The sequence below is a fragment of the Sphingobacterium sp. 1.A.4 genome, assembly GCF_002734245.1.
Lineage (GTDB): Bacteria > Bacteroidota > Bacteroidia > Sphingobacteriales > Sphingobacteriaceae > Sphingobacterium > Sphingobacterium tenebrionis.
The window spans coordinates 1-57,671 of the sequence record NZ_PEAZ01000035.1; the positions used below are offsets into that span (position 1 = coordinate 1).

Annotated in this window: 48 protein-coding genes, 2 tRNA genes and 1 pseudogene (1 of these 51 running past the window's edge); 30 read left to right on the forward strand and 21 right to left on the reverse strand. The window is 41.0% G+C overall.

Annotated elements, in window-relative coordinates; genetic code table 11:
• The 3 genes and pseudogenes from CRJ00_RS03465 to CRJ00_RS03475 all read right to left on the reverse strand — a co-directional run.
• Positions 1-194, reverse strand: a pseudogene (locus tag CRJ00_RS03465) (IS5/IS1182 family transposase); the annotation flags it as partial.
• Positions 195-596: 402 nt separating this feature from the next.
• Positions 597-1,232 (reverse strand): 16S rRNA (guanine(527)-N(7))-methyltransferase RsmG, encoded by a 636-nt coding sequence (gene rsmG, locus CRJ00_RS03470; RefSeq protein WP_099365493.1) that lies wholly within the window; start codon positions 1,230-1,232, stop codon positions 597-599.
• Between the two features lie 33 nt (positions 1,233-1,265).
• Positions 1,266-2,408: a glycosyltransferase gene (locus tag CRJ00_RS03475; protein ID WP_099365494.1), complete on the reverse strand. Its 1,143-nt coding sequence runs from the start codon at positions 2,406-2,408 to the stop codon at positions 1,266-1,268.
• A gap of 128 nt (positions 2,409-2,536) precedes the next feature.
• On the opposite strand from CRJ00_RS03475, the gene tgt reads away from it, so the two are divergent.
• The 6 genes from tgt to CRJ00_RS03505 are packed head-to-tail and all read left to right on the forward strand — an operon-like array spanning position 2,537 to position 9,375.
• Positions 2,537-3,667 carry a tRNA guanosine(34) transglycosylase Tgt gene (gene tgt / locus CRJ00_RS03480; RefSeq protein ID WP_099365495.1) on the forward strand — a complete coding sequence of 377 codons (1,131 nt, stop codon included), beginning with the start codon at positions 2,537-2,539 and terminating at the stop codon, positions 3,665-3,667.
• Between the two features lie 10 nt (positions 3,668-3,677).
• On the forward strand, positions 3,678-4,760 hold the full coding sequence (locus CRJ00_RS03485; RefSeq protein ID WP_099365496.1) for an LptF/LptG family permease: 1,083 nt from the start codon (positions 3,678-3,680) through the stop codon (positions 4,758-4,760).
• A gap of 8 nt (positions 4,761-4,768) precedes the next feature.
• The gene (locus CRJ00_RS03490; protein ID WP_099365497.1) at positions 4,769-5,644 is read left to right on the forward strand and encodes a DMT family transporter; all 876 of its coding nucleotides are present in this window, start codon (positions 4,769-4,771) and stop codon (positions 5,642-5,644) included.
• A 60-nt stretch (positions 5,645-5,704) separates the two neighbouring features.
• A complete protein-coding gene (gene der / locus CRJ00_RS03495) occupies positions 5,705-7,006 on the forward strand; it encodes a ribosome biogenesis GTPase Der (protein ID WP_099365498.1) in 1,302 nt (433 codons plus the stop codon).
• An 18-nt stretch (positions 7,007-7,024) separates the two neighbouring features.
• Entirely contained in the window at positions 7,025-8,491 is a 1,467-nt protein-coding gene (cysS, locus tag CRJ00_RS03500; protein ID WP_099365499.1) for a cysteine--tRNA ligase, read from the forward strand.
• Between the two features lie 23 nt (positions 8,492-8,514).
• The gene (locus CRJ00_RS03505; RefSeq protein WP_099365500.1) at positions 8,515-9,375 is read left to right on the forward strand and encodes a DUF4440 domain-containing protein; all 861 of its coding nucleotides are present in this window, start codon (positions 8,515-8,517) and stop codon (positions 9,373-9,375) included.
• A 373-nt stretch (positions 9,376-9,748) separates the two neighbouring features.
• Here the strand turns inward: CRJ00_RS03505 and CRJ00_RS03510 are convergent, their stop codons facing one another.
• A complete protein-coding gene (locus tag CRJ00_RS03510; protein WP_099365501.1) occupies positions 9,749-11,134 on the reverse strand; it encodes a peptidylprolyl isomerase in 1,386 nt (461 codons plus the stop codon).
• Positions 11,135-11,340: 206 nt separating this feature from the next.
• Here CRJ00_RS03510 and CRJ00_RS03515 point away from each other — a divergent pair, with 206 nt between their 5' ends.
• A complete protein-coding gene (locus CRJ00_RS03515) occupies positions 11,341-12,402 on the forward strand; it encodes a lactonase family protein (protein ID WP_180268415.1) in 1,062 nt (353 codons plus the stop codon).
• Here CRJ00_RS03515 and mnhG read toward each other — a convergent pair.
• Genes mnhG through CRJ00_RS03550 form a run of 7 tightly spaced genes read right to left on the reverse strand, consistent with a single transcriptional unit; the run spans position 12,399 to position 18,155 of the window.
• Complete coding sequence (gene mnhG, locus CRJ00_RS03520) at positions 12,399-12,815, reverse strand: monovalent cation/H(+) antiporter subunit G (RefSeq protein WP_099365503.1); 417 nt, start codon at positions 12,813-12,815, stop codon at positions 12,399-12,401. The two genes, CRJ00_RS03515 and mnhG, sit on opposite strands and share 4 nt — an antisense overlap.
• A complete protein-coding gene (locus CRJ00_RS03525) occupies positions 12,808-13,080 on the reverse strand; it encodes a monovalent cation/H+ antiporter complex subunit F (protein WP_099365504.1) in 273 nt (90 codons plus the stop codon). The genes mnhG and CRJ00_RS03525 overlap by 8 nt, the downstream gene beginning before the upstream one ends.
• Positions 13,077-13,553, reverse strand: coding sequence for a Na+/H+ antiporter subunit E (locus tag CRJ00_RS03530; RefSeq protein ID WP_099365505.1), 477 nt, complete (start codon positions 13,551-13,553; stop codon positions 13,077-13,079). The genes CRJ00_RS03525 and CRJ00_RS03530 overlap by 4 nt, the downstream gene beginning before the upstream one ends.
• A complete protein-coding gene (locus CRJ00_RS03535) occupies positions 13,550-15,067 on the reverse strand; it encodes a proton-conducting transporter transmembrane domain-containing protein (RefSeq protein ID WP_099365506.1) in 1,518 nt (505 codons plus the stop codon). The genes CRJ00_RS03530 and CRJ00_RS03535 overlap by 4 nt, the downstream gene beginning before the upstream one ends.
• Positions 15,064-15,420, reverse strand: coding sequence for a Na+/H+ antiporter subunit C (locus CRJ00_RS03540; protein WP_099365507.1), 357 nt, complete (start codon positions 15,418-15,420; stop codon positions 15,064-15,066). Before CRJ00_RS03540 ends, CRJ00_RS03535 begins: the two co-directional genes overlap by 4 nt.
• 4 nt (positions 15,421-15,424) lie before the next feature.
• Positions 15,425-15,838, reverse strand: a complete 414-nt coding sequence (locus CRJ00_RS03545; RefSeq protein ID WP_099365508.1) for a Na+/H+ antiporter subunit B — start codon at positions 15,836-15,838, stop codon at positions 15,425-15,427.
• A gap of 4 nt (positions 15,839-15,842) precedes the next feature.
• A complete protein-coding gene (locus CRJ00_RS03550; protein ID WP_099365509.1) occupies positions 15,843-18,155 on the reverse strand; it encodes a putative monovalent cation/H+ antiporter subunit A in 2,313 nt (770 codons plus the stop codon).
• Between the two features lie 144 nt (positions 18,156-18,299).
• On the opposite strand from CRJ00_RS03550, the gene CRJ00_RS03555 reads away from it, so the two are divergent.
• A complete protein-coding gene (locus tag CRJ00_RS03555; protein ID WP_099365510.1) occupies positions 18,300-18,542 on the forward strand; it encodes a hypothetical protein in 243 nt (80 codons plus the stop codon).
• 79 nt (positions 18,543-18,621) lie between these two features.
• Positions 18,622-20,067 carry a M20/M25/M40 family metallo-hydrolase gene (locus CRJ00_RS03560; RefSeq protein ID WP_099365511.1) on the forward strand — a complete coding sequence of 482 codons (1,446 nt, stop codon included), beginning with the start codon at positions 18,622-18,624 and terminating at the stop codon, positions 20,065-20,067.
• Between the two features lie 277 nt (positions 20,068-20,344).
• Here the strand turns inward: CRJ00_RS03560 and acs are convergent, their stop codons facing one another.
• On the reverse strand, positions 20,345-22,258 hold the full coding sequence (acs, locus tag CRJ00_RS03565; protein ID WP_099365512.1) for an acetate--CoA ligase: 1,914 nt from the start codon (positions 22,256-22,258) through the stop codon (positions 20,345-20,347).
• Between the two features lie 182 nt (positions 22,259-22,440).
• Between acs and CRJ00_RS03570 the strand changes: the two genes are divergently transcribed.
• Entirely contained in the window at positions 22,441-23,310 is an 870-nt protein-coding gene (locus CRJ00_RS03570) for a UbiA family prenyltransferase (protein WP_144038091.1), read from the forward strand.
• A gap of 22 nt (positions 23,311-23,332) precedes the next feature.
• Here CRJ00_RS03570 and CRJ00_RS03575 read toward each other — a convergent pair whose 3' ends face one another.
• Together CRJ00_RS03575 and rsmA are read right to left on the reverse strand one after the other, a co-directional pair.
• Entirely contained in the window at positions 23,333-24,262 is a 930-nt protein-coding gene (locus CRJ00_RS03575; protein WP_099365514.1) for an NAD(P)-dependent oxidoreductase, read from the reverse strand.
• A 35-nt stretch (positions 24,263-24,297) separates the two neighbouring features.
• Positions 24,298-25,077: a 16S rRNA (adenine(1518)-N(6)/adenine(1519)-N(6))-dimethyltransferase RsmA gene (gene rsmA, locus CRJ00_RS03580; RefSeq protein ID WP_099365515.1), complete on the reverse strand. Its 780-nt coding sequence runs from the start codon at positions 25,075-25,077 to the stop codon at positions 24,298-24,300.
• 88 nt (positions 25,078-25,165) lie between these two features.
• On the opposite strand from rsmA, the gene pdxA reads away from it, so the two are divergent.
• From pdxA to miaA, 4 genes are all read left to right on the forward strand, one after another.
• A complete protein-coding gene (pdxA, locus tag CRJ00_RS03585) occupies positions 25,166-26,221 on the forward strand; it encodes a 4-hydroxythreonine-4-phosphate dehydrogenase PdxA (RefSeq protein WP_099365516.1) in 1,056 nt (351 codons plus the stop codon).
• A 71-nt stretch (positions 26,222-26,292) separates the two neighbouring features.
• Complete coding sequence (locus CRJ00_RS03590; RefSeq protein WP_099365517.1) at positions 26,293-27,705, forward strand: CCA tRNA nucleotidyltransferase; 1,413 nt, start codon at positions 26,293-26,295, stop codon at positions 27,703-27,705.
• A gap of 60 nt (positions 27,706-27,765) precedes the next feature.
• Positions 27,766-28,344, forward strand: coding sequence for an IS1096 element passenger TnpR family protein (locus tag CRJ00_RS03595; RefSeq protein ID WP_099365518.1), 579 nt, complete (start codon positions 27,766-27,768; stop codon positions 28,342-28,344).
• Between the two features lie 66 nt (positions 28,345-28,410).
• Positions 28,411-29,325, forward strand: a complete 915-nt coding sequence (gene miaA / locus CRJ00_RS03600; RefSeq protein WP_099365519.1) for a tRNA (adenosine(37)-N6)-dimethylallyltransferase MiaA — start codon at positions 28,411-28,413, stop codon at positions 29,323-29,325.
• Between the two features lie 45 nt (positions 29,326-29,370).
• Here miaA and CRJ00_RS03605 read toward each other — a convergent pair whose 3' ends face one another.
• Positions 29,371-30,177 carry a hypothetical protein gene (locus CRJ00_RS03605; protein WP_099365520.1) on the reverse strand — a complete coding sequence of 269 codons (807 nt, stop codon included), beginning with the start codon at positions 30,175-30,177 and terminating at the stop codon, positions 29,371-29,373.
• A gap of 211 nt (positions 30,178-30,388) precedes the next feature.
• Between CRJ00_RS03605 and CRJ00_RS03610 the strand changes: the two genes are divergently transcribed.
• Positions 30,389-32,536, forward strand: a complete 2,148-nt coding sequence (locus CRJ00_RS03610) for a glycoside hydrolase family 2 protein (RefSeq protein WP_099365521.1) — start codon at positions 30,389-30,391, stop codon at positions 32,534-32,536.
• Between the two features lie 228 nt (positions 32,537-32,764).
• On the opposite strand, the gene CRJ00_RS03615 is transcribed toward CRJ00_RS03610, so the two are convergent.
• From CRJ00_RS03615 to recJ, 4 genes are all read right to left on the reverse strand, one after another.
• A complete protein-coding gene (locus CRJ00_RS03615; protein ID WP_099365522.1) occupies positions 32,765-33,835 on the reverse strand; it encodes a branched-chain amino acid aminotransferase in 1,071 nt (356 codons plus the stop codon).
• 350 nt (positions 33,836-34,185) lie between these two features.
• Positions 34,186-35,703, reverse strand: a complete 1,518-nt coding sequence (locus CRJ00_RS03620; protein WP_099365523.1) for a GH3 auxin-responsive promoter family protein — start codon at positions 35,701-35,703, stop codon at positions 34,186-34,188.
• Positions 35,704-35,725: 22 nt separating this feature from the next.
• Positions 35,726-36,460 (reverse strand): LPS export ABC transporter ATP-binding protein, encoded by a 735-nt coding sequence (gene lptB / locus CRJ00_RS03625; RefSeq protein WP_099365524.1) that lies wholly within the window; start codon positions 36,458-36,460, stop codon positions 35,726-35,728.
• A 29-nt stretch (positions 36,461-36,489) separates the two neighbouring features.
• Positions 36,490-38,190 (reverse strand): single-stranded-DNA-specific exonuclease RecJ, encoded by a 1,701-nt coding sequence (gene recJ, locus CRJ00_RS03630; protein ID WP_099365525.1) that lies wholly within the window; start codon positions 38,188-38,190, stop codon positions 36,490-36,492.
• 66 nt (positions 38,191-38,256) lie between these two features.
• On the opposite strand from recJ, the gene CRJ00_RS03635 reads away from it, so the two are divergent.
• The 3 genes from CRJ00_RS03635 (at position 38,257) to CRJ00_RS03645 (ending at position 40,902) form a co-directional block, all read left to right on the forward strand.
• Positions 38,257-39,036, forward strand: a complete 780-nt coding sequence (locus CRJ00_RS03635; RefSeq protein WP_099365526.1) for an MBL fold metallo-hydrolase — start codon at positions 38,257-38,259, stop codon at positions 39,034-39,036.
• A 75-nt stretch (positions 39,037-39,111) separates the two neighbouring features.
• Complete coding sequence (locus CRJ00_RS03640) at positions 39,112-39,591, forward strand: cation:proton antiporter regulatory subunit (protein ID WP_099365527.1); 480 nt, start codon at positions 39,112-39,114, stop codon at positions 39,589-39,591.
• A 9-nt stretch (positions 39,592-39,600) separates the two neighbouring features.
• Entirely contained in the window at positions 39,601-40,902 is a 1,302-nt protein-coding gene (locus CRJ00_RS03645; RefSeq protein WP_099365528.1) for a cation:proton antiporter, read from the forward strand.
• Here the strand turns inward: CRJ00_RS03645 and era are convergent.
• Positions 40,899-41,777, reverse strand: coding sequence for a GTPase Era (gene era / locus CRJ00_RS03650; RefSeq protein ID WP_099365529.1), 879 nt, complete (start codon positions 41,775-41,777; stop codon positions 40,899-40,901). The genes CRJ00_RS03645 and era overlap by 4 nt on opposite strands.
• A gap of 114 nt (positions 41,778-41,891) precedes the next feature.
• On the opposite strand from era, the gene CRJ00_RS03655 reads away from it, so the two are divergent.
• Positions 41,892-41,964, forward strand: a tRNA-Met gene (locus CRJ00_RS03655).
• Between the two features lie 48 nt (positions 41,965-42,012).
• A tRNA-Met gene (locus CRJ00_RS03660) sits at positions 42,013-42,085 on the forward strand.
• Positions 42,086-42,185: 100 nt separating this feature from the next.
• Here CRJ00_RS03660 and CRJ00_RS03665 read toward each other — a convergent pair.
• Positions 42,186-43,268 (reverse strand): PDDEXK nuclease domain-containing protein, encoded by a 1,083-nt coding sequence (locus CRJ00_RS03665; protein WP_099365530.1) that lies wholly within the window; start codon positions 43,266-43,268, stop codon positions 42,186-42,188.
• A gap of 483 nt (positions 43,269-43,751) precedes the next feature.
• Here CRJ00_RS03665 and CRJ00_RS03670 point away from each other — a divergent pair, with 483 nt between their 5' ends.
• From CRJ00_RS03670 to CRJ00_RS03715, 10 genes are all read left to right on the forward strand, one after another.
• Positions 43,752-44,390: a response regulator transcription factor gene (locus CRJ00_RS03670; RefSeq protein WP_099365531.1), complete on the forward strand. Its 639-nt coding sequence runs from the start codon at positions 43,752-43,754 to the stop codon at positions 44,388-44,390.
• Positions 44,391-44,415: 25 nt separating this feature from the next.
• Positions 44,416-47,262: a hypothetical protein gene (locus CRJ00_RS03675; RefSeq protein ID WP_099365532.1), complete on the forward strand. Its 2,847-nt coding sequence runs from the start codon at positions 44,416-44,418 to the stop codon at positions 47,260-47,262.
• 112 nt (positions 47,263-47,374) lie between these two features.
• The gene (locus tag CRJ00_RS03680) at positions 47,375-47,890 is read left to right on the forward strand and encodes a hypothetical protein (protein ID WP_144038092.1); all 516 of its coding nucleotides are present in this window, start codon (positions 47,375-47,377) and stop codon (positions 47,888-47,890) included.
• A gap of 173 nt (positions 47,891-48,063) precedes the next feature.
• Positions 48,064-48,750 carry a hypothetical protein gene (locus CRJ00_RS03685; RefSeq protein ID WP_144038093.1) on the forward strand — a complete coding sequence of 229 codons (687 nt, stop codon included), beginning with the start codon at positions 48,064-48,066 and terminating at the stop codon, positions 48,748-48,750.
• Between the two features lie 55 nt (positions 48,751-48,805).
• A complete protein-coding gene (locus tag CRJ00_RS03690; protein ID WP_144038094.1) occupies positions 48,806-50,104 on the forward strand; it encodes a hypothetical protein in 1,299 nt (432 codons plus the stop codon).
• Between the two features lie 105 nt (positions 50,105-50,209).
• Positions 50,210-51,271, forward strand: a complete 1,062-nt coding sequence (locus CRJ00_RS03695) for an efflux RND transporter periplasmic adaptor subunit (protein ID WP_099365536.1) — start codon at positions 50,210-50,212, stop codon at positions 51,269-51,271.
• A gap of 13 nt (positions 51,272-51,284) precedes the next feature.
• A complete protein-coding gene (locus CRJ00_RS03700; RefSeq protein ID WP_099365537.1) occupies positions 51,285-54,362 on the forward strand; it encodes an efflux RND transporter permease subunit in 3,078 nt (1,025 codons plus the stop codon).
• A 1-nt stretch (position 54,363) separates the two neighbouring features.
• The gene (locus CRJ00_RS03705) at positions 54,364-55,665 is read left to right on the forward strand and encodes a TolC family protein (RefSeq protein WP_099365538.1); all 1,302 of its coding nucleotides are present in this window, start codon (positions 54,364-54,366) and stop codon (positions 55,663-55,665) included.
• Between the two features lie 267 nt (positions 55,666-55,932).
• A complete protein-coding gene (locus CRJ00_RS03710; protein WP_099365539.1) occupies positions 55,933-57,339 on the forward strand; it encodes a Gfo/Idh/MocA family protein in 1,407 nt (468 codons plus the stop codon).
• Positions 57,340-57,424: 85 nt separating this feature from the next.
• Positions 57,425-57,671: the start of a formylglycine-generating enzyme family protein gene (locus CRJ00_RS03715; protein ID WP_099365540.1), read on the forward strand. The gene runs 839 nt beyond the window's last position; the window shows 247 of its 1,086 coding nt (coding positions 1-247); the start codon lies at positions 57,425-57,427; its stop codon lies beyond the right edge, outside the window.

Here is a 57,671-nt window from a genome sequence, read left to right on the forward strand (position 1 = left end):
TTAATGAGCATCCTGGGATGGAAACTGGTCGTTCCCCCTCCTTTATACTGACGGATGATATGTTCCAGATCCAACTGGTCAACAACCTGGCTCACCAACCGAACAGGATGGTGCAAGGGGATACGGTCTAAAATATTCTCAGGAAAAAGACTAGGACTATTGGATGGAAGCGCTTTGAATTGTATGTTTGCCATATTGTTTTTTGGTTGCACCTTAAGATACAAAATCTTGAGGACAAAAAACAGAAAAACCCCGCCATTTTTTAATGACGGGGTTCTCTTTTAAGAGACCTTTTTAGACAGCCTCTTTGTCGTTTGGTAGGTTATTGCGAGGGTTTGCGTCATTGCGAGGAACTATCTCGTCATTGCGAGGAACGAAGCAATCTTTAGCCATGTCATGGTGAGCGTAGTCGAACCATCTGTTCGTATACCAGCGTACAGATCCTTCGACTACGCTCAGGATGACATAGGGCGCCGCATACCGAAAGATTGCTTCGTCGTGCCTCCTCGCAATGACGCAGGGTGCACGAAATGACGCGGAGGTACGCAATGACGCGGGGGTGCACTCAATGACGCAGAGCCAATGCAATGACGCCCCTACATCTGCACGTACATCACATACTTCGTATCAAAGAAATCCTCTTTAAAGAAATCCGAAATCTTATGCAATTCTGCCTTTACTCTTGCTTCCTTGATTTCTTCCTTCAAATCCCCGCCCTTCAAATATAAAATCCCATTTGGAATCCCATTCTTATCCTTTTTCTCAAACTTATTCCTTACCCAAGGAATAAAATCCCCCAATCTAGTCACCGCTCTCGAAACCACAAAATCATACTTATAATCCAATTCCTCCGCTCTCATATGATCTGCTTCCACGTTCGTTAGTCCCAAAGCCGCTGCTACTTCCCTTACCACCTTGATCTTCTTACCGATCGAATCCACCAAATGGAACTGCACTTCCGGAAATAAAATCGCCAAAGGAATCCCAGGAAATCCTCCGCCAGTACCCACGTCCAAAACCCTTGTCTTCGGTGCCAATTCCCCAACGAATTTCCCGATCGCCAACGAATGTAGCACATGCTTCAAATAAAGACTCTCTATATCCTTGCGGGAAACCACATTGATCTGGTCGTTCCAGAATGGATAAACCTCCGCCAATTTGGCAAACTGCTCTTTCTGTTTTTCCGTAAGCTTCGGAAAGTATTGGTAAATAATATCTACTGTTGGATTCACGATGAACAAATTAATTTTAAACGAATTACCTATCTATTTCCAGCTCTTCAATTTCTTATTCCTATTGAATAAACCATTAAAACAGATATAAAAATAATAATACAAATCTAATATAGGGAGCCAGACTAACAGGTCAGGCACATGAAGTTTTCTATAGATCGCCCGGAATACCAAAAGCTGGCAAAGCAATCGGATCAGGTAAGCCGCCAACGCCACATACCAGAAACTAGGCAATAAAATAACACTGACCAACAATAAACTATAAAATAGCACAGCACTGATCAATTGAATGCCCAACATGCTTTTATGACGGGCTTTGTACAATACGGATGCACCCGCATGCCTAGCCTTCTGTTTATAATAGCTTTTCCAGTTTGTCTTTGGTGCTGATTCCACAAAGGCATCCGGATAAATGGCAATCTCCACATTATTTCGATTGGCATTGGCATTCACAAAAAGATCATCATCCCCCGATTTGATGTGCATATGTGCATTGAACCCTTTTCCCTTGAAGAACAATTCCTTGCTATAGGCCAGGTTTCTACCAACGCCCATATAGGCATCACCCTTCAATGCATACGCCAAATAACTCATCGCCGTATGCGTGGTTTCAAATCGGATCAATTTATTCAGAAAACCGGGATATTTGAAATAAGGCGAATAACCTAACACCAATTCTTTTTTTCCTTGCAGGGCTCCAGCCATTTCTGCCAACCATTGCCGACTCATCGGCTTACAATCTGCATCTGTCATCAGCAGAAGGCCATGCTTGGCGGCCTTGATCCCCATGGTAAGTGCAAATTTCTTGCTATGCTTCAGCTGGATATGTTCCTTGATCTCCACTACCCGAAGATGGGCGTACCTGCTGGAAAATTCCTTCAATACCCATTTGGTCTCATCGCTGGAACAATCGTTCACCACAATGACCTCAAATTCCGGATATTCCTGCTCTAGAATACTTCCCAAATATTGTTGTAGGTTTTCCTGCTCGTTATGGGCACATATAATCACGGAGACCGCAGGTTTTTCAGTCGCCTCCTGATAGGATTTTACCTTATACCTAGAGAGCTTCCCATAAACAAACAGGATAAAATATAGCTGGAACAGCAACAGCAATAACAGCAGTCCATAAGGAATATGGAAGTAATTAAAGGAGATATCGAAATTAAATGGCATAAATTAGGGTCAAAGATACAGGTTCTCGACCTAAAATGTCTTTGGGATGTTAATAAATACTAATTAAATAGCGGAATTAGCATAGGCTCGAAATTTTATAGTATTTTTGCCGACGATTAAGGATAAATATGAAATTCACGCTTCAGGCACAAGATAAAAATTCAAGAGCAAGAGCCGGTGAGATCGAAACCGCGCACGGCACCATAAAAACCCCGATATTCATGCCTGTTGGTACAGCAGGAACCGTAAAAGCGGTACATCAACATGAACTGGTCAATGATATTCAAGCACAGATCATCTTAGGAAATACCTACCACCTGTACCTTCGTCCAGGTTTGGAGGTATTGAACAAAGCTGGTGGCTTGCATAAATTCATCAATTGGGACCGCCCGATCCTAACCGATTCGGGAGGTTATCAGGTGTATTCCCTCACCGAGGTTCGTAAAATCAAGGAAGAGGGGGTGACCTTCCGCTCGCATATCGATGGGTCGAAACATTTGTTCACTCCAGAGAATGTAATGGATACACAACGGGTGATCGGCGCTGATATTATCATGGCTTTTGATGAATGTACGCCTTATCCTTGCGATTATCGGTATGCCAGAAGATCTTTGGATATGACCCACCGTTGGTTAAAGCGTTGTTGCGATAGATTTGATAGTACCAAGCCACTATACGGCTATGAGCAGACCTTGTTCCCTATTGTTCAAGGGTCGGTTTATAAAGATCTACGTGAGAAATCGGCCGAAGTGATCGCCTCTTTCGAGCGGGAAGGAAATGCCATTGGTGGTCTTTCCGTAGGAGAACCAGCAGAGGAAATGTATGCCATGACCGAAGTGGTGACCAATATCCTACCAAAAGAAAAACCGAGGTATTTAATGGGCGTTGGTACGCCTGTGAATATTCTGGAAAACATCGCCTTGGGAATCGATATGTTCGACTGTGTGATGCCGACCAGAAATGCCCGTAATGGGATGTTGTTTACCCGTGAAGGAATCATCAACATCAAGAATGAGAAATGGAAGGATGATTTTACGCCGATCGAGGCGGAGAGTGATCTTTTGGTGGATCAGATCCATACCAAAGCCTATTTACGTCACTTGATCAGATCCCAAGAAATTTTAGGGGCACAGATTGCTTCCTTACATAATTTACATTTTTATCTTTGGTTGGTGAACGAAGCCCGCGAGCGAATCCTTGATGGCACGTTTTATGAATGGAAGAACAAAATGGTCGTGAAATTAGGCCAGAGATTATAAGCCAATTGGTATGAAAATTATCGATCGTTATATCATTAAAAAGTACCTTTCTACTTTTATATTCACGGTAGCCATCTTCTGTGTGGTTATCATCATATTTGATATTTCGGAGAAGATCGATGATTTCAATAAATACAAAGCACCGATGTCGAAGGTCTTCCTGCAGTATTATGCGCTAGGAAGTCTACCTTTCTTCATCAATATGCTGACCCCGCTCTTTAACTTTATTGCGGTAATCTTCTTTACCTCCAAAATGGCCGATCAAACCGAGATCGTGCCTATCCTCAGTGGAGGGATGAGCTTTAACCGGATGCTTCGCCCGTATCTGATCTGTTCCGGATTGATCTGTGCGATGACCCTGGTCTCCAATATTTACGTGATACCTTTTACCAACAAGGTCAAGGTAAATTTTGAAAATGTCTATGTGAAGCCGAATAAAGTGGAAGGAACTTCCACCTCAACCCACATGCAGATTGATTCGAATACCTATGTCTATATGGGTTCCTTTGATTATAAGGCCAAAGTGGGCTATAACTTTTCCTTGGAGAAGTTCGATGGCGACAAGATGATCGAGAAGATGATGGCCGAACGGATAACCTGGGATTCTACCAAGAATAAATGGAGTATTGCCTCTTTTACCACCCGCCATATCGATGGTCTGGCCGAAAGAATGGAGTCAGGTGATCAACGGGATACCACCTTGGATATGCGTCCGCAGGATTTTGAGGTCTATGAGAATATCTTCACGACCATGAGTCAAGAAGAATTGGAAACCCGAATAAGTAAAGAAGAGATTCGAGGAACAGGGATGATGAACGACCTGCTCCTGGAAAAATATAAACGTATCATCAATCCATTTTCTGCATTTATCCTAACGGTGATCGGGGTAGCACTTTCTTCCAAGAAAGTCCGGGGAGGTATTGGTTTGAGTTTGGGTATAGGGATAGGTTTGAGCTGTATCTATATCGTATTGGAAAGGTTTTCGAGTATGTTCTCCATCAAAGGAGGGTTGGATCCCTTGATCTCCATATTGATACCGAACGTTATATTCTTGTTCATCAGTTTTTATCTTTTAAAGAAGGCGCCTAAATAGGCCAAACCATGAAACTTGTTGTTAACCGCAATATTCTCATATTGCATTTTACGGTCCTTATCTGGGGTTTTACTGGGGTTCTCGGTGAATTGATCTCCGTTTCTGCACTGCACCTGGTTTGGTACCGGGTTTTGATTGCGGCGATTTCCCTTTATGTATTTTTCCTTTATAAAAAGAAAACCATTCGGGTTTCCAAAGAACAAATCTGGCAGTATCTTGGGGTGGGTGTGCTTGTTGGATTGCATTGGGTGCTCTTTTTCCATGCCATCAAAATCTCAAAGGTATCCGTCACCTTGGTGACGCTATCCTCAGTAACCTTATTTACCGCGATTTTGGAGCCGATCATCAATCGAAAGCGGATCGCCATTTCGGATGTGCTGGTAGGTCTGTTGATCATATTCGGGATATACCTTATCTTCAAATTTGAGTTCAAATATTTCTGGGGGATTGTCTTCGGGCTGTCCTGTGCCTTCTGTGCCAGTATTTTCTCGATATTGAATGCACGGATGGTAAAGAAAGCAAGTCCAAGCATCATTACCTTCTATGAAATGATCGGCGCGTTTTTGGTGGTCAGCGGTTTATTGTTGTATACCGGCCAGTTTGATTCCCAGATGATCCTGAGTCAAAAAGATCTCATGTATTTGTTGCTTCTTGGCGTGGTATGTACGGCTTTTGCCTATGTGTTAGGCGTTGCGGTCATGAAGGAACTGTCTGCTTTTACGGTGGCTCTGACCACTAACTTGGAGCCGGTTTATGGAATTATCCTCGCCTTGTTGATTTTTGGTCAACGCGAAGCCATGAGTACCGGCTTTTATTTTGGGGCAGTCATTATTTTGGGAGCAGTTTTTGTCTATCCCTATCTAAAAACTAAACTTATTGCGTAACTTTGCAATTTACATGATACCTGAAAAATGTTGCCGTGAGGTAACAATCAAATAATAAATATGGCAAATATTGTAGCAATTGTTGGAAGACCGAATGTCGGTAAATCCACATTATATAACCGTTTGACGGAGAGTCGGAAGGCGATCGTTGATGACTTTAGTGGCGTTACGCGCGACCGTCATTATGGCCAGGCGGAATGGGTAGGAAAGCGGTTCACCGTAATCGATACGGGTGGTTTCGTGCATGGCTCGGACGATGTGTTCGAAGCAGCGATCCGTGATCAGGTATTGATCGCTATCGATGAAGCTTCCGCTATCTTATTTGTGGTGGATGCCACAACAGGAATCACCGATTTGGATGATGAAATTGCCGATGTATTGAGACGGAGCAGCAAGCCTGTTTTTGTGGTTGCCAATAAGGTTGATAGTGCAAAGCAAACTCACGATACCCACGAATTCTATTCTTTGGGATTGGGTGAAGTCTATAATATTTCCTCCATGACCGGTTCGGGTACTGGAGAGTTATTGGATGAATTGGTAAAAGAGCTGGATGTAGAGGATGAGGAAGAAGAAGAATTGCCAAAATTCACCATCGTAGGTCGTCCGAATGTGGGTAAATCTTCCTTGACCAATGCTTTATTGGGTGAAGAGAGAAATATCGTAACTCCTATTGCCGGAACAACCCGCGATTCGATCCGTATTCATTATAACCAATTTGGGCATGAGTTCCTATTGGTAGATACAGCAGGTCTTCGCCGTAAATCAAAGGTCAACGAAGATATCGAGTTCTATTCGGTGATGCGTACCATCAAAGCCTTGGAAGATTCGGATGTCGTAATCTTGATGATCGACGCTAAGGATGGTATTGAGGCGCAGGATATTAATATCTTCCACTTGGCAGAAAAAAACAAAAAGGGTATTGTACTTTTGGTGAATAAATGGGACACAGTTGAGAAAGATCATAAAACGGCAAAGGCATTTGAAGATACCATCAAGAGCAAGATTGCACCTTTCACGGATGTTCCGATCATCTTTACTTCCGTAACGGAGAAACAACGTATTTTCAAAGCGGTGGAAACAGCGATGGAAGTCTATGAGAACAAAACCAAGAAAATCCCTACTTCGAAATTGAATGATGTGATGTTGGAGATCATTGAAAAATATCCACCTCCAGCAACAAAAGGAAAATATATTAAGATTAAATATGTAACGCAGTTGCCAGGCAGATCACCTATGTTTGCCTTCTTCTGTAACTTACCGCAATACATCAAAGATCCATACAAACGTTTTATTGAAAACAAATTGCGGGAGAACTTTGATTTCAGCGGTGTGCCGATCCAAATATTCTTTAGACAAAAATAATAGCAGCAACAATTCATTATGGAGCATAATCTTGTATTATACAATACCCTTACGCGCAAGAAAGAGAAATTTGTGCCTATTCATCCCAATTTGGTTGGTATGTATGTTTGTGGGCCCACTGTTTACAGTGATGTTCACTTAGGGAATTGTAGGACTTTTGTTTCCTTTGATTTGATCTTCCGTTATTTGGTCCATTTGGGCTATAAGGTACGTTATGTACGCAACATTACCGACGCCGGTCACCTGGAAGGAGACAATGACGAAGGGGATGATAAATTTGCTAAAAAGGCTAAATTGGAGAAATTGGAACCCATGGAGATTGTGCAAAAATATACCTTGGGTTTTCATGATGTGCTCCGCATGTTCAATACCATACCGCCAAGCATAGAGCCAACGGCTACTGGACATATTTCAGAACAGATAGAAATGGTTCAGGAAATCATGAAGAACGGCTTTGCCTATGAAGTGAATGGTACGGTATATTTTGACGTGGATAAATACGTTAAAGAATATAACTATACGATCTTGACCAACCGTAACCTGGAAGACATGCTGAACAATACCCGTGAACTGGGTGGGCAGGATGAGAAAAAGGGTAGGTTGGATTTCGCCCTATGGATCAAGGCTAAGCCAGAGCATATCATGCGTTGGCCATCGCCATGGGGTGTAGGCTTCCCTGGCTGGCATATTGAATGTTCGGCCATGAGCAGAAAGTATCTGGGTGATCAATTCGATATACACGGCGGTGGTATGGATTTGGCCGCAACCCATCATACCAATGAAATTGCGCAATCTGAAGCGTGTAACCATACTACACCTGCCAAATATTGGATGCATACCAATATGTTGACCGTCAATGGTGCAAGGATGTCCAAATCTGCAGGGAATGGCTTTCTTCCTGGGGAATTGTTCACCGGGAATCATCCTTTATTGAATAGGGGATACTCGCCAATGGCTGTTAGGTTCTTTATGCTGCAGGCCCATTACCGGAGTACATTGGATTTCTCCAATGAAGCTTTGGATGCTGCAGATAAAGGCTATAAACGATTGATGTCTGCTATTGCACTGTTGGATAAGATTGCGGTATCTGGAAAGTCCAATTTTGGAAATCTGGAGGAAATCAAAGCAAGATCTTATGCCGCGATGGACGATGACTTCAATAGCCCTGTACTGATTGCAGAGTTGTTTGAGGTGGTTCGTATCATCAATTCGCTTTACGATGGCAAATTGACGATCACAGCAGCCGACTTGGAAGCATTGAAAGGCTATGTGTCGGATTTTGTTTTCGATATTTTAGGCTTGAAAGATGATCAGGTTGGAGATGTGGACAATATGGATGATCTGATGCAGATCCTTATTGGAATCCGCAATGAAGCTAAGAAAAACAAAGATTTTGTGACTTCGGATAGTATCCGCGAGAAGCTTACGGAAATAGGTATTCAGCTCAAGGACAGCAAGGAAGGAACACTTTGGAATAAGATTTGATTAGATAGCAGAAATTATATCGAATGATCTATAAAAAAGGCTTATCAATACTAGCCGCTGCCTTGGTTTCCGTTTCTGCGTTCGCCCAGATGCCTGAGAAGGTTGGGGGATTGTTGAACGTGGATAAAACCGCAGCAAACATATCAAAATCGGAGGGTCCACATGCTGGATTCAAATATATGGTAGATAAACAGTCTAACTTTTATGTGCCCTCTCCTGTGAATGCCGTTAATTATTTGGATAATAGACCTAATATTCCCGATCTGTTGACCTGGGAACCTAATCTGGTTTTGGTATCCCGTAGTTTGGACTGGGGAGTGACCTCAGGCCCTATGGAATTTCAAAAAGTGGGGTCGCCGAAAAGATTTGGTCAATACCTTTCGGTATGGCGTAGGGATAAAAAAGGGAACTGGAAGATCCATTTACGTACAGAGGTTGATAACTTTGGAAAGAAAAAATCCGAAGGATTGGAATATTACGAACCGGATAGCAAGAATTACCTGAAACATCGCTCGGAGAAGAGATTACAACAGCGTGAGGAAGTCGTTTTCCAAACGGATGAGTTATTCTCTACGATCTTGAAAGCGGATACCAGAACAGGTTATAAAGAGTTCTTGGCGGATGATGCTCGTTTTTATTTTCCTTGGAAGGATGAGATTGAAGGAAGGGATAAGGTTCTAGACTTTTTGAAAAAGGACCGGATTGAGATCGATACAGAACCAACGGAGGTAGGACGTGCTTATAGTGGTGAGTTTGCTTATACGCTAGGAACGGCTACTGTAGGGATGAAGGATAAGGTGGTTAAGTTTAGTTATATCCGGATCTGGCAATTGAAAGATGATTTCAATTGGAAGGTTATTCTGGAAATGATGTGGGAAAGGTAGAAATTGGATTGTTTTAAAGCGTTGTGCTTTAAAACGTGATAGCTATAAAAAGTGATAACTATAAAGCGTCATTGGTATAAAGCGTCATTGCGAGGAGGTACGACGAAGCAATCTTTGGATTAGTGTCATCCTGAGCGAAGTCGAAGGATCTGTACGGGGTACCAAATGTAGATACTTCGACTTCGCTCAGCATGACAAACTGAAAGATTGCTTCGTTCCTCGCAATGACGGTAAAGTTCCTCGCAATGACGGTAGAGTTCCTCGCAATGACAGTAGAGTTCCTCGCAATGAGGCGTTTTTATCTAATGTCTATAATCTAATATCTAATATCTATAATCTAATATCTATAATCTTATATCTCACTGCTAATATCTCACTGCGCAGCAGTCACCGCTACATCCTCTAGATTACTCTTCGAAAAGATCTTCAGTTCATCACAAGAACCAAAATCCTCATTGATCTGAACAAAGGTAGTCTTTGTTTTCTTCTCAAACCACTCACTCATTTTACGGCGGGTTTTATCCTCTTGCGCATAAAACTGAATAGTTGCAAAATCCTGCTCTAAACTTGCGCGGTGTGGCGGAATACGAGTCTTCAAATAATTGAATTTATAACCTATCTTTCCAGTTCTTGGATCCTGGTATTGATAGGATTCTGTATATTCTCCAGGTTGGATCGGGTCAATAGCAACAAATACCTCTTTCTCCAAATTCTCAACGGCAATAATCGTCGAACGGTTTTCCGATCTAGGATCGATAACCATACCTCCTGTAAACTTCGTTTCTTTATTATCAGAATATCTAGATGCAGCTGCACTAAAGCTCATCTTACCTGTTTTAACCAAATTCATAACGGAATCTAACTTGGTTTTCGCACGATCTAAGCTTGCCTGAGTAGGCTGGGTAAGGATCAAGACATGGCGGACATTAACATCCTCTCCACGGCGTTGTAATACCTGCAAGAAGTGGAACCCATATTCCGTTTCGAATACCGGTGAGATCTCGCCCTCTTTTAATTTAAAAGCCATCGCGGAGAACTCCTTCACATAATTCGTTCTAGGCGCAAAACCTAATTCACCACCTCTTTTAGCAGATTCCTTATCTTCTGAATAAAAACGTGCTACTGTACCGAAATCTGTACCATCCAATACCTGTTGGCGGTATTTCTCTGCACGCTCCTTAAACACATTCTTCTCGTCCTTGGTCAATTCCGGTTCAATGGTGATCTCACCAATTTCCACCTGGGTACTGATGTTTGGAACTTCATTTTCTGCCAAGGATTCGAAATATTTTTTAACTTCCAATGGAGTAATCGTGATCTTTTGGATCAAGGAACGTTGGAATTTTTGTGCTTTTAATTGTTCCGCAACTACTGGACGCATTTCCTCCTTATACTGTAAGAGCGAACGTTTCAAGAAAGCCTCTACACGCTCCTGACCACCACCTTGAGCAATCATTCCACGCATACGGGAGTTTAGATCATCATCTACTTCTGATTCGGTTACTTCTACCGAGTCAATGGCCGCCTGTTGAGCCAATAACTTCGTGATGATCAACTGCTGTAAGAATCTACATTTGATATCCGCAGCAGGTTCCCCACGATTAAGCAGGTATTGGGCGTATTGAGCTTCTACCTCTGATTGTAGGATTACCCCCGAACCAACAGTAGCCACTACGCGATCAATAAGTTTTTCTTGTGCACTTACCTGTATGGAACATACCGTAAGTATTAATATTATAATCTTTGAAAGGTTTTTCATTCTATTTTAACGCGCTATTCCGATAGTCTTTTGGCAAAAATATTAAATATTATGCCTTTTTTAATACATTTACGAATGAAATAAAATAATAATCTATTTCAACCGCTTCTTAATTCCGCTAAAATAGCGAAACAGTCTTACAATAAACTCGATTTAACCATATTTAACAGATGATTAAAAGATATTTTTCAGTTGCATTAATCCTTATGACAGTGGTAGTTACAGAAATTAAAGCACAAAAAATTCCATTATATGTTGGAACTTATACGGAAAATGAAGGGAGTAAAGGGATTTATACTTTTTCCTTTGATACCGAAACAGCAGATGTAACGTTGTTGTCGGAGACGGAAACCCCTTCACCATCCTTTATTGCACGGAAAAATGAGCTTTTACTGGCTGTAAATGAATTGACCGATGGTAATCAATCGATATCGGCTTTTCAGATAGAAGGGGACAAGTTGAAATTCATCAATAAATTGCCCACAACAGGGTCAGCTTCCTGTCATGTATTGTTGGATCCCAAAGGTAAATATGCCATTGTCTCCAACTATTTAGGCGGAACATTGGATATCTATGGTATTGATTCTCAAAAGGGTTTATTAGGTCATGAAGGAAATGTAAAATTCGAAGGGTCAGGACCGAATAAAAAGCGCCAGGATGCACCACATATACATTCCACATTTTTTGGGAAAGACAATCATGTCTATGTTTCTGATTTAGGTTCGGATCAGATCTATGAATTCCAGGTACAGAAGAAAGAAGGAAAACATGCCTTGAATTTAGCATCGATCATTAAAACTCCTGCAGGTGCTGGACCACGCCATCTTGCCTTTCATCCGAAGAAGAAGATAATTTACGCCATTATGGAAATGACAGCTGATGTGCTGGTCTATGAAAAGGAAAATGATACTTGGGTCGAAAAACAACGATTGAACATGAATGCGGAAGGCTTTTCTGGAAACAGTGGAGCTGCGGATATCAAGGTTTCCAAGGATGGTCGATTTGTTTATGCGACGGATAGGGTGGATGCAAATAGCATTGCCAGCTTTAAGGTGCTTAGAGATGGAACATTGGAGAAAATCCAGGTACAATCCGTATTGGGCAAAGGGCCGAGAAACTTTAATTTTTCACCTGATGAAAAGTTTGTGCTGGTTGGAAACCAGATAAGTAATGAAGTGGTAATCTTCAAAAGGGATAAAAAAACAGGATTATTAACGGATTCTGGCAAACGCATCAATGCATTTAAACCCGTTTGTCTGATATTTTAATCCGTGGCATCATCCGAATGCGCGATGTTCTCTTTTGCATGGGGCTGTGCTTTCTCCGGATCACTTTCTAAACAATGTGTTTCCTTGTTGTACATCCCTTTAAGTTCATCGACCACCGTGCCTTTCCACAAAGGGGTGCCAGTAAAATAGGCCGCTTTGGCTATCATATGGGCCGCAATAGGGGCAGTTAGGATCAGGAAGAAAATAATGGCGATGGATTTGGTAGTCACCGAGACATCACCAGGGAACATAATAGCTGCACAGATCAACAATAACCCAACTCCTAAGGTGGAGGCTTTTACCGTGACGGATAGACGTAGGTAAAAATCAGGCATCCGAAGAACCCCGATGGAGGCGAATAGGATACTCAATGCACCTATGGTGCTTAATATGGCTAGAATAATATCAATCATCTTGTTGTTTTTCAATGTAATAAGAAAAGGCGATAGTGCCTAAGAAAGCGATCAGTGCCAATATGATCGCCACATCCAATAGCACATCCTGTTCCTGTCGGATGCTATAGACGGTGATGATCCCAATCCCGATGGTAATGATCAGGTCAAGTGCGATTACCCGATCCACCACAGTTGGTCCCTTGAATAATCGGATGAAAACCAAGAGCACCGAGATGGTCAATATCGGAAGAATCACAAAATCAAAATAGGCCTCTAAACTCATCGTAATAACTCTAATAATTTACGTTCAACTCCGGTTTTTAATGTTCGGATGAATTGTTCTTCATCCTTCAGGTACATCACATGGATATAAATAGCTTTTTTATCATCGCTGATATCAATGATCAAGGTGCCTGGCGTTAAGGAGATAAAAGTGGATAACAGGTTGATTTCAAAATCGGTGTTCGCATTGACCGGATAACGAACAATACCGGGTTTGAAAAAGTATTTTGGTGTTATCACATCGTATGCTACCTGGACATTTGCTTTGATCAATTCGTATAGGAAGAAAAAGAAGAAACTAATGATCTTGGGCACCCGATAGAAATAACGGACATCCGATTCGTTCCGATTCATGATCCATAACACGCCAAATCCCAGGAGGTATCCAAAGATAAAATTAGAATAGAGCATGGATCCCGTAAGAGCTACCCAAATAAAGGATAGCAACAGGTTCATTAGAAAAAACTTGATCATTGTTCAAAAACTTTATCGCCCAATACCGTGCGGATATACAGGCTGGTGTCCAACAATTCGTTCGTTATCTTATCCACCAATATGATGATGTTTTCTACATTCAGACCAATGTACAAAGTAACAGCACATAAGAGGAGGATAGGTAGTACCAATAGGATCTTTTTGAATGGTGGAAGATCCACAAATTTATCATCAACTTCTACGCCTTCAGGGGTGTCCTTCCAAAATACATCAGCCCACATTTTGGCTATGACATACATCGTTACTAAACTTCCTACAATTAAAGCAATGATGAAGAAATATTGTTTTTCTATAAAAGCTTCCTGGAAAAGGTAGATCTTTGGCCAAAAGCCTGATAATGGCGGAATACCCACCAGTGAAAATAAGACCAAGGCAATAATCAAGGAGATCAAGGGATAATTTTTATAAAGACCTCCTAATTTATTCATATCCATCGTTCCTCTGATCTGGCGGATGATCCCTGCAATCAGGAACATATTGGTCTTAACAATAATATCGTGGATCAAGTAGAGCACGGTTCCCATCAGCGCAATCTTGCTGAACATGGCAATACCACCGAGCATGAATCCGATATGACAGACGATCAAATAGGAGAACAACCTTCTAATATTGGTTTTGATCAATGCCCCAAAAGCTCCAGTCAGGATGGTCAAAACAGCCAGGACCATAAACAGGTTCCTGGTAAAATCATCGGGTATAAATATCAGACTGAATACACGTAGAATAGCATAGATACCGACTTTCGTCAATAGACCACCAAAGGTAGCTGCTACTGCGGAAGGTGGGGTATGGTAGGAGGAAGGTAGCCAATAATATAAGGGGAAGACGGCAGATTTGATACCAAATCCCATGATAAAGAATACCGAGGTGATCCCGACCAAAGCTTTATTATCAAATTCCCTGATCTTAAGGGAAAGGTCTGCCATGTTCAAGGAGCCGGTAATACCGTAAAGAATCCCGATACCTGTCAGGAAGAAGGTCGAGGCGAGAATATTCATTGCCATGTACTTTACAGCACCTTCTAATTGGGCTTTTCGGCCACCCAATGTCATCAGTACAAAGGAAGAAATGATAATAACCTCAAACCAGACATAGAGGTTGAAGATATCGCCAGTAAGGAATGCTCCGTTCAATCCCATTAAAAGGAAATGGAAGATCGGAAAGTAGCCATATAACATCCTTTGCCTATTCAGACCGATGGAAGAAAAGATGGAAACCGCAAAACCTGCAATGGAAGTAAGCAGGACCATGGTTACACTGAGCAGGTCGGCAACAAAGACGATTCCGAATGGTGCTTCCCAATTGGAGGCATTCATATGGAGCGGTCCTTCGTTATAGACCCTAGCAAACAACCGGATGGCAATCAGAAGTCCGATAAACGCGCCACCCACACTCAAAAAACGCTGAGATATTGTCTTCCGCCAAGCAATCAATTGAATGATGGCAGTGAACAAATGGATAAAAACAGGGGCTAAAATATGGTTATCGATCATATATCTTCTTCTTCCGGCGTGTTTAAATCATCCAAATCATCTGAATTGACCAATGCGTAGACACGTTTCAATAATACGATGGCAAATGCCGTTAATGCGAAACTGATAACAATCGCGGTGAGGATCAAGGCCTGCGGGATCGGATCAGCATAAATATCCTGAAAAACATTATGGTCAGCATCAATTACTGGTGGTTTTCCTTTCGTAATACTACCCAATAGGAAAATTAAAATGTTCGTTCCATTTCCTAGGAGCATGATCCCCAAGAGGAGCTTGACCATACTTCGCCGCAGGATGAGATAGACCCCCGCAGCATACAATAAACCCAAAACAGCAACAAGTAATAATTCCATATGATTAGTCCTTGGTTAATGAGATGGTGAACAATATGGTTAAAACCACGCCTACTACGACCAGGTAAACGCCTAGGTCAAAAAATAAGGCTGAGCCAATCATGCCAATTACAGGTATCTTTTCTTCCCACCAAAGACCGGTCATTGGTGGAAGGCCAAAAAAGGTTGGAAGCACTACACTTGTGGCAGAAATGCCCAATCCGATGGGTATCAAGGACAATGGTTTTCTTTTCAATATTTTCATGGTTGCTTCGGTACCATTGGCAAAGCTATGGAGCACGAAGGCGATGGATGCGACCAAGCCGCCCACAAATCCTCCTCCGGGATAATAATGGCCACGCAGGAGCAAAAAGAAGGAAAATAAGAGTAGGATAGGCAACAGATATCGTGTTGCGGTCTGTAAAATTATACTGCGCATATTTCTATTCTTTTTCTGATGATTTCAACCTTAATTTTAACAAACTATATACGCCTAAGGCTGCTATTCCAAGAACCACCGTTTCAAACATGGTATCTATACCCCGGAAGTCGGCAAGGATGAGGTTGACAACATTCTTTCCTTTGGCCAAGATATAGGCATTCTCCCCATAGAAATCACTGGTCTGTGTTTGGATAGGTTCGTATAATACCTTCAATGCAATAATGGATAAAATGGCTCCAAATCCTAAAGCAACCACGATATCGCGGTATTGCTGCTTAGCGGAGGCTAGATTCAGGAAGCCTGGAAGTTTATAGAGAACCAGTACAAACAATACGGTACTTAAGGTATCAATAGTAAATTGGGTCATGGCCAGATCCGGGGCACTGTAGAACACATACATCAAACAGATACAGTAACCAATGACACTCATGGAAACTACTGCAGTTAAGCGAGAAGGGGTGGATACAACGATCAATAATGCCCCAAGGAGGATGACTACCACTGCTACTTCATAGATAGTTAAAGGAGTCAGGTTGTCAAAATCAATTTGAATTGGCCCGCTCATCCATAATTTATAGATCAGCAATCCCTCAGCAAATAGAATGATCTTCAGGTGGTAAGAGCGTAGATAGCCGTTATGGAATTTGCCCGTATACCAAGTGGAAAAACGAATAATATCGTTACTGTATCTTGTTAAAATACTTTGGGAAGATATGGATTGGAATTTTTCTAAAAAGGAGACTTTCTTTTCACTTGGTTTATTAAATATATAGAGCAGGATCCCTAATCCTAGGGTTACTAGGCTTAGTATCAATACGGTATTAAAAGAACCGTGCCAGATGGCTAATTTCAAATCTGTTTCAGCGCCGAATATGCTGTTTGCAGTTGCCAGGCTCATCCATTTCCCAATAAAACCAGGAAACAACCCGAACAAAAGACCTAGGGTACCTAAGATTAATGGTGGAATCCACATGGATTTATAGGGTAAGTGTAGCTTGCTATATTCCTGAGGAAGTTCCCCAGCAAAGGGTTTCCATCCTGCCATAAATCCTGCCGCTACTAGGCAGGTATTGGTAATAACCGCTAGAATGGTCAAAATCAGCATTAGGTTGTCTTTGCTGTGTAAAGTGGCTTCATAGATGAGGTCCTTACCGATGAAACCAAAAGTTCCTGGTAGACCGGCACTACTTAAAGCTGCCAGTATACCTGCGATGGCTACCGGCATCAATACCTTTCTTAAGCCGGAAAGCTTGGTGATGTCCCTTGTACCAGTTTCATGATCGATAATCCCCGTTACTAAGAACAATGTTGCTTTATAAAGGGCATGGACTAAAATAAATACGGCAGCAGCTATAATAGCTTCCCGGCTTCCAACGCCTAAAAGGAATACCAGAATTCCCAATGCCGAGATAGTTGTATAAGCTAAAATAGATTTCAGATCGATCCGGAACAGGGAATGTATGGCCGCATAGAGCATGGTAAATCCCCCGACGATCATGAGTGGATAGGACCAGAGGTCAGTGCCCCCTAAGGCAGGAAAGAACCTCGCCAACAGGTAGATCCCCGCTTTTACCATGGTTGCGGAGTGCAGATAAGCGGAAACTGGTGTTGGGGCTTTCATCGCTACAGGCAACCAAAAATGGAAAGGGAACTGTGCGGATTTGGTAAATGCTCCTAAGAATATAAAAAGGAGGATCAATGGATAGAAATCACTGTTAATAATCCTATCCTTATATTCGATCAATTCCGAAATCTGATAAGTTCCAGCCACATTTCCAAGCAATACCAAACCTGCTAGGAGGAAAAATCCACCCATCCCGGTGATGGTCAGCGCTGTCATGGCGCTTTTCCTGGAATCCTTATTGTCGTTATTGAATCCGATCAGGAAAAAGGAACTGATACTGGTCAACTCCCAGAAAATAAATAAGAGCAGCATGTTATCCGAAAGGACCAATCCCATCATGGCGGTCATGAAAAGGAATAAATAACCGAAGAACCGATCAAAATAAGGATGTCCTTTGAGGTAGGTTCGCGCATAAAAGAAGATGCCGGTCCCTATTCCGGTAATCAGCAACATGAACAACATGGAGAGACCATCCAAACGGAAGTCAAAATTAACACCTAGTGTCGGGACCCATTCGATATGTTGGACAAAGGATGCTCCTGATGCAATTTTCGGGATAAATCCGAGGTAATAGGCAAATATTCCCGTTGGGATAAGCGGTAATAAAATACTCCATTTGGATTTGAGCCTGGATCCGAAAGGGATAAGCAAAATGGCGGAAAACAAACCAAGAAGTATAGTAAACAGCATGAACTAATTATTAGAAATTTATGGGAATTGGCTAAAAATAATAAAAAACTCGCATTTTTCGTCGTTAAATTACGGTTAAACTTGAAAAAAATGTAGTTTTCGTGTGGATTTATAATTAGCTTTATTTATCAATTACTAATCAACATGAATAAAAAACCTATCCTAATTTTGACTCTATTTTTAGGGTTTTTAATGTATAATTTTACGGCTTCAGCACAACAAGCTTATGTGAAACCAAAACTTAGTAACAAAGACTCTTGGTCTTTGGTTTTGATTCCCGATCCGCAATCCTATGTGAAATTTGAACGCAATGTTCCGCTGGTCAATTTAATGGCTGCTTGGATAAAAGAAAATGTAGGGCAATATCGCCAGCTACCCAATCTTTAGCTTATAAAACAGAGAAAAATCAAGAATTTGAGTTTGAATTGTAGTTCTTTTTATACTTTTGGGTTTACCAAGCTATATTATGAAGAAATTAATTTTATCTCGTTTATTTGTTTTTGCCGTTTTATCGTTAGTTAGCCTGCAATCATTAGTTGCTCAGGATATTTCCAAGGATAGTTTATCCAAACATGTACATTATCTTGCTTCGGAAGAATTGGAGGGAAGAGGTTTGGGCACTGCCGGAAAGGATAAAGCGACCAAATTTATAGTAGAACAGTTCAGATCGGCAGGTTTACAGCCATATCAAGGGGGTTTTTTACAGGATTTTGAATTGACTTTTAGTCTTGCGAAGGTTAAGGCGCATAATGTATGGGGATTTGTAGAAGGGTCGGATCCTCAATTAAAATCAGAAATGATCGTGTTAGGAGCTCATTATGATCATCTGGGCTATAAAAAGGATCGTAAAGTTTGGTATCCTGGTGCTGATGATAACGCTTCTGGTGTAGCGACGGTAATTGAATTAGCGAAATATTTTGGAGAGGATGTCAATAGACCGAAACGAAGCATTTTGTTTATTGCCTTTGATGCGGAGGAATCGGGTCTTTTAGGTGCGAAACATTTTGTGGATAAGTTGAGTGCTGAAGAGCGCAAGAAAATTAAGGCAATGTTCAGTTTTGATATGGTGGGAATGTTGAGTAAGAATAAGGGCTTGGTGTTAAAGGGTGTTCGGACATTGGGAGATGGCGTGGAATTGGCCAAACAAGAAGCAAAAGGATTAAACCTGTTAAACCTTTCAGATAAAATTGAGGAGCGAACGGATACAGAACCTTTTGGGTCAGTAGGAATTCCGGCTATCCATGTTTTCACGGGATTGAAATCTCCTTATCATAAGCCTGAGGATAAAGCGGAATTATTGGATTATGATGGGATGAAGGAAATTGCTGATTTTTCAGCTCGATTTGTTGGAGCACTGGCTAATCAGCAGGAGGAACTTGTTGCTACCAAGAAGATGCAGAGGTTGCAGGAAAATCCGAAAAGTATTGGAAAACCAGTGACTTTAGCAGGAATGTTCCAGTTGAATTCGGGAAAGCATCTGTATGATGATGAGTTTTATGATGCAAAATCGGATATTGGCTTTAGCCTTGGTCTGCAAATGGAGTATCGGTTCAAGAAATTGTGGGCGGTTGATTTAGGAGGATATTTTAATAATAATGCGAGTCGGTCGGCAGAAGGTAGGTTTGAGAGGAATTCATTGATGGTTCCGATGAATCTTAAATTTGGAAGTAATGTGGTTATTTCTGCGGGGCCGTATTATAAATATCATTTTAATGGTAAGAATGGGAATACGGATTTGGATTTTGAAAATACGTTTAGAAGGGATGAGTGGGGGTATTCGCTAGGTGTGGCTGTGGAGGTGATGAATTATCATGTAGGATGGATAAGTAGAAGATCTTTTCACTCGATATATTCGAATGGGCCAAAGGTGATTCCAATTGAAAATGGGGTTTCTTTGGGGTGGAGGTTTTAACTTGTTTTTTGGAAGATGCTGTCCTTGAGAAGGGTTAATAACGTCATTGCGAGGTGTGTATTACGTCATTGCGAGGCACGAAGCAATCTTCAAAAATGTCATGCTGAGCGTAGTCGAATCATCTGTTCGTTGGTAACCGTACAGATCCTTCGACTCCGCTCAGGATGACAAATAGAGGGCTATGCAATGACGGGGAAACCCGCAATAATGATGAAACCCACAATAATGATGAAATATGCAATGCTGGGGTAAACCGGCAATAACAATGGCTCCCTATTTATTTCATCTCCTTGGAGCCTTCAATAATCGCTTCCACAACAGTAGGGTCCTGCAAGGTTGAAGTATCACCTAAAGATCCCAATTCGCCTTCCGCGATTTTTCTCAAAATCCTACGCATAATCTTCCCAGACCTTGTCTTAGGCAATTCAGTCACGAACTGAATAATATCGGGCTTAGCGATCGCACCAATAATCCTTGTCACCGTCTGTAAAATATCCTGACGTGTTTTCTCAGCATCGATATGATGGTTCGCAATCACATAAGCATAGATGCCCTGTCCTTTTACAGGATGCGGATAACCAACAATAGCTGATTCCACCACATCTGCGTGCATATTGATCGCATTTTCCACTTCAGCAGTTCCGATACGGTGTCCAGAGACATTCAATACATCATCTACACGACCTGTAATTCGGTAATAACCTTCCGGACTTCTATAACAACCATCACCTGTAAAATACATATCCTCATATGTAGAGAAATAAGTCTGTCTACAGCGTTCATGGTCGCCCCAAGTTGTACGCAGCATACCTGGCCAAGGGAATTTGATACAAAGGTTTCCAGAAACATCGTTTCCTTCAATCTCTTCTCCGTTCTCATCCATCAAACAAGGTTGAACGCCTGGCAATGGTAACATGGCATATCCCGGGATCTCCGGTGTAATACCCGCAATCGGCGTAATCAAATGACCACCATTTTCTGTCTGCCACCAGGTATCCACAATCGGACAATTTCCTTTTCCCACTTTATCGTGGTACCAATTCCAAGCTTCCTCATTGATTGGCTCACCCACGGTACCTAACACTCTTAAAGAAGAAAGGTCCTTATTCTCCACATATTCATCTCCAAAAGCCATCAACGAACGGATCGCTGTAGGAGCGGTATATAAGATGTTAACTTTGTATTTTTCTACGATATCCCAGAAACGGCTAGCATCAGGATAGGTTGGAATTCCCTCAAACATCAAAGAGGTAGCTCCTTGAGATAATGGTCCATATACGATGTAACTATGGCCAGTAATCCAACCAATATCAGCTGTACAGAAATACACTTCTCCAGGTTGGTATTGGAAAGTATTGGCAAAGGTATAGCCGGTATAGACCATATAACCGGCAGTACTATGCACTACACCTTTAGGTTTTCCGGTCGAACCGGAGGTATATAGGATAAATAAGGTATCCTCGGCATCCATTTCTTCTGCTGGGCAAGCCGGATTTCCTTGAGTCTCCACTTTCTTGATCTCATCTTCCCACCAAACATCACGACCTTTGATCATGGAAATAGGCGTACGCGTACGGGTAAGTACAATCACTTTTTCTACCGATTTACATTGCATCAAGGCATCATCAACAATGGTTTTAAGTTCCAGGATTTTCTTTCCACGGAAACCACCATCCGAAGTGATCACCAATTTACATTCCGCATCATTGATCCTGTCTGCAATGGACTGCGCCGAGAAACCACCAAAAACCACCGAGTGGATGGCACCTATTCGAGCACAGGCAAGAACAGCAATCACCAATTCAGGAACCATCGGCAAGTAGATACAAACCCGGTCGCCTTTTCGGATGTTGTTGTTCTTTAATACATTGGAGAATTGTTCTACCTTCTGTAATAATTGTTTATAAGAAAGCACACGATGCGCCTCATGTGGATCATTTGGCTCCCAAATAATAGCAGGCTTATCACCCAACTGGTAAATATGACGGTCTAAACAGTTTTCGGTAATGTTCAGCTTACCTCCTTCAAACCACTTAATATCCGGCTCCTTGAAATTCCAGTTTAATACATTGGTCCATTTTCTTTTCCAAAAGAAATTCTCCGCAATGCCTCCCCAGAATTGCTCCGGATTTTCTACACTCTCTTTGTAAGCTTTTTGATACTCCTCAAAAGATTTAATTTGAAAACTCATCTTTCTAAAATAAAATTATAGGTCTATATGTTTATTTGCTAGGGAAATTATTTAATTCGGTCAATTAGTTATTAGATGCCGTTAAATAGCCTCTCAGCAGAGCTAATTTAATTTTTTTTAATATGTTTTACTAATTTTTCCTGTCTTGATTGAATAAATTGCATTTTTGTTTAGGTTTTATTGTGGAAATTTTAAAGAGGATATATTATTTTTTGGTGCATACCAACCTGCTCATTGCTTTGGCTGCAATAGCCCAATGCGCCTTGACTTACATGATCCTCCAACTCCCGATAAATCCTTCCATCTTAATTGTCGAGGGAACCACCACCTTATTGTTGTACAATTTGAGTTTGTATTTATCCTTACCTCGGGATACTGAAAAATCACCCTATTTACGAACGCGCTGGATAGGAAGGAATATGCCTGTTTTTTGGGTATTAAGTTTATTAGCCTTTATTGTTTGTCTGTTTGCATTATGGCAACTGCATCTTATCACTTGGGTATTTCTTGGTGTCATCGGGTTGATCAGCATTGCTTACGCTGTTCCGCTCGTCAAATTCAAAGGTAAGAGACTTGGTTTGAGGCAGGTTCCAGGTTTAAAGGTATTCTATATTGCGGTAATATGGTCGCTGAGCAGCGTGGGATTGCCCGTCCTTGAATTATATGCAAATGGTGAGGCGATCGATTGGTATATGGCCAATTACCTGGGCATCGTTAAGATTCTATTTCTGCTGCTCTGTACCCTGCCCTTTGATATCCGAGATTATGAGCAGGATGTACAATATAATCTGAAAACCTTGCCCATTCTGTTGGGAAAAAGGAAAGCGATAGGTTTATCCTATGCTATGGGCGTAATCCATATTCTCTTGATCTATTTTTCACCTTATTCAGATCCTGTTAAAATGGGAATGGTTTTAACCAGTTTGCTTGTACTGTTTCTTTTTAAATCTCTCATTTTCACAACAAAAAAACATTACCACCATGTTTACCTCTTGGATTTAGCTTTGATTGTACAGTGGTTGATCGTATGGATCTGCTTATCGTGGAAGTAGTACCTAGCCTAATTTTCTACTTTTATCTGTTTTTTAAAAAGGCAATAATCTTTTCACCAAGGAAGGAGGAAAGCTTCTCATAGCTTTCAAAGGTCCAACCGGCCACATGCGGACTCAACAAAACATTGTCCCTGCTGATCAGATCTGCATACCATTCCTGTTCCGCTAAAGCTGGAAATTTTTCGAATGGGAGTACATCAAAGGCTGCTCCAAGAATCTTTCCATTGTCGAGATTCTTTAAGACCGCAGGCACTTTTGCGATTCCTCCTCGGGCGCCCATCAAAAAAAAGATGGGTTTGCGGAAATGGAAAAGATATTCCTCATCCACCATGCCTCTTGTTTCGCGGGTCAATGGGATGTGGAAACTTAATACATCGGCTTGTTTTACCACTTCTTCCATGGAAACCTCACGCGCATATTGATCCGAAAAGCCAGTTTTGTATTTATCGTAAGCAATAACATTAACCTCAAAACCGGATAGCTTCTTGGCCATGGCCTGGCCGTTATTCCCATAACCGATCAATGCAACAGTCCGACCTTTGAGCTCATAACCTCTGTTTTCTTCCCTTTTCCAGAAACCCTTTCTCACTTCCTTATCTCCCCGATTCAGGTTATTCATCAGGCTCAATAACATGCCGATCATATGTTCGCCCACTGCATCGCGGTTTCCTTCATTAGCAGAAAAGAGGAATATTCCTTTAGAAGCGGCATATTCTTCATCGATATTGTCCATCCCAGCTCCAGCTCTTCCAATAAATTCCAGCTTCTTCCCCAAATCGATGAAAGCCTGGTCAACTTGGAATTTTGATCGGATGATAAGTCCTGAATAGTTCCCTATTATTTTTTCTGCCTCTTCACGTTGGATATCAGGTTGATAATCATAAGCAATGTTCTCCTTCTTGAACTGGTCAAGAATAACCTCATGTAAATCATCGACAATTAATATACTCATGAAAAATGGAATTAAATTTCAACTATTTATGTTGATTAGGGTTTCTTAGCGATTTCATTGGTCAATTGAACAAAATCGTTTACATCCAATCGTTCCGCCCGAAGTTCGTAAAGGGGATTATCACTCATCTGTTCTTTTGGGATAACGCCAGAAAGTGCATTTCTTAAGGTCTTCCGTCTTTGGTTAAATCCAGCTTTCACTACACGCCAAAATAATTTCTCATCACAATCCAAAGATTCCTTATCATTCCTCACCATGCGCATCACACCCGATAAAACCTTTGGCGGAGGATTAAAAGCACCTGCTTTTACCGTGAATAGATAAGAAACATCATAATAAGCCTGCAAAAAGACGGATAAGATTCCGTACTCTTTGTTCCCTGGCTTAGCCACACAACGTTCTGCAACTTCCTTTTGGAACATGCCCACCATTTCAACTACGCGTTGTCTTTCTTCTAAGATCTTGAAAAGAATCTGGGAGGAAATATTGTACGGAAAATTCCCGATCACGGCCATTTTATCGCCAAAATATTGACCAAAATCCAGGTTCAGAAAATCTCCATGGATCAATCTATTTCCTAATTCGGGGTACTTATCAGCTAAAAATTCAATGGATTCATCATCTACATCGATGAGAAAGGTTTCGTAGTTAGTGTTCTGAAGGAGGAAATCGGAGAGTACACCCATCCCAGGACCTACTTCCAACACCTGATTGAATCCTAAGGAAGGAATCAAAGCATCCACTATACGTTGTGCCGCATTTTTATCATTAAGAAAATGCTGGCCTAAATGTTTCTTTGCACGAACTGAACCCATAAGCTTAAATTATGCAAAGATACTATTTTTAAATAACCTGATTGTTTATCTTTTTTTGCTATTTTTGACTATCTAATGTGCAAAAAAGATGAGTGAAAAGCTAAAAATTGGGATTTCAATCGGCGATATCAATGGTATCGGACTAGAGGTAATTATCAAATCGTTAATGGATCCTCGGATCTTGGATTTCTTTACCCCAATTGTATACGGAAATACCAAAGTGGCTTCCTTTCATCGCAAAGCAATAGGTGTTAATGATTTCAGTTTCAACGTGATCAATGCCGCATCAGATGCCAATCCGAAGCGCCCTAATATGATCAATTGTTGGCAAGAAGATGTGAAGATATCTTTGGGCGAACAGAACGAAATCGGCGGAAAATACGCATTCATTTCCCTACAAAAAGCAGCAGAGGACTTAAAAGCCGGTGTGATCGATGCATTGGTTACTGCACCCATCAACAAACATAATATCCAACAGGAAGGATTTAATTTTCCTGGCCATACGGAATATCTTCAGGATTTCTTCGGGGCTAAGGATGTGTTGATGTTCATGGTCAGTGAAGATCTTCGGGTAGGGGTGGTAACAGGCCATATTCCAGTTAAAGAAGTATCCGAAGCGATTACCGAAGAATCTATCCTACACAAATTGCGCATGATGAATGCCAGTCTGAAAGTGGATTTCTGGATTCAGAAACCAAAAATTGCCGTATTGGGATTAAACCCTCATGCTGGCGATGATGGACTTATCGGTACAGAGGATCAGGATATCGTGGCTCCAGCGATCAAAAAAGCCTTCGATGAAGGGATATTCTGTTTCGGACCATATCCTGCAGATGGTTTTTTTGCTGCAGATGCCTATACCAAATTTGATGCGGTATTAGCGATGTACCATGATCAAGGTCTGATCCCTTTCAAGCATATTGCTTCTAGAAATGGCATTAACTTTACTGCGGGCTTACCGGTGGTAAGGACCTCCCCAGATCATGGAACGGGTTATGATATTGCAGGAAAGAATCAAGCGTCGCATACTTCCTTCCTTTCCGCGATCTTTGAGGCCGTTCATATTGTGAATAGGCGTCGGGAGCAGGCCGTATTGGCAGAAAATCCATTAGCATTCCGTCGTTTGAGCAAGGATAGAGACTAATCTATCCGTTTTTTAGTCAGGTAGCAGGTCCCTGTTATCTATAAATTTCATTACTTTTGCACTTTGTTGCTATGAGTGAAAATTTAAGTCATCCAATATTTTCCATTATCCGAGATTTAGCGAAGAAAGAACAGGTATCTTGTTTCGTAATTGGCGGCTATGTTCGTGATCGGATCATGGGCAGGCCATTAAAAGATGATATCGATATATTAGTGTTGGGAAGTGGGATTGATTTTGCTGCCAAACTAGGGGAGAAGCTGCATACGAATGTAGCGGTGTATAAATCCTTCGGAACCGCCATGCTCAATTTTCAAGGTTTACATGTCGAATTTGTGGGAGCTCGCAAAGAATCCTATCGTCGGGAATCGAGAAAACCTATTGTGGAAGATGGTACATTGGAAGATGATCAGAATCGGCGTGATTTTACGATCAATGCAATGGCTTACTCCTTAAATGAGGTGAATTATGGCGAGTTGATCGACCCTTTTGATGGCGTGGCTGATATACAGAACCAACTGATAAAAACCCCATTAGAACCCGGAATAACTTTTTCAGACGATCCTTTGCGAATGATGCGTGCCATCCGCTTCGCTACCCAATTGAACTTTCGGATTGATTCAGCAGCGTTGAATGCTATTGCTGAACATGCCGATCGTATCAAAATCATCTCCAAAGAGCGGGTAATCGATGAACTAAATAAAATTATCCTTGCTAAGAAACCATCCATCGGTTTTAAGTATTTGTTTGATACCGGCGTATTGGAGTTGATATTTCCGGCGATGCATCAATTATATGGTGTAGACTATGTGGATGGAAAAGGGCATAAGGATAATTTCTATCATACTTTGGAGGTATTGGATAATGTAGCGGAAATGTCTGATGATCTCTGGTTGAGATGGGCAGCGATCATGCACGATATCGCCAAGCCGGCCACCAAAAGATTTGATAAGAAGGTAGGTTGGACCTTTCATGGCCATGAAGATAAAGGGGCTAAAATGGTTCCGAAACTATTTGCCGAGCTCAAGTTGCCACTCCATGAAAAGATGAAATTTGTGCAGAAACTAGTGGCTTTGCATCTTCGTCCTATTGTGCTGGCAAAGGATATCGTAACAGATTCTGCTGTTAGAAGACTATTGTTTGAAGCGGGAGATGATATTGATGCCTTGATGATGTTATGCCATGCGGATGTAACCACCAAGAATGATTTCAAGAAAAAGAAATACCGCGAGAATTTCGACCTAGTCAAACAGAAGTTGAAGGATGTGGAGGAACGGGATCAGATCCGGAATTGGCAGCCGCCAATTGATGGTGATGATATCATGAAAATGTTTGGTATTGGACCTGGAAGGCATGTAGGTATTATTAAAAACGCTATCCGTGAAGCTATCTTGGAAGGCGAAATTCCAAATGCAAGGAAGGAAGCACTTCAATTTATGTTGGAGAAAGGTAAAAACTTAGGCCTTGAAGTGGTAGGTCAAGTTTAATTTTTTTAAAAAATATGTAACTTTAATGCTCGAAATATCGCATTATTAACGAAATATAAAATGGCAATTTACAGATTTAGGGTAACCTTTGAAGACTATGAGGATGTGTACAGAGAGGTTGACATGCCTTCTAAAGCAACTTTTTTAGAACTGCATGAAACGATCCATAAATCAACGGGTTACGATCAGGACAAATCTTCTTCTTTTTATGTAAGTAATGACCAATGGAAAAAAGGCACTGAAATCGCATTTCAACCTAATGAAAGGAAGAAGAATGCCGGTGTATTATTGGTAGAAGATGTTCGACTTAGTAAATTCATCGATGATCCACATCAGAAATTTTACTACGTATATAATTTTGATCGTCCATACGACTTTCATGTTGAGCTGATCAAGATCCTTAAAGAAGAGGATGGAAAGGAATATCCTGCGGTATTCAAAAAAGTGGGTGAAGCACCAAAAGTGGTTTCTGCGGCTAATTTCCCTGTTACAGGCGATGAGGATGATGACGATGATTATGTAGAAGAAGTTGGCGAAGAGTACGGCGTAGATGAGGAGGATGATTATGATATGTTCGATGACGAAGAGGGGGAAGAAGGAGAAGGCGAAGAGAAAAGTTCATCAAACGAAGATTATTAAGATTTTATAGATTCGAATAGGAATAGATGATAGCCAAACTATCATCTATTTTTTTAAATATCCCTTATGTCAAGTCAGAAAACATTGATTGTTGTTGTTGGACCTACTGCTGTTGGCAAGACGGCTATGGGCATCGCCTTGGCAAAATATTTCAAAACATCCATTATATCGGCTGATTCCCGGCAATTCTATCAAGAAATGAGTATAGGGACAGCCAAACCGACAAAAGAGGAGCTTGCCGAAGCCAAACATTATTTTATCGATTCCCATTCCATTGCCACTGATTATACGGCGGGTGATTATGAACGGGAAGCATTCCAATGCTTGGAAGAATTATTCAAAACTACAGATGTAGTGATCGCTGTGGGAGGATCTGGTTTATTTGTTCGTGCGCTGACAGAAGGATTGGATGATTTACCTAAAGCGCCGGAAGAAGTCCGTGAATCTTTGAACCAATCTTTTAGGGAACATGGTTTGCAACCCCTCCAAGCTAGATTAAAGGAGGTTGATCCCACTTACTATGCCAAGGCTGATATCGAAAATCCGCAGCGTGTAATCCGTGCATTGGAGGTATTTGAAGCTTCAGGGAAACCTATTTCTCATTTTATGAAAAATGAGGCAATGAAAAGACCATTTGATGTCATCAGCATCGGGCTGAATACCGATAGAGCGGTGTTGTACGAACGAATCAATCGTCGGGTAGACATCATGATGGAACAAGGTCTTTTAGCGGAGGTACAATCCCTTTCCTCCTATAAAAATAAGCCAGCGCTATTGACGGTTGGTTATGCAGAACTATTCGATTACCTCGATGGTCTAATCTCTTTGGAGGAGGCAATAGAGCGTATCAAACAGAACTCTAGGCGTTACGCAAAACGACAAATTACCTGGTTCAAGAAATATGGCCAGACCCATTGGTTCGAACCGAACGATGTGCAGGCCGTTCTGGATTTTCTATCTGAAAAATTGCCAAAAAAATAGCCCCTCTTTCAAGGGGCATTCATTTGTGTATGTAATAGATGTGATTTAATCGTTTGGCAGCTCTTCCAGGTATTTCAATTCACTCTCTGATAAACCTTGAAATGAATCGGTTAGCGTCCATAGAATATCCTGCAATTCATCAACAATATCCCAATAATCGCTACTGTAATCTTCCTGTACGTTGTATTGTTCAATGTTTATTTTTTTATTCTTTAACTTGTTGATCAGGTCATGAATGATTCTTGAATTGGTAACCACCGCAAAATCATATTGTTCAGAACTTGATGAACTTGATTTTGATGCATTTCCACAGTACATATGTAGATCCAACAGTTTCGTGCTGTTTGCAGGGATGGTAATCGTCACTTTCTTTAGTAGTACACCATTCTGATAATGTCCCGACCTGGATTTAATGACCAATCCTGCCGGTATTTCAAATCTTTTTTCAGAAGAAGTGCTGTTCTTCAAATTAAGTGCTAGCCTTACATATTCCCCACTTCCTCTTGTGAAATCAGCGGTATTATTAGCTAAATCTACTTTCAGAGCAGCTCTTTTTTTGGAAATAGATGCTTTGAATCCTTGTTGTGTTTCGGTATTTACCTTGGAGAAATTACCATAGTATCCCGAGAAGCCTGTGATCTCACCTTCTTGGCTAATCCCTTCAGGTAGTGTGTATTTTATCCCTGTCAACTCTCCCTCTTTATCCCCAAGGCCAGGGATCTCTCCTGGAGTGTAATCTTTTAATTCTTGGTTATAGGAGGTATCATCATCACTGTCTTTTGAACATGAAATTTGGAAGAAGCAGATACTGCATAAAAGGACAAGGCTTGTCAAGATGGATCGTTTTTTCATAAGATTCGTTTTATTAATAGTAAGTTTCAATTGAATAGAACTTCTGTCTCAAAGGTATGAAGAAGAAAAACCTTAAAAAATACCGGATTTCAGGTAAATTTCATTTCATTTTCCGGGAGTTGGCAAAGTTTACAATTTGCGCAATCGATTGACAACAATTTCAGAAGAAGAGAATTCTTATATTGTCGCTCAAATTATAATACCCCATATCATGATTTTCAAGAAACTACCTTATTTGACGCTTTCGATGGTCCTAGGCCTTTCGTCCGTTCATGCGCAATCAAGAGTTGATAAACCATTTAATGATAATTGGCAATTCTATAAAGCGAACAACAGCACATTTTTTACGGATTTTGATAATGGCACTAAGTATTTTGAAAGCCAAAGTCAATGGACCAAATTAGAAGTTTGGGAGGATATTCAGTTGCCTCATACCTATAATAGGGAAGATATGCAGAAAGACCGGAATTTCTTTGAAGGCAAAGCTGTTTATCAAAAGAAATTCCAGATGACAGCCTCGGATAAGGAAAAAAGGAGCTTTCTGAAATTTGAAGGAGTAGGGGCAGTCGCTCAACTGTTCATCAATGGAAATTATATTGGGGAACATAAGGGCGGATATGGCATGTTCGTTTTTGAGATCACCAATTCGGTGGATTATGATAAAGAGAATACTGTGGTTGTTGTAACCGACAATAAATCGAGACGTGATATTATTCCGATCAACCAATTTTTATTTCCGGTATATGGCGGTATTTACAGGCCTGTGCATTTGATCCAAACGAATAAAACAGGATTTGTAGTTACGGACCAAGCTTCTGCCGGTATTTACATCCGTCAAAAAAATGTATCTTCCAAAAGTGCAGATGTTTCGGTTGAAGTAAAACTGGAAACCAAAGAAAAGCATACCCAATCGGGAGAATTGCTTGTTGAAATCCGGGATTTTGAAGGCAAGGTGGTGCAAACGGAAAAACAGGCGGTTAAGATAAGTCCACAAGGTGTAACCTATGTAACCCAGGATATCAAGATGAAATCGCCAAGATTGTGGGACGGCGTTAGGGATCCATTCCTCTATTCCTTGACCGCGAAATTAATGGTGCAAGGGAAAGAGATGGATGCGGTAAAACAACCGTTGGGGGTTCGTAAGGTAGAATTGATCGCGGGTAAAGGTGTGTTCTTAAATGGCAAGCAATATCCAATGTTTGGTGTATGTAGACATCAGGACCGGGAAGGATTTGGAAGTGCATTAAGTTTTGAACAGCATAAGGAGGATTTCGAATTTATGAAGGAAATGGGGGTTACTACGCTCCGTTTGGCACATTATCAGCAATCTCCGGAGGTATATGCTTTGGCAGATTCCGTTGGTTTTCTTACCTGGGCAGAGATTCCTTTTGTGAACAGGGTGTCGTATTATGAGAATGATAATGCGAAGCAGCAGATGCATGAATTGGTGAAACAGAATTTCAACCATCCTTCTATTTATATCTGGGGAGTACATAATGAAGTATATTCTAAAACTGCGGATGAACAAGTTCCGGTGTTGTCTAGGGAATTGAATGATATCGCAAAGACATTGGATCCAGATCGTTATACTGTAGCAGTTACGGGGTATAATGTGGTTGATCGTCAGGAAAATCTGAGTACAGATGTTCAGGGGATAAACCATTATTTCGGATGGTATGGTGGTAAGATTGAAGATCTGAAACCATGGGCTGAAAAGGTTCAGCAGAATTTCCCGGATTATAAGGTTATTTTATCGGAATATGGGGCAGATGGAAATATAGATATTGGCCAAGAGTTGTTGGAACAACCTAAGGATGTGGTTTCTGGAAAATCATTTCCAGAGAATTATCAAACGGAGACCCATATTAAGCAATGGGCTGCGATTGAGCAGAATCCAATTATTTTGGCTTCTTATGTGTGGAACATGTTTGAATTTGCGGTTCCTGCCTGGAATAGGGGTGGTGTGAATGCAAGAAACTTAAAAGGGTTGATTACATTTGATCGCAAGCGTAAAAAAGATTCTTTCTATTGGTATAAGGCCAATTGGAATCCTGAGCCGATGATCTATTTGGCGAATAGGAGAGATAATAAAAGAACAAATGCAAGTACGAAGATTCAGGTATTTTCGAATTTAAGTAATGTGGTTGTTTCGGTTAATGGGAAAGATTATAAGGCAGTGAAAGGGGAGAATGATAAGCATTGGGTGGTAGAGCAGGTTCAGCTTCAAAAAGGAGAGAATAGGATTGTAGCGAAAGGGGAAAATAATGCAGGTGGTAAAGCTGTTGGTGGTAAAGTGGCTGGTAGTAAAGCTACTGCTGCTAATGTGTTGACCGATGAAATGATTTGGACTTTGGAATAGATTAGGGGTTGGAATACGTTGTGCCTTGGAATAGGTTGGATGTTTTCACTCAAACGTCATTGCGAGGAGGTACGACGAAGCAATCTTCCCTCATGTCATGCTGAGCGTAGTCGAAGCATCTGTTCGTTAGTAACCGTACAGATCCTTAGACGATTCTCAGGATGACAAAGTGTAAAGATTGCTTCGTTCCTCGCAATGACGTGAATTAACCCTAATCAAACATTATCCCTACTTCACAATAAAATTCCAGCCAAATGGATCTTCGATCCTACCATATCTTAAATCATTCAAATAATTCAATACCTTATTTGAAAACTCTCTTCCTTCAACCGGAGGAAGACTATAATCCTCACCTTCATATCCAATACGATCTATATGCGTAATAGTCGCTGCAGTACCTGCCGCAAAAGCTTCCGTAACTTTACCCTCTTTTATCCCATCGATCAGCTCCTGAACAGAAACCTTACGTTGCTCTGCCTTATAACCCCATCTTTCAGCTAATTCCATAATCGTCCTACGCGTCACACCATGAAGAATCGTATCCCCATGGGGCGTAATAATCGTATCTCCAATCCGGAAGATCAAATTCGCTGTACCAGCTTCTTCAATGTACTTATGCTCAAGCGCATCCGTCCACATGATCTGATCATAGCCTTCATCGTTCGCTAATTGCGTAGGATATAACGATAACGCATAATTCCCAGCATTTTTAGAGAAACCAACACCACCTTCAGCAGCACGTGTATAATGCGTTTCCACTTTTAAACTGATCGGTTTGCTGTAATAAGCACCTACCGGACATGTGATAATAATGAATTTGTATGATTTTGATGGATGTACGCCCAATGCAGCTTCAGTCGCAAACATAAAAGGTCGAATATAAAGGGAAGTTCCACCTACTGCTGGAACCCAATCTCTATCTACATCCAATAATTTTTTTAACCCATCCATGAAGATCTCTTCCGGCACCTCTGGCATCTGCAAACGTGCAGCAGATTTATTGAATCTTTCCCAGTTTTTATCCGGACGGAAAATGCTTACCGTACCATCTTCAAACTTATATCCTTTGATACCTTCAAAAATAGCTTGACCATAGTGCAGTGCAGACATGGAAGGGCTTACAGAAAGGTCTCCATAAGGCACAATGCTTACATCTTCCCATTTGCCATTGTCGTAGCTAGCTACGAGCATGTGATCAGACATGATCTGTCCGAATTTTAAATTGTTAAAGTCTACCTGCGAGAGTCTTGATTGTGTTACTGGCTCTACGCGAAATGAAATTTGTTCTGTCGCGCTCATATCTTAATTGATTGTTTTCGTTCTGCAAGTTAGGCAAAATTATTAAAATCCATACATTGTATGTTTTCCTATTCAGCACTGTATACTCTTTGCTATACTGTTAAGTATTAATACCCGAAAAATCCGAGAAAATTCAGTTCGGTATAATATTTGGATTATCGACCGGCAACTAACAATATTTTGTTAACAAACAACAGGTTATGGAAAGGAAATTGACAAATTTTAATAATTACGAAACCAAAGAAGTAGGTGGTTGGAAATTCATCTTGGGTTTTTTTGTGTTTCTATATAAAACAGCGATTCGTCCTTAATAATAGGCTATTATTGGTGGTCAAGCGACCCACCATTCACTAACTATTTTTCATTAATTCGAGCAGGGGATCAAGATATTCTCTACTATTCGCTAATCTTGGGACTTTATTTTGTCCACCTAATTTACCCCTACTTTTCATCCATTTGTAGAAGGTTTCTTGAGGAGCATGATGTATGATCGGCTTATTCAAGGCCATATTCTTGTGACGTTTAGCGTCATAGTCGGAATTTATCTCGCGAAGGGTATTATCCAAAATATCACAGAATCTTTCGAAGTCTATTGGGTCTTTTTCAAATTCGATGACCCACTCATGTGCTCCAGCTTCCCCTTGCCTAAAATAAACTGGCCCTGCTGTATAATCTTTAATGTTCGCATCGGTGGCCAAACAAGCAGCTGCTAAGGCATGTTCCGCATTATCCACGATCACTTCTTCTCCAAAAGTATTGATGTACTGTTTGGTTCTTCCTGAAATCTGAAATCGATAAGGTGTGGTCGAAGTGAATTTAATTGTATCACCAATCTTATATCTCCAAAGACCAGCATTGGTAGAAATAATGAGGGCATAATTCTTCCCGATTTCTACTTCGTGTAAACCCAGAGTTTTAGGATTCTCTTCGTGGATATTCTCCATGGGAAGGAATTCATAATAGATTCCATAATCCAACATCAATAAGAGGTCGTCAGAGTCCGACTGGTCTTGGATTCCAAAATATCCTTCCGATGCATTGTAGTTCTCCAGGTAATACATGCTATCCGAAGGGATCAATCGTTTGAACTGTTCCTTATAAGGCTTGAAACTGACGCCTCCATGTCCATAGAATTCCAGGTTTGGCCATACCTCCAAGAGGTTGTCTTTCCCGGTAAGTTCTAGGATGCGGTTCGCCATGACAATGTTCCAGGTCGGAACACCCGCTAATGAAGTAACATTTTCCTTGATGGTGATCTCCGCAATCTGAGCAATCTTTTCCTCAAAGTTCGGATTTAGGGTCACCTCAAGCGTTGGTGTCCTTTTGAACTCTGCCCAAAAGGGAAGATTTCGAATCAATATTGAGGATAAGTCCCCATAATAAGAATCAGGGCTGAAATTGTTGATTTGGGAGGATCCACCAATGACGACGGATTTTCCAGTGAAGACTTTATTCTCTGGCTTATTATGGCAGTAAATGGAAAGCATGTCCTTTCCGCCTTGGTAATGGCATTCTTCTAATGCCTCAATACTTACAGGAATAAATTTACTGCGGTCAGAAGTAGTGCCCGAGCTTTTTGCGAACCATTTGATATCTGATGGCCAAAGGATGTTCTGTTCGCCTTTGATCATCCGGTCCACATAACCTTTGATGTCATCATAATCCTGGATCGGTACCCTTCTTTTGTATTCATCTGGCGTAAAAATACTATTATAGCCGTATTTTTTACCCCATTCTGTAGCTTCTGCGGCAGATATCAAACTTTGGAACCACTCATCCTGTACATCATGTGGATATTTCATGAATAACTCAATCTGATGAATGCGTTTTTTCATGATCCAGGTAAAAAGTGAGTTCAGTAAAGCCATAGTGTATTGCCGAAAGCTAAATTTAGAATTTTTTTCTTCTCAATTCAAAATGTCTACCCAAGTAAAATTTACGTGCAAGTTCATTGTTCGCGATTTCTTCGGGTGTTCCAGTTAACATGATCTTTCCTTCGGTAAGGAGATATGCCCTGTCCGTAATGGAAAGAGTTTCCTGTACGTTGTGGTCAGTAATAAGGATACCGATGTTTCTGGTCTTTAATTTTGCAACGATGGTTTGGATCTCTTCCACGGCGATCGGGTCGACCCCTGCAAAAGGCTCATCCAATAGAATAAAGCTCGGATTGGCGGCCAAAGCGCGAGCAATTTCCGTCCGGCGTCTTTCACCACCCGATAGTAGATCGCCCCGGTTCTTACGAACCCGGTGCAAACTGAATTCGGTAAGTAATTCTTCCAGTTTTTCCTTGCGTTCAGCTTTGTTGGGGTAATGGATCTCCAATACCGCCATGATGTTGTTCTCCACAGATAACTTACGGAAAACAGAAGCTTCTTGAGCCAAATAACCAATACCGCGTTGCGCACGTTTGTACATCGCATCTTGTGTGATTTCAAGATCATCTAAGTACACATGCCCATCGTTGGGCTTGATCAATCCCACGATCATATAGAAAGAGGTGGTTTTACCGGCTCCATTGGGGCCTAATAAACCGACAATCTCCCCTTGTTCTACGTGGAAGGAAACATCATTAACAACAGTACGTTGTTTGTATTTTTTGATGAGATGTTCTGCTCTAAGAATCATGTGTTATTCCTTTATCTGCAAAGATATTTTTAAAATTTTATTGCCTTTACATTTAATTGCAAATTCTTCTTCCCGCGCCAATTATTTTCTTCGATCGAGTAACAGATGTCGAATGGCTGTCCGGAATTGATCTGATCCACAAATTCGCCAAGGCCAAAACCGATACAATCGTATGTGACGGAATCGGATTGTTTGACAGAAAATTTCAAATGTATCCCCCCTACAATGTAGGCGGGATAGGCAAAAGTAACCTGCTTCGTCAAAAAGATTGGTGCTTCATTCTGTGGGCCATAAGGCTCAAACTGGCGCAGCAATCTAAAAAACTTCGTATCAATATCGTTAAAATTGATTTCTTTTTCAATTAAAACTTCTTGTTGTAGCATTTCTGGTTTAATGGTTCTGGAAACCACCTGTTCGAAGCGTTCCTGAAACAGGGTAACATTTTCAGTCGGCATGGTCAATCCAGCGGCATATTTATGTCCTCCAAATTGATCCAATAGGTCAGCACATTCACTCAAGGCTTCATATAGGTCGAATCCAACTACGGAACGTGCAGATCCGGCGATATGTCCATTCGTTCTGGTTAGGATAATGGTCGGTCGGTAATATTTCTCCGTCAATCTGGAAGCTACTATACCGATCACGCCCTTATGCCAATCTTCTTTATAAAGCACGGTGGTCTTGCGCTGTTGAAGGACGGTATTGTCGTTCAATAGTCGTAATGCTTCCTCAGTTATATTCAAATCAAACTCCTTACGGGCATTGTTCTGATCATCAATATTGAGTGAAAATTCCTTCGCTTCTTTCAAGGATTTGGAGATCAATAATTGAACGGCATCCTTCGCGTGGTCGATCCGTCCTGCAGCATTGATCCGAGGTCCGATCTGGAAAACAATATCGTTCACCGAGAAGGTTCCGGTTTTGTTGCTGGAGAGATCAATTAAGGCTTTTAACCCAAAAGAGGGGTTGCTGTTTAGTTTTTTAAGTCCAAAATGGGTTAAGAGACGGTTTTCGCCTGTGATCGGAACGATATCTGAAGCAATACTTACTGCTACGAGATCCAGGTATTGGTAGGCAAGTTCCATATCCATATTATTCTGGAGGATAAACGCCTGTACGATCTTAAAACCAATCCCACAACCGGATAATTCCTTATAGGGATAGGGGCAATCCGACCGCTTAGGATCTAATACGGCAAATGCATTCGGCAGCTGATCACCTGGTAAATGGTGGTCCCCGATGATGAAATCAATGCCCTTACTATTGGCATAATCAATCTTGTCGTTTGCCTTGATACCACAGTCCAGGGCGATGATCAAGCTGAAACCATTGGCTTCGGCATAATCGATCCCTTGGGTAGAAATACCGTAGCCTTCACTATAACGGTCTGGTATATAATATTCCATACCAGAGTTAAAATTCCGGAAGAAACTGTACACCACCGAAACGGCCGTGGTTCCATCCACGTCATAATCGCCATAGATCAATATCTTTTCCTTATTCCCGATAGCTCTTTCAATGCGTTCTATAGCCTTGTCCATATCCTTCATCAGGAAGGGGTCAAGAAGGAGCGAAAGGGAAGGTCGGAAGAATTCTTTGGCCTGATCGAAAGTCTCTACGTTTCTGTTGATTAAGAGTTCTGTTATGATGGGGTTTATGCCAAGCTCCTGTTGGAGCTTATCGGTTTTATCTGTATTCTTTTTTGGTTTCAGGACCCACCTTTTTTGCATATCTTTGCCTCTAAATAACGTGTAAATATACATTTTCTAGCGCTACTTACCTACAAACATATATAAATGGCGAAAGCATATTCATTATTTGAGGGTTCTTATTCTGTCGATTCCAGTAAAAAATTTATTCCATTTGATCCCAAAAAAGATGATCCGAAAGACAGGCCGGGTTCATTGTTCGTACATGTACATCCTTTTCTTATCGAAACTTCCGATGGTCTGATCGTATTGGATACGGGTTTAGGATTGAGAAACGAAAAGGATGAATTGATCATCCATGAAAATATTAAAAAATTAGGCTTCTCGCCAAACGATGTGCGGTATGTATTGATGTCGCATCTGCATAAGGATCATGCTGGTGGCATGGTGGATATTAAAGATGGCGTAAAACGCCTTGCATTTCCCAATGCGGAGTATGTGATCCAGGAGCAAGAGTGGGAATATGCCTACAGTACCGAATCATCATCTTATAAGACCGAAGTCTTTGATGTGTTACAGCGCAGTGGAAACATTCTTTTTGTGAATGGCGATGGGCAATTGACGCCCGAGATCAGCTACGAACTTTCCAGTGGGCATAGTAAGTACCATCAGGTATTTCATGTGTTGGCGGATGGTAAGAACTATTTTTTCGGCGGGGATGAGTTGCCGGAGCCGGAAGAGATCTTCCGCAGTTTCATTGCCAAATACGATTATGACGGTCGCAGGGCGAGGGATCTTCGTGCACAATATTGGGCAGAGGGTGCACCAGCAGGTTGGATTTACCTGTTCTATCATTCTAAGAACATCAGCGTAGGGAAGCCCGAGCAGAAGCCGGATGGGACCTATAAGATTGTTACAGCGGAGTAATCACGAAAAATTATTATATTTATAAAGAAGGTTTTTACAAATTATTTAATTTTTACTTAAAAATAACGTTTAATCATGTCGATAGTTAGAGAAAGTGACCTAATTGGTATTGGCAAAAAATACCAGATTGAGACGGAGGCTGGAGACAACATGGTTGTCGTTATCCATGATGATGGTCGTCGGGAATTATACCGGCACGAAGATGAAGATAACGAAACCCATTGTGTCATGACCCTTTCTGACGAGGAGTCTAGACAAGTTGCCGGCATTCTTGGCGGTTTATCTTATAAACCAAAAGCATTAGAAACGATAGAAGTAGCCTTAGATGATTTAAGGATCGAATGGTATAAGGTAGAACCAAGCAACGATGGTGTGAACAAAAGCATCGGACAATTGGAGGTTCGTCAGCGTACGGGGGCTTCTATCATCGCGGCCATCCGGGAAGAAGAAACCATTATTAATCCAGGACCAGATTATGTGATCACCCCAGGTACTACACTGGTTATTGCCGGAAAGCTAAAAAACATCAAATTATTAAAAGAAATCTTATTGTAATTTAATTCTATGCACAATACCATTATTATAGAAATAGGAATCGCTGTTTTATTAGTTGCGTTAGTAGGTCTTTTGGCCAATAGACTTCGGTTTTCGGTAATTCCTTTTTTTATTGTGATCGGCATGGTGCTGGGAAATGAAAATTACCCTGATTTTGTAGGTGATTTATTGGCAAAGGTCAACCATGAGGGTTTTACCCATGCGGTGCAATCCACTTGGAATTTTTTGACCTTTACCGAGAGTAAACCTTTCATTGATTTCATGGGGCGCTTGGGAGTGTTATTCCTGCTGTTCTATCTAGGGCTGGAATTTTCCGTTGGAAGGCTCATCAAGTCCGGTAAATCCATTGTAGCAGGGGGGACGATCTATGTATTGTTGAACTTTTTCTCCGGCCTATTGGTGGGATGGATGATGCATCTGCCTTTTAAAGAGATGATGGTGCTTTGTGGGATCATGACGAGTTCATCCACGGCGATCGTAGCCAAGGTCTTGACCGATCTGAAACGAACCGCCAACCCAGAAACTGAGGTGATCATGGGTATGATCATGTTTGATGACCTGTTCATTGCCATGCATATCTCTTTCCTCTCCGGATTGATCCTTACCGGGAGTGGTTCCTTCTGGACGGTTGCAGGAACCTCTTTGTTAGCATTGGGATTTATCCTCTCTTTCCTTATTTTAGGAAGGAAATTAGTTCCCTTCATCGATCGGTTATTACAGGATAAATCATCCGAACTATTCATTTTGGTCATTTTCAGTCTGTTGTTCTGTATCGCAGGTTTCTCCGAAACTATCCATGTGGCAGAGGCTATTGGAGCCTTAATGGCAGGCTTGGTATTTGCGGATTCCAAATACCTGAAGAAGATTGAAAACATGGTGCTACCGTTCAAAGATTTCTTTGGTGCGATGTTCTTCTTTAGTTTTGGATTATCCATTGATATGTACTCCCTTGGAGGAGCAGTAGGATGGGCATGTTTCGCCGCAGGCATTACTGTTGTTTGTAATGTGGCTTCTGGTTATTTCGCTAGTAGGTTCTCCAACCTGAAAGCGAAAAACTCTGTCGATATCGGTTTTACCTTATCGGCGAGGGGAGAGTTCTCCATCATTATGGCGAACATCGGCAAGGCTGGTAAGTTGTTGCCGGTAATTCAGTCTTTTGTGGTGGTTTATGTATTGATCCTGTCCATTGTTTCTCCTTTGTTGACTAAGGAGTCTAGGAACATCTGGAATAAACTGGCAGGGCATGAGGCAGCTCCTAAAAAACCAAGAAAGAAACTTAGCGATCTAGAAGCTCCCTTGACCGACTCTTAATCGTCGTATCCGAATCTTTTCAGGTAATTCTTTTTACTTCTCCAATCGGGGATAACCTTGACGAACAGTTCCAAGAAGACTTTTCCGCCGATAAATTCCTCGATATCCTGTCTGGCATAGGTCCCGACCTTTTTGATCATGGCGCCTGCCTTACCTATAATAATGTTCTTTTGGGAATCACGTTCCACGATGATTTCGGCAGCGATTCTGGTCAGTTTTGGCTCTTCTTTGAAGGAAGTGATGATAATTTCTGTGCTATAAGGGATTTCCTTTTCATACAGTTTGAATACTTTTTCGCGGATGATCTCAGACACAAAGAAACGCATGTTCTTGTCCGTCAACTCGTCCTTTGCATAATAAGCAGGATGCTCAGGCAATTTATCCTTGATGTATTGCATCACCGATTCCACATTATAACCCAAAAGAGCCGAAATAGGGAAGATGACGTCCGGATTGATCTTGTTTTTCCAGAACTCGATTTTGGCTTTCACTTCTTCTTCTGAGGATTTGTCCACCTTGTTGATGATAACAGCAACTGGGGATTTGGTTGTTCTCAATTTTTCAAGAACATCGTTTTCGTCGTATTTTTCGTTGATGTCTGTAACAAAAAGAAGAATATCCGCATCGATAATAGAACCCATTACGAAATTCATCATGGATTCCTGCAGGGAATAGTTGGGTTTGATGACTCCTGGCGTGTCGGAAAACACGATTTGGTGGTCTTCATCATTGACAATTCCGATAATTCGGTGTCTTGTTGTTTGTGCTTTAGGAGTGATGATTGACATCTTTTCACCTACTAAAGCGTTCATTAGCGTAGACTTACCTGCGTTTGGCTTACCAATGATACTTACGAACCCTGCTTTATGTGACATTATTTTTAATTATTTATTTGGAATACAAAGAAACAAATAATATCTTTGTGCTCCAATTCGGAAGTAATATAATCTGCTTTTATCGATATAGGGAGCAAGATTTTAAAAATATAATGCGGGATGGAGCAGTTGGTAGCTCGTCGGGCTCATAACCCGAAGGTCATCAGTTCGAGTCTGGTTCCCGCTACTAAAAGGGTTAAACGCGAGGTTTAGCCCAAAGACATTTAAAATACATTGCGGGGTGGAGCAGTTGGTAGCTCGTCGGGCTCATAACCCGAAGGTCATCAGTTCGAGTCTGGTCCCCGCTACTACTAAGGTTTCTATGGTAACATGGGAACCTTTTTTGTTAGTAGTAAGTAATAAGTATTTAGTAGTTAGACTTCTTGTCTTTCATTTTATTCATTGTGTTTAAATCGGAGAATTTTCATTTTCAAACATCTCGTGTAGTTTTTGTTGGAGCAACCTTTTATCAGGTAGTTGCGTTTGATATTCTGCGACCATTGTTGGTGAAAGACTGCGACTTAAAGCATATTTTACCACTTCACTATCCTTGTCTTTACAAAGTAATATACCAATACTCGGGTTTTCATTGGATTTTTTCATGTCACGATCCAAAGCTTCGAGATAGAAATTGAGTTTTCCTAAATGCTCTGGCTTGAATTTATGGGCTTTTAGTTCAAAAGCTACCAAACACTGCAAACCGCGGTGATAAAACAATAAATCGACATAGAAATCACTATTGCCAACTTGAAGCGTATGCTCTTCAGCAATAAATAAATAATCTTTACCTAATTCTAAAATGAACTTTTTCATTTGATGGATTAAGCCTTTTTTTAAATCGCTCTCGTTAAATGGTTCAGGAAGGTTTAAGAAATCAAAAATATAACTGTCTTTGAATGCATTAGTAAAACCTGCATTTATTTCTTTTAATGTTTCGGGTAGTTTAGAATTGCTAATTATCGTACGCTCAAAAACGGCACTATTAATTTGACGCTCTAATTCTCTTTTGCTGTATTTTTCCTTAATGGTTAAACGGAGATAAAACTCTCTTTCTTCTTCGGTTTTACAACGAGAAAAAATAATGAGATTATTTGTCCAACTTAGTTGAACTAAAATGGTTTTTGTTATATCTTGAGGTAAAAATTCAAATTGTGTCACCACTGGTGACACAATTTTATCATACTGATTATCAGCGTGTTGAATTTGTCTCACCACTGGTGAGACAAATTCAACATTCGCATAAGTTTCATAAAACTGTATCATTCTATATAACCCACGTTGATTGAAGCCTTTTAGCTCAGGATTGTTCTTTTGAATGAATTGGGCTAATTCATCAACCGTCTTATCTCCCCATTCAGCAACTGAAATTTTTTGCTTGATGTAAGCTCCAATGTTCCAATACAAATTGATCAACTCAACGTTTACTGCTTTAATCGCTTTATTTCGGGATTGTTGAATTAAATAAATTATTTCTGTAAACTGTTGATGCATAATGAGTTGTATTTGACATAAAATTATATAATATTCTCTAATCACATTAGTCGTATATTGTACATCCTTAATTAATTTTCTTTACAATTATTATCCTTTTTCTTGCCATGGTTTCTAGGTTTGCTATTCAAAATATGTTTGATTTAGGGTTAAAACAGTACCTAAGTATGCTTAAAGTAAGGTTAAAGTGTGTAAAAAGTATGCCGAACATACATTTTACATACTTCGAGTATGCTTTCGGTATAGTTTTACTACAGAGGCAACTTTACTTATTAATAATTTGAAAGGTATTTTTACTAATGGAATAGTTGTTTAATAAACTGGTTTATAGAATTTTCAATTAATTATTTTTAAAATAAAATATATAATATTAAGAAAATATAATTACCTTTGCTTTTACTATTTTTGAATATTGTACCATTATTGACAATTCCTTTCTATTTAGTTATTCGAAATTAACCGGAAAAGCGAATTATTGCTGTTATGATCTTGGAGCAGAGAAGTATAAAAATCGGTTTGTTCGTATTCGAAGAAACAGATGGACAACGCTTGGAAGACATTATGTTGGGTTATGAGTTGACCAATTTTCTGGTTTACAATTTAAGAGAGACTTCCGTAAGTAGGCTATTACCGTCCCTATCCTCAAACGCTATGGATATTTGTATCCTTGATATCGATTTGGGAATTGAGCAACTGGAGAAGTTATTTGCCATGTCCGCATTGGAAAACTCGGGTCATATTTTGATCTATGCCGATGAACATCAAATGGATTCCATGCGTAAATGTATGGAATATGGAGCTAAAGGGTTCTTGATGAAGGGCGTGCAAGAGGTGGAATTATTATTTGCCATGGCTTCTGTTTTAGAAGGAGGATCATTTATAAGTCCAGCTTTAGCCACTCGTTTTTTTAAAACTTACCAACGTAAATGGAAACTATTAAATGAACTGACCGAGAGAGAAATCCTTGTAGTAAATGGTTTGGTTGAAGGATCAAGCTACAAACAAATTGCACAACAGAATCACATGTCTATCAATACTGTTAGGGATTATGTGAAGAAGATCTATCGAAAACTCCATATTCAAAGCCGGGGCGAATTGCTCTATAAAGTACATATTCTCTAGCAAATAGGATTTAATTAAATTCGACATGCGAGATTCTTCTACCGTAGGGATACTATTCCTTATTTTTCTCTATTTATTTCCATACTTATGTTTTGGTCAGGATAAGGATTTGAATATTCATTTTGAAAAAGATAGTTTGGAAATTCAAGATGGAATGACCTTTTTGAATTCATTGATCATTGAAAATCTGAGATCGGATACCCTCTATTTAGAAATAGCTGGAGAATTTTTGCCAATGGCTCTATTGAGAATTCCTAATGAGCTCCAGATTGCGCCCCATGATGTCTTACATCTCCCCATTAAATTTTTAGCATCCAAATCCCTGATCCATCAGCAAGATCAACATTTCAATTTTGATGTTGTTGTGAAGAACAATGGCTCTCCAAAAAAGATAACTGTGGGTTTCAAGACCCATATATCCCATAAAAAAGGGCTATCTGTGCAATTAGAAAAATCCGAATTCTATCTGCTTCCCGGAATGGAAAAGACCTACTTAAGCATTTTAGTTTCCAATCCAGGCTTGTTGCCCGTTGATTTTAAGGTGAAGGTCAAGAACCTACCTAAAGGCTTTGAGCTTTTAGCGCATGCAGAAGCTCATCACTTGGGAGGTAATGAGAAGAAAGAAATTGTAATTCCACTTAAGCATCCCAATTTTGAAGGGAAATCCATCGATTTTTACAGCTCTTTGGAATTGGAACTGGACTCTAGGGAAAGACCTTTGCGCTATACCCTACGGTTTTTAAGTTTAGGTAGTAAGGTCAATTTAATTGATCAATATGCAAGTGGTGGCAATTTCAGCGTAAGTAACAATGAAATAAATTATTTGGGCAGTAATTTCATCAATAGTCTACAACTGAATTCCAGATCGGAACTTTATTTTCCAGGCCACAAGAAATTCGATTATTCACTGCAATACAATTATTACCTCAATCAATCCACTTACCAATTGTTCAACAGTTATTTGCAATTCTCCAGCAAGAATTGGGGGATTTATGCGGGTTCGTTGAATGAAAATTTGAATTATAATCTGAACGGAAAGGGAATTAAAGGAACCTATCGTTGGAAGGATCAACGGATACACGGCATTTTCATGGATAATGATCTGGTTATCATCGGAAATGAAATGGGGCGAAGGCCTGTGGGTTATAATATAGCCTTGGAATACCTGAAAGGTCCACTTTCGAAGGAAACCAGGCGTTTTTTAGCGGTATTCAATAGCAGACCCGACCTTAACTCCAAAGGTGCCATGATGAATGTAGAGCAACAGGTTTTTCAGTCAGGGTTTCATAAAATGCAACTGGAAAGCGGAGTAAGTTTAAATAGATTGACGCTTGATCAGGATCAGATTTATGAACTGGGCTATGCAGGTGGGATACGCTATGGATTTCAAGGAGAACGATTTGGCTGGCAAAGTTTGCACTATTATTCCCATCCAAATTTTACCGGAAACCGTAGGGGGGTATTACAATCGGAGATTTTGTTTGACCATAAACCACACAAGATCCGGAGTTATACGTTGGGATGGACATTTAACCGGAATCGGATAAAATCCAACGGAATGGAATATGCGGATGTGCTAAAAGATCTTTTACAGATTTCCCAGATGAATGCCAGCGTTGGTGTTCAACAAAAATTATCCAGGGATTGGTCTGTAGGTTTTAGCCCTTATTATATGCGACAGCAGATGGATCGATATGATGCAGCTGCTGATATCGAACATAATAAATCCCAATCCTGGAGGCTTCGAAATTCATGGAGTTATTTCGGAAGAGCGAAAGGCTTGAATATAAGCTTTGATCAAGGGTTTTCCGAACAGCACATTGGTCAATCCAGAACAGAGCGGTTCTATTCCATTAGGGTGAATTCACAAGTCAATTTAAGAACCTTCAGCCTGATGATGTTCTACCAATATAACCCCTATTTTTTGTCCGATGGGTTAAGCAATATGAAATTTGGGAAGTACCATGTGTTAACCGTAGAGCCCAAATATTCTAAAAGTTTCCTGCATAATGCCTTACAAGTTTCTAGTTCCTTGATGTACTATTATCATGGTGATAGTCGGAACAGCAACTATGTTTGGAATGGACAGTTTGAGTATGAGGTAAAACCTGGATTACATTTAAGGGGAGATTTTTATTTCGGGATAAACAAGGTACAGCGAATGATGATGTATAATCCGGAAACGGGAATCGATCCGGAACCGATTGTATATAATAAAAGAGATCCTACGCTATTGTCTACCCGACAGGTCCGATTAGGCCTTAGGAAGGATGTTAAGTTCAATAGCCAACGAAATGAGGCCAACCTATTGTTACAATTTTTCCATGACAGCAATGGAAATGGCAAACGTGATGATGGTGAATCCGCAGCGTCGGGAGTGCTCGTGGGAATGAAAGGATTGATGGCGCAGACGGATAAGAATGGAAAGGTAAAGTTTAAGGTGTTAAAGGGAGAAACCTATTCTTATAATTTACAAAGCCATAATGGTTGGATGCTCTCGAATGATGCCATCAAGCAGTTTAGCCTGAGTAGGAATCAATCTTTTGACATTCCCTTGGTCAAGATGACCCTTGTCAGAGGGGCGATTTTTCAGGAATTAAAGGCCTACCAGCAACAGATTTCGGATTTTTCCGATTATCAGGTCCTTATCCGCGGCGAAAATGGCGGTTTTTTTCAAGCTCGAACGAATGCTGAAGGCCGTTTTATCGTTTTTTTACCCGAGGGAAATTATAAAGTGGAGGTCATTCCTAAACAAGGGTTTATGGAAGTGGTGGAAAACGGGAAACACTTTAGTATTCAGGAAGGGAAGGAAGTTAGTTTGAATTTTCAGGTCATCAATTCCGAACGACGTATTAGGATTCAACAATTTTAATATGGAAAAACACATCTTTATGTATAGAAAAAATAATTAACTAATAAGACAGTATACTTAAATTAGCAGTCTGTTTAATTTATTAATGATTATGTTAAAAAAATCAGTTTTAATGTTTGCTACACTGTTGTGTGTTAGCATGGTTCAAGTTGTTTATGGACAAAGTAGAGATGTAACGGTCAATGTGGAGTTACGAGATGTTTTGAGTGGGGGTGGTACAGGAGATGGTGGTACAGCCACCGGTTCCAATAATGTTGCTTTCCTTTTTGATACGGAGGCAAAATATCGCCAAACCCAAACGCAAGTGGTTGCCGATCAATTGCGTGTGTTGGCTACGAGGAATTACAATATCAACGTAAAAGCCCAAACGCCTACATTCACATCCACGACCTCTTCAAGCACCCTTCCACTTAGTATTTTGAAAGTATCGACAGCCCTAAATGGAACAACTTCATTTAGTACCGCTGTTGTACCAACAACCGTAGACCAAGTTGTTTACACAGGTGGAGTACCGACTTTAAGTCAAGGATTTGACTTTAAATACGAAATTGAACCAAACGTATTGTTGGTTCAAGCCCCAAAGGAACAGTATAATGTGGTATTAACTTATACAGTTGTTGCAAATTAACAGTCATGGACAGGGGATTCTTTTTCCCTGTCCTATTTTTTTTATTACATATGTTACGCTCCATATCCTTTTATTTTTTCCTGGTTTTATTATTTACGATAACCAAAACATCGGGGCAGGAAATATCGATTTCACCAGCTATTTTGATATTTGACGGGGAACCAGGTCAAAGTATGAGCAAAACCATAAAGTTGACCAATCATGGGAAAAAAGTCTATGATTTCCAGGTAACCATCAGAGATTGGACAAGGGATTCCATTGGAACCAAGATCTATGCAGAACAGGGAACTATGCCAAATTCCAATGCCAATTGGATCCGTGTGAATGAAACCATTGTTCGGATTTTGCCTGGTCAGGATCTACAGATGACCATCCAAATGGAAATACCTGCTGGTAATGTTGGGGATTTTACGAGTAACTCCATGTTCTTCCTAACGCAAATAAACGCTGAAAGACAACAAACCAATCATCCCTCTATAGGAATTCAAATAAATTATGAATTTGGGGTGCAGATTTTTCATAATCCGGTGGGCGCCAAAAAAGGGGAAGTCATCTTCAAGAACCTATCCTATTTGGAAAATAAGGAAACGGGAAAACGCCAGATCCGTGTTGATTTTGAGAACAATGGTCATCTCCATAAATCGGGTCAGATTCGTTTCGAAATGACCAATACCGAAAATGGAAGGGATTATAAGTTAAATGAACTGGCCTTCGCCATCATGCCTTTGGGTAAACAATACCAATTAATAGATATCCCAAAAGAGTTGGAAGCAGGAAAGTTTCATTTGGTAGCGCTGTTGGATGCCGGAGCGGGCTATGAATTGAATATTGCAGAAAAGAAGATAGATGTGGGCTTTTAGGATATATTTATTTCTACTTGTCGTCATATCACAAGGGTATGGGCAAACGGCACGTATGGAATTGACCATGGCTTCCATGCAGGCAGGAAATGCGAGCATGTTAGGTACAGGATACCAATATAGTCGCGGATTGGCATTTACCAATACGATCCTTGCAAGATCTCAGTATTTTTATTTTCAGGAGGGATATGCGATTTCAAATTTGCCAATTGGTTTATTATATCTTCGTGCTGAACAATCCGACCGAGTTTATCCGACCTTCCAATTGACGACCTATGATCAGGAAATGGCGCCGGATGTGATTTTAAACCAGATGAGTTCCGGTAGTTTTAATATTAGATACGAGCTGTTAAATCTTCAACAATATGCTTTGAAGGCTGGGGAATATCACAACCTGATCCAACTTGAACCTAAAAACAACGCATTATTTTCGCAGGTCAGTCCTAATCCGACCAGATTTGATCTGGTGATCCCACGCGTTGTTTCCCCTAACTTCATCAATAGGGATGTGACGTTGAACATCAGCCAATTGTCGTATTATCGAAATGGGTTTGCCTATCAAGTTCCCTTTAATTCATCCGTTTATCATTCGGTACCTGTTTTAGCGGAATTTAATAGCCATAGTCCTTATTTTAATTTCTCTTCTCCACAAAATACCATCCAAAATAATTATGTGGAAGTTTCCAAACTACAGCTGCATGGTGGAAAATTTATGAATAATACCTTCTATAGGTTAAGTGATGCCCAACAATTTTTATGGCAAATAACAGATATCCCGGTTGGAAATCGAACCCAGTTATATTATGGATTTCAACTAAGTCCTACTGATTTAAGAAGCACTTTTTTGCATCCTGGAACCTATAGCACGCAGATCCAGCTTCGGTTGATGGATGCGAACGACCATCGAATAAATCGAGATCAGGCCATTAATGTCCATTTGGAAATCCCTGAAATGACGGAGTTTCATGTGAGTTCCAATCAGGTGGATTTAGCGTTAAATTCTGCTGTTGCATATCTGCAGGGCGTAAATAAAGATTATGCAGGACATTTGGTTCTTAGTAAGAATGGGCCGTTCCAAGTGACCGTTCGTTCGAATTCCGCCTGGTTATACAATGGGCCAAATAGAATACCGGCCAGTACCATTTCGATCGGGCCGGTTGGGAATGACCCGCGCATTACGCCTATCGAACAATTGAGCTATGATCCCCAAACGCTGATTCTTTCTTCCACTGGCATCATTGATGGCTCCTACAATATCCGTTACTCCATTCGCCCTACAGCCGCCCATCAGCTCATCCATGTGGAAAAAGGGCGGTATACAGGCCTTATTACCTACTCCATTACAGCCCTCTAGCACTGTATAATAATATTATTACAGAATCGTATCCCTTTTTTCGCTAATTTTCAGTTCGTTTTATTTAGCAATAAACCCTTATTCGCACTAAAGTGCATGTACTGAATGAAAAAGAGATCCATTATCTTGATAGGAATTGCGATAGCAATTGTTGTAGGCTTGATTGTTTATCGTGTGATAAGCAATAAGGAAAAAGAGGAAAAGCAAAGTGGCCCTGGAGGTCCAAGGGCGGCTTCTAAAGTTTATGGAAAAGTGATACAGGGTCAGCCATTTTCTGATTTCCTTTCCTTGTCGGGTTCTATTGAAGCCGACGAACAGATCGAGATCCATTCGGAGATTTCTGGTCTGGTGGAGTCCATCAATTTTTCGGAAGGTGGTAGGGTTGGACAGGGGCAGATTCTGCTGAAGATCAACGACGCAGAATTGCAGGCCCAATTGGCGCAGGCGCAGACCCGCAATAACCTGGCGGGTGAAAATGAACGGCGAGCAAAATTATTGTTGGAGAAAGAGGCGATAAGCCAGGAAGAATATGATATTGCCAGTGCAGATTTTCGTACGGCACAGTCACAGATCCAATTAATCAGAGCGCAATTAAGCAAGACCATAATTAAGGCGCCATTTTCGGGAACCATCGGTCTTCGGAATATTTCCAAGGGAAGTTATATTACGCCGACTACCAATGTGGCACAGTTGGTGAACACCAATCGGGTAAAGATTTCCTTTTCCATTCCGGAAAAATATGCCAACAAAGTACGGGTGAACAATCAGATCAAGTTTTCTGTTCAAGGAGTAGAAGGCGAGTTTACTGCCAAGATCTATGCAACAGAACCATCTGTTGAACTGAATACCCGGACCTTATTAGTAAAAGCGGTCACACCAAATCCCAATGCTAAATTGATGCCAGGTACCTTTGCGAATATCATTTTTCCGTTGGAAACGGTAGAAGATGGCCTATTGGTCCCAGCAGAAGCATTAATCCCGATTCAGAATGGGAAGAAGATTTTTGTGATGAGAAACGGTAAAGCAAAAGAGGTGATGGTGGAGACGGGCGCACGTACGGATGAGGACGTGTTGATCACATCGGGATTGGTAGCTGGGGATACCGTGCTAACATCAGGGGTGATGTCTTTGAGTGATGGTGCAGCAGTGAAAGTCACACTTCGTTAATAAGCGAATAAAAATGAGTTTATCTACCTTAAGTATAAAACGTCCGGTTCTGACGATTGTGATGAACCTAGTCTTGATCCTGTTCGGGATTATTGGCTATACCTTTTTAGGGATCCGGGAATTCCCTTCCATTGACCCGGCGCAGATTTCCGTAAGGACTAATTATGCCGGAGCGAATGCCGATATTATCGAATCCCAGATTACAGAGCCTTTGGAAAAGGCCATTAATTCCATCGATGGTATCCGGAATATTTCGTCCTCCAGTAACCAAGGGTCCAGTAACATCAGTATTGAATTTAACTTGGACAAAAACCTGGAAGAGGCAGCCAATGATGTTCGGGATAAGGTTTCCCAAGCATTACGCAGCTTGCCTCAGGATATCGATGCCCCGCCGGTAGTTTCCAAAGCGGATGCCGATTCGGAGCCCATTATCACCATGACCATTCAGAGCGCCACGAAAAACGTATTGGAGCTATCGGATTATGCGGAGAATGTTATTGCACAGCGATTGCAGACCATTCCCGGTGTAAGTTCAGTTCAAATATGGGGGCAGAAAAAATATGCCATGCGCTTGTGGATCGATCCGGTAAAACTGGCTTCTTATGGCTTGACGGTTATGGATGTACGGAATGCGCTGAACACACAGAATGTAGAGCTTCCTTCGGGAAAGCTGACCGGAGCAAATACAGAACTCGCCATTAAGACTTTAGGGAATCTCGCAACAGAAGAGGAATTCAGCAATATCATCATCCGTTCGGACAACAACCGGATCATCCGGTTTTCGGATGTAGGTAAAGCCGCGCTAGAGGCAGAGAATTTTGAAACCAAAATGTCGGATTCAGGTTTCCCGATGGTGAGTTTGGCAATCATTCCACAGCCAGGAACGAATTACCTGGACATCGCAGACCAATTCCACAAGGAATATGAAAAGTTAGAGAATGAACTGCCTGAGGGTTTTGAAACCAATATTGCCATCGATAATACCCTTTTTGTTAAAAAGGCGGTACTGGAGGTAGTGGAGACCTTAGGGATTGCGATTGTCCTGGTGGTACTGATTATTTACCTATTCTTTAGAAACTGGTCCATTGCATTCCGACCTTTGATCGATATACCCGTTTCTTTGATCGCTACTTTCTTTATCATGTACCTCTGCGGGTTTTCCATCAATGTATTGACCTTGTTGGCTATCGTACTGGCAACGGGATTGGTGGTGGATGATGGTATTGTAGTTACGGAGAATATTTTCAAGAAGGTGGAAGAGGGGATGTCGCCAATTGAAGCAGCTATCAAAGGTTCCAATGAGATTTTCTTTGCGGTTATCTCCATTTCTGTTACCCTTGCTGCGGTTTTCCTGCCGGTAATCTTCCTCGAAGGGTTCGTGGGAAGGCTTTTCCGAGAATTTGGGGTCGTCATCGGGGCGGCGGTACTGATCTCGGCCTTTGTTTCCCTGACCTTAACGCCAATGTTGAATGCCTATTTAATGAAAGGTGGCGAGCAGAAACATTCCAAGTTCTATATCCGAACGGAAAAGTATTTCGAGATGATGAACAAGGATTATGCAAGTGGACTGAAAAGTTTCCTGAAATATAAATGGTTGAGTTTTGCGACGATTATCCTTTGTTTTGGTTTGATCTATCTTTTCTATCAATTATTACCAAAGGAGACTGCTCCTTATGATGACCGTAGTTATATCAGTTTACGGGCAACGGCACCGGAAGGGGTTTCCTACGATTATATGGATCGTTTTATGACGGATCTCACGATGTTGATCAATGATTCGGTGCCTGAAAAGAAAGTGAGCTTAGTGATCACTTCTCCAGGATTCGGTTCTGCGTCTTCCAATAGTGGATTTGTTCGGTTGGGATTGGTTCAGCCGGATGAACGGGAGAGATCGCAAGCTGAAATCGCCGATCATCTTTCGAAATTGACCAGGCAATATTCTGAGGCCAGGGTGGCAGTTTCCCAACAACCCACCATTTCGGTGAACCGACGTGGGGGTATGCCTATTCAATATATTATCCAAGCCCCTAATTTCCAGAAATTGGAAGAAAAGATTCCTTTATTTATGGAAGAATTGGCAAACGATAAGACGTTTTCCATTACTGACGTGAACCTGAAGTTCAATAAGCCGGAGATCTACGTTACGATTGATCGGGAAAAGGCAGAATCTATGGGCGTATCGGTATTGGATGTGGCACAAACCTTACAGATGTCTCTTTCAGGCCAGCGCTTTGGATATTTCATGATGAATGGAAAGCAGTATCAGGTGATGGGACAATTTGATCGGAAGGATCGTTCTACACCAATGGATCTGGCATCTATCTATGCGAAGAATGGTCAAGGAGAATTGATACAGTTGGATAATATTGTAGAAATCGAGGAGCGGAGTAGTCCGCCGCAATTGTACCATAACAACCGTTACATGTCGGCTACGGTTTCTGCCGGACTTGCTCCAGGTAAAAGTATGGGAGACGGTATTGAAGCGATGGAAGCCATTAAGGATAAGGTGTTGGATGATACCTTTACCACGGACTTGGGGGGTGAATCCCGAGATTTCGTAGAAAGTGGATCAAATACCATGTTTGCGTTCGGATTAGCTGTTCTTTTGATCTTCTTGATCTTGGCAGCACAATTTGAAAGTTTTATCGACCCGATCATCATCATCATCACGGTTCCGATGGCTGTTGCAGGGGCTATGTTCTCGCTGTGGTTATTTGGCCAATCCTGGAATATCTTCAGTCAGATCGGTACGATCATGTTGATTGGTCTGGTAACCAAGAACGGTATTCTGATCGTTGAATTTGCCAATCAGTTGCGGGAAGAAGGAATGGAAAAATACGAAGCAGTGGTAACCGCTTCGGAAGCCAGGTTGAGACCTATTTTAATGACTTCCTTGGCCATTGCCTTGGGGGCATTGCCTATTGCGATGTCTTTAGGTGCGGCATCCACCAGTAGGATCGGTATGGGGGTTGTGATTGTAGGTGGAACCATGTTTGCCTTGGTATTGACCTTATTTGTCATTCCTGCCTTTTATTTAATGATGTCCAGAAAGAAACATAAGAATCCAGAATTGGAGCAAATTGAAGAATAACATGAAGAATTTAGGGATCATATGGTTATTGATGTTGGCTTGTTCGGGTTCTCAAGCTCAGGGGCTATTAACGGTGCAAGAGGCCGTGGAAATAGCCTTGGAGAATAATTATGAAATCAAGCTTTCCAATAATGATTTAAGGATTGCCGAGGAAAATGTGACCTACGGTAATGCAGGTATGCTACCAAATGTGACGGGAAATTTCTCCCAGAGCAATAGTGTGCAGAACTCCAGGCAGACGCAGTCCAATGGAGATGAACGTTCTTTAAGGAATGCCAAAAACAACAGTATGTCGGTCGGGGTGAGTGTAGGATGGACGATTTTTGATGGTTTTGGCATGTTCTCTCGTTATGACCAATTGAAGGAATTGCGGAAACAAGGCGAGTTTGAATTGAAAAAAACGGTATTGACGACGGTTTCAGATGTAATCTCTACCTATTATACCATAGTGGAACAGCAGAATTTGTTGTTGGCCATTGATTCCAGTATCAATATCTCGAAGGAAAGGTTGAAAACAGCAGAAAACAGGTTTTCGATCGGAAAAGCCTCTCGCTTAGAAGTGCTTAATGTGCAGGTGAATTTGAACGAAGATGAATCTAGCCGGTTGCGGCAGGCCGATGTAGTCAAGAATCTGAAGATCAATCTGAACAGTTTGATGGCAAGGGAGCTGAGTATTGATTTTGATGTGGAAAAGGATGTGGAATATGACGATACCCTCATTTTCGAGGATTTATTGCAGAAAGCTAGGGCGCATAACCCGGACCTGCAGATCATAGCAGTGAACAAACGGATGGCCGAACTGGAAGTGAAACGGGTTAGGGCAGGGCGATATCCAGTAGTACGTTTGACCACCGGGTATAACCTTTCGGAATCCGAATCCAGCTTGGGATTCGTTTCCAGTTCCAATTCACGTGGATTGAATTATGGTGTTACGGCATCGATCAACCTGTTCGATGGCTTTAACCAACGGAGGAATGAAAGAAATGCCAAGATACAATTAGAAAGTGCGGACCTATTAATCCAACAACAGGATCTAATGGTTAGAACAGCGATATCTACCGCCTTTCAGACGTACCAAACCAACTTGTCTTTGGCACGTTTAGAAGATAACAATGCGGCTATTGCCCGTCAGAATTTGAATATCACCCTCGAAAAATATAGGATCGGAACAATCAGCGCAGTGGAGTTCAGGGATGCCCAGGAGAACTTCATCAATGCGATATCTCGATTTAATTCCGCTCGTTTACAAGCTAAATTATCCGAGTTGCAATTGAAGGAAATTATAGGGAACATCGATCTTTAGGTAATTGTCTCAAGAAAATGACAGTAAAGCAATCGGTTGTGTAAATTGAACAAACGTTTGCATTTCCAAATCATTTTTGAATTACTGAAAAACGTATTATACTTGTATTAGGGGTTTGATTATCAAGCTCCTCAACCAAATTATGAAATTCAATAATTTGATAGTTTTCAAAATTCGACTGTTTAGTTTGTTTTAAAATAGGTGATTTATTGGGGGGCTATTAGTCCCCCATAATTTTGTAACTTAGTTTCTTTATTATTATATACTATGAATAACAACCGTAGAGATTTTTTGAAGAAGGCAGGTTTATTGTCGTCAGCGGCAATTGCTTTACCTTCATTAAATAACCAAGTTTTTGCAGCTCCAAACTTTAACATGGCAGGATTTGCTGCTCCAAAAATTGATAAAGTAAAAGTTGCTATCATTGGATTAGGAATGCGTGGTCCAGGTGCCGTTGATCGTATTTCTTACATCGAAGGTGCAGAGATTGTTGCTTTATGCGATAAGCATGCTGACCGTGTAACGAAAGCACAGACCATCCTGACCAAAAAAGGATTAAAAGAAGCTAAAGCTTATTCTGGCGAAGATGGCTGGAAAACCATGCTAAAGAATGAAGATTTAGACCTCGTATATATCTGTACACCTTGGGAGTACCATGCGCCAATGGCGATCGAAGCGATGAAATCAGGTGCTCATGCGGCTACTGAAGTTCCGATCGGATTGACCATTAGCGAGATCTGGGAAGTGGTGAAAACATCAGAAGCGACCAAAAAGCACTGTATGATGTTGGAGAACTGTTGTTATGATTTCTTCGAGATGTTGACTTTGAACATGGCCCGTCAGGGTATGTTCGGGGAGTTGGTACATGCTGAAGGAGCTTATATCCACGATCTATTGGATCTGAACTTCAACAAAAATGGGTATGACAATATGTGGAGGTTGCGTGAAAACATCAAAATGAATGGTAACCTTTATCCAACACATGGTATTGGTCCGATCGCACAATGTTTGAACATCAACACCGGTGATAGAATGACGCATTTAGTGGCTATGCAATCCAATGATTTCCAAATGGCTGATAAGGCTAGGGAATTGGCAGCTAAGGATTCTTTCTACCAAGAATTTGTGGGTAAGAAATACAGAGGAAACATGGACGTTACGTTGATCAAGACGGAGAAAGGTAAAACCATGATGATCCAACATGATGTAACTTCGCCAAGACCTTATTCCCGTATTCACTTATTGAGTGGTACCAAAGGTTTTGCACAGAAGTATCCGCAAGAAGGAATTGCTTTTGGTCATAGCTACATCAAACCAGAAGAATTGAAAGGGCTATATGACAAATACACACCAGAATTGGTTAAATTCATTGGTGAACAAGCGAAGCAAGTTGGTGGTCATGGTGGTATGGACTTCATGATGGACTGGCGTATGATCGACTGTTTGCGTAATGGTTTACCATTGGATCAGTCGGTATATGATGGTGCATCTTGGAGTGCTGTAGTTCCTTTGAGCGTACAGTCTGTTGCTAAAAACAGTCGTACAGTAGAGGTTCCTGACTTTACAAGAGGTAACTGGAAAACCAACAAGCCACACGACATGACCTTGAATGGTGGTGGGAACACGAAAATCCGTGCGAAAGTAAACGGAAAGAACATTCAATTGGACGTGTAACGAATACGTATAATTTAAAATAATCCCCTTATAAGAGGTTGCTTTCTTTGGATAGCAACCTTTTTTTTGTTATCATCGTTCTATCATGAAGAAAATCAACCTATTGATCCTTCTGGCTTGTGCTCTACAGGCTTGTGAGTCAACGAATAAAAAACAAGATTCCAATTCTTTATTGGCTTCAGATTCTGCGGCGGTATGCCATAATGGAAGTATTCCTTCTCGTTTTGCTTCTTTGGTGAACCAGGGCGATTCCTTGCAGCGTATTCAAGGTAAGGATGAAGTGGAAATGGTTTATATACCAGGAGGTTTGTTTCGGATGGGTTCGGAGGCTT

Coding starts and splice junctions, on each gene's coding strand:
- CRJ00_RS03475 (WP_099365494.1), bottom strand. CDS start 2,408: ATGCCATTTAATTTCGATATCTCCTTTAATTACTTCCATATTCCTTAT.
- tgt (WP_099365495.1), top strand. CDS start 2,537: ATGAAATTCACGCTTCAGGCACAAGATAAAAATTCAAGAGCAAGAGCC.
- CRJ00_RS03485 (WP_099365496.1), top strand. CDS start 3,678: ATGAAAATTATCGATCGTTATATCATTAAAAAGTACCTTTCTACTTTT.
- CRJ00_RS03490 (WP_099365497.1), top strand. CDS start 4,769: ATGAAACTTGTTGTTAACCGCAATATTCTCATATTGCATTTTACGGTC.
- der (WP_099365498.1), top strand. CDS start 5,705: ATGGCAAATATTGTAGCAATTGTTGGAAGACCGAATGTCGGTAAATCC.
- cysS (WP_099365499.1), top strand. CDS start 7,025: ATGGAGCATAATCTTGTATTATACAATACCCTTACGCGCAAGAAAGAG.
- CRJ00_RS03505 (WP_099365500.1), top strand. CDS start 8,515: ATGATCTATAAAAAAGGCTTATCAATACTAGCCGCTGCCTTGGTTTCC.
- CRJ00_RS03510 (WP_099365501.1), bottom strand. CDS start 11,134: ATGAAAAACCTTTCAAAGATTATAATATTAATACTTACGGTATGTTCC.
- CRJ00_RS03515 (WP_180268415.1), top strand. CDS start 11,341: ATGACAGTGGTAGTTACAGAAATTAAAGCACAAAAAATTCCATTATAT.
- mnhG (WP_099365503.1), bottom strand. CDS start 12,815: ATGATTGATATTATTCTAGCCATATTAAGCACCATAGGTGCATTGAGT.
- CRJ00_RS03525 (WP_099365504.1), bottom strand. CDS start 13,080: ATGAGTTTAGAGGCCTATTTTGATTTTGTGATTCTTCCGATATTGACC.
- CRJ00_RS03530 (WP_099365505.1), bottom strand. CDS start 13,553: ATGATCAAGTTTTTTCTAATGAACCTGTTGCTATCCTTTATTTGGGTA.
- CRJ00_RS03535 (WP_099365506.1), bottom strand. CDS start 15,067: ATGATCGATAACCATATTTTAGCCCCTGTTTTTATCCATTTGTTCACT.
- CRJ00_RS03540 (WP_099365507.1), bottom strand. CDS start 15,420: ATGGAATTATTACTTGTTGCTGTTTTGGGTTTATTGTATGCTGCGGGG.
- CRJ00_RS03545 (WP_099365508.1), bottom strand. CDS start 15,838: ATGCGCAGTATAATTTTACAGACCGCAACACGATATCTGTTGCCTATC.
- CRJ00_RS03550 (WP_099365509.1), bottom strand. CDS start 18,155: ATGCTGTTTACTATACTTCTTGGTTTGTTTTCCGCCATTTTGCTTATC.
- CRJ00_RS03555 (WP_099365510.1), top strand. CDS start 18,300: ATGAATAAAAAACCTATCCTAATTTTGACTCTATTTTTAGGGTTTTTA.
- CRJ00_RS03560 (WP_099365511.1), top strand. CDS start 18,622: ATGAAGAAATTAATTTTATCTCGTTTATTTGTTTTTGCCGTTTTATCG.
- acs (WP_099365512.1), bottom strand. CDS start 22,258: ATGAGTTTTCAAATTAAATCTTTTGAGGAGTATCAAAAAGCTTACAAA.
- CRJ00_RS03575 (WP_099365514.1), bottom strand. CDS start 24,262: ATGAGTATATTAATTGTCGATGATTTACATGAGGTTATTCTTGACCAG.
- rsmA (WP_099365515.1), bottom strand. CDS start 25,077: ATGGGTTCAGTTCGTGCAAAGAAACATTTAGGCCAGCATTTTCTTAAT.
- pdxA (WP_099365516.1), top strand. CDS start 25,166: ATGAGTGAAAAGCTAAAAATTGGGATTTCAATCGGCGATATCAATGGT.
- CRJ00_RS03590 (WP_099365517.1), top strand. CDS start 26,293: ATGAGTGAAAATTTAAGTCATCCAATATTTTCCATTATCCGAGATTTA.
- CRJ00_RS03595 (WP_099365518.1), top strand. CDS start 27,766: ATGGCAATTTACAGATTTAGGGTAACCTTTGAAGACTATGAGGATGTG.
- miaA (WP_099365519.1), top strand. CDS start 28,411: ATGTCAAGTCAGAAAACATTGATTGTTGTTGTTGGACCTACTGCTGTT.
- CRJ00_RS03605 (WP_099365520.1), bottom strand. CDS start 30,177: ATGAAAAAACGATCCATCTTGACAAGCCTTGTCCTTTTATGCAGTATC.
- CRJ00_RS03610 (WP_099365521.1), top strand. CDS start 30,389: ATGATTTTCAAGAAACTACCTTATTTGACGCTTTCGATGGTCCTAGGC.
- CRJ00_RS03615 (WP_099365522.1), bottom strand. CDS start 33,835: ATGAGCGCGACAGAACAAATTTCATTTCGCGTAGAGCCAGTAACACAA.
- CRJ00_RS03620 (WP_099365523.1), bottom strand. CDS start 35,703: ATGGCTTTACTGAACTCACTTTTTACCTGGATCATGAAAAAACGCATT.
- lptB (WP_099365524.1), bottom strand. CDS start 36,460: ATGATTCTTAGAGCAGAACATCTCATCAAAAAATACAAACAACGTACT.
- recJ (WP_099365525.1), bottom strand. CDS start 38,190: ATGCAAAAAAGGTGGGTCCTGAAACCAAAAAAGAATACAGATAAAACC.
- CRJ00_RS03635 (WP_099365526.1), top strand. CDS start 38,257: ATGGCGAAAGCATATTCATTATTTGAGGGTTCTTATTCTGTCGATTCC.
- CRJ00_RS03640 (WP_099365527.1), top strand. CDS start 39,112: ATGTCGATAGTTAGAGAAAGTGACCTAATTGGTATTGGCAAAAAATAC.
- CRJ00_RS03645 (WP_099365528.1), top strand. CDS start 39,601: ATGCACAATACCATTATTATAGAAATAGGAATCGCTGTTTTATTAGTT.
- era (WP_099365529.1), bottom strand. CDS start 41,777: ATGTCACATAAAGCAGGGTTCGTAAGTATCATTGGTAAGCCAAACGCA.
- CRJ00_RS03665 (WP_099365530.1), bottom strand. CDS start 43,268: ATGCATCAACAGTTTACAGAAATAATTTATTTAATTCAACAATCCCGA.
- CRJ00_RS03670 (WP_099365531.1), top strand. CDS start 43,752: ATGATCTTGGAGCAGAGAAGTATAAAAATCGGTTTGTTCGTATTCGAA.
- CRJ00_RS03675 (WP_099365532.1), top strand. CDS start 44,416: ATGCGAGATTCTTCTACCGTAGGGATACTATTCCTTATTTTTCTCTAT.
- CRJ00_RS03680 (WP_144038092.1), top strand. CDS start 47,375: ATGTTTGCTACACTGTTGTGTGTTAGCATGGTTCAAGTTGTTTATGGA.
- CRJ00_RS03685 (WP_144038093.1), top strand. CDS start 48,064: ATGAGCAAAACCATAAAGTTGACCAATCATGGGAAAAAAGTCTATGAT.
- CRJ00_RS03690 (WP_144038094.1), top strand. CDS start 48,806: ATGGAATTGACCATGGCTTCCATGCAGGCAGGAAATGCGAGCATGTTA.
- CRJ00_RS03695 (WP_099365536.1), top strand. CDS start 50,210: ATGAAAAAGAGATCCATTATCTTGATAGGAATTGCGATAGCAATTGTT.
- CRJ00_RS03700 (WP_099365537.1), top strand. CDS start 51,285: ATGAGTTTATCTACCTTAAGTATAAAACGTCCGGTTCTGACGATTGTG.
- CRJ00_RS03705 (WP_099365538.1), top strand. CDS start 54,364: ATGAAGAATTTAGGGATCATATGGTTATTGATGTTGGCTTGTTCGGGT.
- CRJ00_RS03710 (WP_099365539.1), top strand. CDS start 55,933: ATGAATAACAACCGTAGAGATTTTTTGAAGAAGGCAGGTTTATTGTCG.